40 protein-coding genes, 1 pseudogene and 1 riboswitch (2 of these 42 cut by a window edge) are annotated in these 57,671 nt (G+C 56.2%); of the genes and pseudogenes, 21 read left to right on the top strand and 20 right to left on the bottom strand.

The annotated features are described in order from the left end of the window. The 6 genes in view from F3J08_RS11250 to F3J08_RS11225 are tightly spaced (at most 54 nt apart) and all read right to left on the bottom strand, a layout consistent with a single transcriptional unit that may run on beyond the window. On the bottom strand, window positions 1-283 hold the 5' end (the start) of the coding sequence (locus F3J08_RS11250; RefSeq protein ID WP_166930005.1) for an APC family permease. Its footprint begins 1,235 nt before the window's first position; the window shows 283 of its 1,518 coding nt (coding positions 1-283); the start codon lies at window positions 281-283; the stop codon falls past the left edge of the window. Between the two features lie 54 nt (window positions 284-337). After that, window positions 338-1,903: an aldehyde dehydrogenase (NADP(+)) gene (locus F3J08_RS11245; protein WP_166930003.1), complete on the bottom strand. Its 1,566-nt coding sequence runs from the start codon at window positions 1,901-1,903 to the stop codon at window positions 338-340. Then, a complete protein-coding gene (locus F3J08_RS11240; protein ID WP_166930001.1) occupies window positions 1,900-3,144 on the bottom strand; it encodes an FAD-binding oxidoreductase in 1,245 nt (414 codons plus the stop codon). Before F3J08_RS11240 ends, F3J08_RS11245 begins: the two co-directional genes overlap by 4 nt. Next, window positions 3,141-4,898, bottom strand: coding sequence for an aminopeptidase P family protein (locus F3J08_RS11235; RefSeq protein WP_166929999.1), 1,758 nt, complete (start codon window positions 4,896-4,898; stop codon window positions 3,141-3,143). The genes F3J08_RS11240 and F3J08_RS11235 overlap by 4 nt, the downstream gene beginning before the upstream one ends. After that, on the bottom strand, window positions 4,895-7,315 hold the full coding sequence (locus F3J08_RS11230; RefSeq protein ID WP_166929997.1) for a glycoside hydrolase family 127 protein: 2,421 nt from the start codon (window positions 7,313-7,315) through the stop codon (window positions 4,895-4,897). The genes F3J08_RS11235 and F3J08_RS11230 overlap by 4 nt, the downstream gene beginning before the upstream one ends. After that, on the bottom strand, window positions 7,312-8,460 hold the full coding sequence (locus tag F3J08_RS11225) for a Xaa-Pro peptidase family protein (protein WP_166929995.1): 1,149 nt from the start codon (window positions 8,458-8,460) through the stop codon (window positions 7,312-7,314). The genes F3J08_RS11230 and F3J08_RS11225 overlap by 4 nt, the downstream gene beginning before the upstream one ends. Before the next feature lie 101 nt (window positions 8,461-8,561). Between F3J08_RS11225 and F3J08_RS11220 the strand changes: the two genes are divergently transcribed. The 3 genes from F3J08_RS11220 to F3J08_RS11210 are packed head-to-tail and all read left to right on the top strand — an operon-like array spanning window position 8,562 to window position 12,045. Then, window positions 8,562-9,449 carry a dihydrodipicolinate synthase family protein gene (locus F3J08_RS11220; protein WP_166929993.1) on the top strand — a complete coding sequence of 296 codons (888 nt, stop codon included), beginning with the start codon at window positions 8,562-8,564 and terminating at the stop codon, window positions 9,447-9,449. A 23-nt stretch (window positions 9,450-9,472) separates the two neighbouring features. Continuing rightward, complete coding sequence (locus tag F3J08_RS11215; RefSeq protein ID WP_166929991.1) at window positions 9,473-10,480, top strand: 4-hydroxyproline epimerase; 1,008 nt, start codon at window positions 9,473-9,475, stop codon at window positions 10,478-10,480. Beyond that, window positions 10,477-12,045 (top strand): DUF5597 domain-containing protein, encoded by a 1,569-nt coding sequence (locus F3J08_RS11210; protein WP_166929989.1) that lies wholly within the window; start codon window positions 10,477-10,479, stop codon window positions 12,043-12,045. The genes F3J08_RS11215 and F3J08_RS11210 overlap by 4 nt, the downstream gene beginning before the upstream one ends. On the opposite strand, the gene F3J08_RS11205 is transcribed toward F3J08_RS11210, so the two are convergent. After that, window positions 12,017-12,721, bottom strand: a complete 705-nt coding sequence (locus F3J08_RS11205) for a GntR family transcriptional regulator (protein WP_166929987.1) — start codon at window positions 12,719-12,721, stop codon at window positions 12,017-12,019. The two genes, F3J08_RS11210 and F3J08_RS11205, sit on opposite strands and share 29 nt — an antisense overlap. Before the next feature lie 203 nt (window positions 12,722-12,924). Here F3J08_RS11205 and F3J08_RS11200 point away from each other — a divergent pair, with 203 nt between their 5' ends. From F3J08_RS11200 to F3J08_RS11185, 4 genes and pseudogenes are all read left to right on the top strand, one after another. Then, window positions 12,925-15,222 carry a Tat pathway signal protein gene (locus F3J08_RS11200; RefSeq protein ID WP_166929985.1) on the top strand — a complete coding sequence of 766 codons (2,298 nt, stop codon included), beginning with the start codon at window positions 12,925-12,927 and terminating at the stop codon, window positions 15,220-15,222. Between the two features lie 115 nt (window positions 15,223-15,337). Then, window positions 15,338-18,220 carry a TonB-dependent siderophore receptor gene (locus F3J08_RS11195; RefSeq protein ID WP_240149303.1) on the top strand — a complete coding sequence of 961 codons (2,883 nt, stop codon included), beginning with the start codon at window positions 15,338-15,340 and terminating at the stop codon, window positions 18,218-18,220. 282 nt (window positions 18,221-18,502) lie between these two features. Beyond that, window positions 18,503-19,216 (top strand): annotated as a pseudogene (locus F3J08_RS16960) (IS6 family transposase). 290 nt (window positions 19,217-19,506) lie between these two features. Continuing rightward, complete coding sequence (locus F3J08_RS11185) at window positions 19,507-20,163, top strand: hypothetical protein (protein WP_166929983.1); 657 nt, start codon at window positions 19,507-19,509, stop codon at window positions 20,161-20,163. An 870-nt stretch (window positions 20,164-21,033) separates the two neighbouring features. Here the strand turns inward: F3J08_RS11185 and F3J08_RS11180 are convergent. From F3J08_RS11180 to F3J08_RS11170, 3 genes are read right to left on the bottom strand one after another with little or no spacing between them, the layout of a single operon-like run. After that, a complete protein-coding gene (locus F3J08_RS11180; RefSeq protein ID WP_166929981.1) occupies window positions 21,034-21,972 on the bottom strand; it encodes a plasmid partitioning protein RepB C-terminal domain-containing protein in 939 nt (312 codons plus the stop codon). Then, window positions 21,965-22,864 carry a plasmid partitioning protein RepB C-terminal domain-containing protein gene (locus F3J08_RS11175; protein WP_166929980.1) on the bottom strand — a complete coding sequence of 300 codons (900 nt, stop codon included), beginning with the start codon at window positions 22,862-22,864 and terminating at the stop codon, window positions 21,965-21,967. Before F3J08_RS11175 ends, F3J08_RS11180 begins: the two co-directional genes overlap by 8 nt. Further along, window positions 22,864-24,393, bottom strand: a complete 1,530-nt coding sequence (locus F3J08_RS11170) for a recombinase family protein (protein ID WP_166929978.1) — start codon at window positions 24,391-24,393, stop codon at window positions 22,864-22,866. The genes F3J08_RS11175 and F3J08_RS11170 overlap by 1 nt, the downstream gene beginning before the upstream one ends. Window positions 24,394-24,549: 156 nt before the next feature. Here F3J08_RS11170 and F3J08_RS11165 point away from each other — a divergent pair, with 156 nt between their 5' ends. The 4 genes from F3J08_RS11165 (at window position 24,550) to F3J08_RS11150 (ending at window position 27,631) form a co-directional block, all read left to right on the top strand. Further along, window positions 24,550-25,185, top strand: coding sequence for a hypothetical protein (locus F3J08_RS11165; RefSeq protein WP_166929976.1), 636 nt, complete (start codon window positions 24,550-24,552; stop codon window positions 25,183-25,185). A gap of 111 nt (window positions 25,186-25,296) precedes the next feature. After that, window positions 25,297-25,530: a type II toxin-antitoxin system Phd/YefM family antitoxin gene (locus tag F3J08_RS11160; protein WP_166929974.1), complete on the top strand. Its 234-nt coding sequence runs from the start codon at window positions 25,297-25,299 to the stop codon at window positions 25,528-25,530. Then, window positions 25,527-25,913, top strand: a complete 387-nt coding sequence (locus F3J08_RS11155; RefSeq protein ID WP_166929972.1) for a type II toxin-antitoxin system VapC family toxin — start codon at window positions 25,527-25,529, stop codon at window positions 25,911-25,913. Before F3J08_RS11160 ends, F3J08_RS11155 begins: the two co-directional genes overlap by 4 nt. 527 nt (window positions 25,914-26,440) lie before the next feature. After that, window positions 26,441-27,631 (top strand): glycosyltransferase family 1 protein, encoded by a 1,191-nt coding sequence (locus tag F3J08_RS11150; protein WP_166929970.1) that lies wholly within the window; start codon window positions 26,441-26,443, stop codon window positions 27,629-27,631. On the opposite strand, the gene F3J08_RS11145 is transcribed toward F3J08_RS11150, so the two are convergent. From F3J08_RS11145 to F3J08_RS17200, 3 genes are all read right to left on the bottom strand, one after another. After that, complete coding sequence (locus F3J08_RS11145; protein ID WP_205206938.1) at window positions 27,598-29,133, bottom strand: LTA synthase family protein; 1,536 nt, start codon at window positions 29,131-29,133, stop codon at window positions 27,598-27,600. The genes F3J08_RS11150 and F3J08_RS11145 overlap by 34 nt on opposite strands. 581 nt (window positions 29,134-29,714) lie before the next feature. Beyond that, window positions 29,715-30,026 carry a hypothetical protein gene (locus F3J08_RS17205; RefSeq protein ID WP_240149302.1) on the bottom strand — a complete coding sequence of 104 codons (312 nt, stop codon included), beginning with the start codon at window positions 30,024-30,026 and terminating at the stop codon, window positions 29,715-29,717. A 152-nt stretch (window positions 30,027-30,178) separates the two neighbouring features. Then, window positions 30,179-30,346, bottom strand: a complete 168-nt coding sequence (locus tag F3J08_RS17200) for a hypothetical protein (RefSeq protein ID WP_240149301.1) — start codon at window positions 30,344-30,346, stop codon at window positions 30,179-30,181. On the opposite strand from F3J08_RS17200, the gene F3J08_RS17555 reads away from it, so the two are divergent. The 10 genes from F3J08_RS17555 to F3J08_RS11095 all read left to right on the top strand — a co-directional run bounded on the left by F3J08_RS17555 (window position 30,288) and on the right by F3J08_RS11095 (window position 44,584). After that, window positions 30,288-31,223: a hypothetical protein gene (locus tag F3J08_RS17555; RefSeq protein WP_370458717.1), complete on the top strand. Its 936-nt coding sequence runs from the start codon at window positions 30,288-30,290 to the stop codon at window positions 31,221-31,223. The genes F3J08_RS17200 and F3J08_RS17555 overlap by 59 nt on opposite strands. After that, complete coding sequence (locus F3J08_RS11135) at window positions 31,213-32,580, top strand: capsule biosynthesis protein (RefSeq protein ID WP_205206936.1); 1,368 nt, start codon at window positions 31,213-31,215, stop codon at window positions 32,578-32,580. The genes F3J08_RS17555 and F3J08_RS11135 overlap by 11 nt, the downstream gene beginning before the upstream one ends. Window positions 32,581-32,645: 65 nt before the next feature. Continuing rightward, entirely contained in the window at window positions 32,646-33,839 is a 1,194-nt protein-coding gene (locus tag F3J08_RS11130) for a glycosyltransferase family 1 protein (protein ID WP_166929964.1), read from the top strand. Window positions 33,840-33,850: 11 nt separating this feature from the next. Then, window positions 33,851-34,486, top strand: coding sequence for a sterol desaturase family protein (locus F3J08_RS11125; RefSeq protein ID WP_166929962.1), 636 nt, complete (start codon window positions 33,851-33,853; stop codon window positions 34,484-34,486). Then, the gene (locus F3J08_RS11120; RefSeq protein WP_166929960.1) at window positions 34,479-35,810 is read left to right on the top strand and encodes a glycosyltransferase family 1 protein; all 1,332 of its coding nucleotides are present in this window, start codon (window positions 34,479-34,481) and stop codon (window positions 35,808-35,810) included. The genes F3J08_RS11125 and F3J08_RS11120 overlap by 8 nt, the downstream gene beginning before the upstream one ends. A 1,131-nt stretch (window positions 35,811-36,941) precedes the next feature. Then, window positions 36,942-39,902, top strand: a complete 2,961-nt coding sequence (locus tag F3J08_RS11115) for a glycosyltransferase (RefSeq protein ID WP_166929958.1) — start codon at window positions 36,942-36,944, stop codon at window positions 39,900-39,902. A gap of 819 nt (window positions 39,903-40,721) precedes the next feature. Continuing rightward, entirely contained in the window at window positions 40,722-41,837 is a 1,116-nt protein-coding gene (locus F3J08_RS11110) for a capsule biosynthesis protein (RefSeq protein ID WP_166929956.1), read from the top strand. 5 nt (window positions 41,838-41,842) lie between these two features. Beyond that, window positions 41,843-42,634 (top strand): ABC transporter permease, encoded by a 792-nt coding sequence (locus F3J08_RS11105; RefSeq protein ID WP_240149299.1) that lies wholly within the window; start codon window positions 41,843-41,845, stop codon window positions 42,632-42,634. Beyond that, window positions 42,631-43,278 (top strand): ATP-binding cassette domain-containing protein, encoded by a 648-nt coding sequence (locus F3J08_RS11100; RefSeq protein ID WP_166929954.1) that lies wholly within the window; start codon window positions 42,631-42,633, stop codon window positions 43,276-43,278. The genes F3J08_RS11105 and F3J08_RS11100 overlap by 4 nt, the downstream gene beginning before the upstream one ends. 94 nt (window positions 43,279-43,372) lie before the next feature. Next, window positions 43,373-44,584 carry a polysaccharide biosynthesis/export family protein gene (locus F3J08_RS11095; protein ID WP_240386525.1) on the top strand — a complete coding sequence of 404 codons (1,212 nt, stop codon included), beginning with the start codon at window positions 43,373-43,375 and terminating at the stop codon, window positions 44,582-44,584. Window positions 44,585-45,463: 879 nt separating this feature from the next. Here F3J08_RS11095 and F3J08_RS11090 read toward each other — a convergent pair. The 7 genes from F3J08_RS11090 to F3J08_RS11060 all read right to left on the bottom strand — a co-directional run. After that, window positions 45,464-46,708 carry a cation:proton antiporter gene (locus F3J08_RS11090; protein ID WP_166929952.1) on the bottom strand — a complete coding sequence of 415 codons (1,245 nt, stop codon included), beginning with the start codon at window positions 46,706-46,708 and terminating at the stop codon, window positions 45,464-45,466. Window positions 46,709-47,323: 615 nt separating this feature from the next. Continuing rightward, window positions 47,324-49,555, bottom strand: coding sequence for a TonB-dependent siderophore receptor (locus F3J08_RS11085; protein WP_240149298.1), 2,232 nt, complete (start codon window positions 49,553-49,555; stop codon window positions 47,324-47,326). An 86-nt stretch (window positions 49,556-49,641) separates the two neighbouring features. Next, window positions 49,642-49,846: riboswitch (cobalamin riboswitch) on the bottom strand. 241 nt (window positions 49,847-50,087) lie between these two features. Beyond that, a complete protein-coding gene (locus tag F3J08_RS11080; protein ID WP_166929950.1) occupies window positions 50,088-52,109 on the bottom strand; it encodes a phosphocholine-specific phospholipase C in 2,022 nt (673 codons plus the stop codon). A gap of 17 nt (window positions 52,110-52,126) precedes the next feature. Beyond that, the gene (locus F3J08_RS11075; protein WP_240149297.1) at window positions 52,127-54,520 is read right to left on the bottom strand and encodes a TonB-dependent receptor; all 2,394 of its coding nucleotides are present in this window, start codon (window positions 54,518-54,520) and stop codon (window positions 52,127-52,129) included. 88 nt (window positions 54,521-54,608) lie between these two features. Then, window positions 54,609-55,037 carry a DUF2809 domain-containing protein gene (locus tag F3J08_RS11070; RefSeq protein ID WP_255493480.1) on the bottom strand — a complete coding sequence of 143 codons (429 nt, stop codon included), beginning with the start codon at window positions 55,035-55,037 and terminating at the stop codon, window positions 54,609-54,611. A 59-nt stretch (window positions 55,038-55,096) separates the two neighbouring features. Continuing rightward, window positions 55,097-55,975, bottom strand: coding sequence for a DUF817 domain-containing protein (locus tag F3J08_RS11065; RefSeq protein WP_166929946.1), 879 nt, complete (start codon window positions 55,973-55,975; stop codon window positions 55,097-55,099). Window positions 55,976-56,077: 102 nt separating this feature from the next. Then, on the bottom strand, window positions 56,078-57,671 hold the 3' portion of the coding sequence (locus F3J08_RS11060; protein ID WP_166929944.1) for a TonB-dependent receptor domain-containing protein. The gene runs 689 nt beyond the window's last position; 1,594 of the gene's 2,283 nt are visible here — the last part of the coding sequence; its start codon lies off the right edge, out of view; it ends in the stop codon at window positions 56,078-56,080.

Raw genomic sequence — 57,671 nt, 5'->3', positions numbered from 1 at the left:
GCCCCATCACAAAGGCAGCGGCCGGTCCATGAGAACGTTCGGGGTAGTGAACCACACCGCCCGCCTTGGGCAAGGATGCACCGAGCTCGCAATAGACGAGCCCGATCAGAAGTACGGCAACGCCGCCGGTAAACCAACTGACGATGCTGGCCGGACCGGCTATATCTGCCACATGAGGCGCCGCGAAAAGCCAGCCCGAACCGAAGACCGAGCCGAAACCGATCATAGTGAGGTCGAGCAGGCCGAGCGATTTGCGAAAACCTTCGCTGTCATCCTGTAACATCGGTCATCCTCCGATGGGGGGGCACATGGTGAGGGGGATCACACTGTGAGCGTGTTACATCGCGGGATCGACGCGCCGTGGCAGAGCGAGAGGATTGGCATCCTGAATCCCGGCGGGGAGAAGCTCATCAGGGATATCCTGATAGCAGACGGGTCTGAGGAAGCGTTCGATCGCCCCGGTACCGACAGAAGTACTGCGTGGGTCCGATGTCGCGGGGAAGGGACCGCCATGGACCATTGCGGCCGAAACCTCGACCCCTGTTGGCCAGCCATTGGCGAGAATGCGCCCGACCTTACGCTCGAGAACTGGCAACAGACGTCGTGTGACCGGCTGATCTTCTGCGGTCATCTGGAGCGTGGCGGTCAGTTGCCCCTCCAGGCTGCGGGTCACATCCAGCATGGTGTCGATCGTATCGCAGGCGATGACGAGCGAACAGGCGCCGAAGATCTCATGGCTCATGACGGGATCGGCCATGAAAGCCTGAGCGTCGCTTCGGAACAGGGCCGCGCGGCATCCGGCCTCGTGGTCGAGAGGCCCTTGAGCCACAAGCACGGCACCGGGGCGGGAAGCCAGCATCTCGACACCCTCGTCATAGGCATGACGAATGCCCTGCGTCAGCATGGTCGCCGATACTGCTTTGGCGATCGCGCTTCGCGCGCGCTCGACGAAGCGCTCCAGATCTGGGCCGGCCAGGGCCAGAACGAGGCCCGGATTGGTGCAGAACTGCCCCGCTCCCATGGTCAGAGATGCCACGAAACCTTCAGCAAGGGTCTCGGCCTTTTCACGCAAGGCACCGCCCAAGAGATAGACCGGGTTAATGCTGCTCATTTCAGCATAGACGGGAATGGGAACAGAACGTGCCGCAGCAAGCTGGGAAAGCGTCAGTCCACCCTGGCGTGACCCTGTGAACCCAACCGCCTGAATGGCGGGATGCTGCACCAGCGAGGCCCCGATCTCATGGCCTTCGCCGCCGATAAGGGAGAACACCCCCTCATGCAGTCCACAGTGCTGACGCGCCAGAATGATCGCATTGCCGATGAGTTCGCTCGTGCCGGGATGGGCAGAGTGGGCGCGTGCCACAACCGGGCAGCCTGCAGCAAGCGCCGAGGCTGTGTCGCCGCCTGCCACCGAGAAGGCCAGAGGAAAATTGCTGGCGCCGAATACGGCGACAGGGCCCACTCCTATGCGGATCTGCCTCAGATCAGCCCGAGGGAGCGGCTTCCTATCAGGCAGGGCCGTGTCGATACGGGCGTCGAAACAGCTTCCCTCTCGCAGAAGAGAGGCGAACATCCGTAGCTGGCCCATGGTGCGTCCACGCTCGCCCCTGATCCTTGCCTCTGGCAGACCGCTCTCGACGGAGGCCCGAATAACGAGCGCGTCGCCGAGCGCCTCGATCTCGTGAGCAATTGCATCGAGAAATTCGGCGCGCATCTTGGGTGAGGTCGCGCGATAGGAGTCAAAAGCGGCATCGGCAAGCTGGCAAGCCTGATCGACATCCTGGCCAATGGCGTTCGTGAACTGGCCGTCGAGCATCGCGCCGCTGCGGGCATCGCGCGCGCGGAAACCATTGGCGCGCGTGATACGCTGGTCGCCAATCAGGAGGGCACCTGTAAGGGTCATGAGTATTGTTTCCTCATTCTGCGTAAGAGCGGGCGGCCGAAACGATCAGGGCTGAAAGCCCGCATGGGAGTGCGGCCTGCAATGCTGTCCGCAAGCATCTCTGCCGTGATGGCAGCAAGCGTCAGACCAAGGTGGTTATGGCCATAGGCGGCATGCAGCCCTGGCATGGTGCGGAAGGGGCCGATTGCAGGGAGATAATCCGGCAGGGTCGGTCGAGCGCCGTGCCAGCGGGTGAAAGGAGACGCGACTGGTAGACCCAGCCTGCGTACCTGGTCTTCGAGCCAGAGCCATTTCCGCGGGTCGGGCGGGCTGTCCGGACTGGTAAATTCGACAAACGATGTCGCGCGCAACTGCGCGCCGAAGCGGGTCACCACGAGTGCGCGATTTTCAAAGATGAGATTAGGGAGTGCCCAGTTCCCCCCATGCGCCCATTGGATATGATACCCCCTCTCGGCGATGAGGGGCGCGTGCAGGAACGGAATCAGCGTGGCGGAACGCACGCCGCAGGCCAGGACAACATGATCGGCCTCTTCCGCGCCGCGCGTGGTCTCGACGCGTATCACGCCGTCACGACGCTGAATGGAGAGGGCTTCTGCCTCGATCGACCTTCCTCCCGAGTTGAGAAACGCTTGGAAAAGGGTATCGAGAACGCGGCGCGGATCGGTGACATGCGCGGTGCCCTGATATCGAAGCCCCGCATTGAGCGGTACCGCGATGCGGTCACGTATGGCGGAGAATTCGGCTTCATCGAGGGGCATCACCTTCGCTGTGCCGTGATCGGCAGATTGCACAGCCAGTTGAACGTCCCGCGCCCGGGGGCCTTCCCATAGTTTGACGACCCCATGCCGGTCGAGAAGATCAGGAGCGCCTAGATCCGTTACCAGCCGTTCCCATGCGGGCAAAGCATGCCTCATCAGTCGGCCCAGCGCTGCATCGCCACGGGCAGTCTGGTCGGGCAGACAGGCACGCATGAAGCGGAGGGACCAGGGTAGCAGGGTTGCAGGGCGCTGCCAGTCGATGGCGACCGGCCCGGCCGGAAAACGCTCAGTGAGGGCACGACGCAGGGTTGAGAAGCGGGCGAGAGGGGTGATCTGCTCGGTGGCGATATGACCGGCATTGCCCCAGGATGCCGGCTGCAGGTCCGGGATGGCCACAAGGGTCACGGCATGACCGGATTTCTGCAGCCTGAAAGCTGCGGCGCGACCGATGATCCCCCCACCGATGACGACGATGCGGCTCATAGCGGCTGGCAGACCTGATTGAGCCAGGCGCATTCATCGTCACCGAGATAGGGTGACAGCATCCGGAAGACACGCGCATGATAATGATCGAGCCAGTCGATCTCGATCTGCGTGAGGAGTGTCACGTCGATGCCCCGGCGATCGATTGGTGCCAGGGTCAGGGTTTCGAAGCGCAGATATCGCGCCGCCTCGCCGACAGTGTCCAGCGTGGCCAGCATGGCGTTCTCCAGGCGCATGCCATGCGATCCGGGGGCGTAATAGCCCGGTTCGTTTGTCAGAACCATGTGCTCGTGAACAGGGTCGAGCACAGGGCGACGTGTGAAGCCAAGCGGCCATTCATGCACGCTCAGATAGCTGCCAAGCCCGTGACCTGCGCCGTGATCAAAGTCCAGCCCAGCCTCCCAAAGCGCGTGGCGCGCGAGAGGATCGAGCCGATAGCCGGGAGTAGCCTCTGGAAAGACAGCGCGGCTCAGCGCGATAAGCCCCTTGAGGACCCTCGTGTACTGATTGCACCATGAGGCGGGCGGCCGATCGCCTGTCCAGATCGTGCGCGTCACATCCGTGGTCCCGCTGCGGTACTGGCCCCCACTATCGATCAGGAAAAACATGTCCCGACCGATGACGGCGTCCTCGCCGCGTTGCGGCATGTAATGCATGATGGCGGCGTTCGGTCCGGCGCAGGCGATGCTGTCGAAACTTGCCCCAAGACAGGAATCAGCCTCGAGTCGGAAAGCGAGAAGACGCCCGGCCAGGTCGGTCTCGCTCAGCCCGATCCCGTTTTTCTCGAACCAGCAGAGAAATCGCGTGAGCGCGATCCCGTCGAGGAGATGCGCTTCGCGCATACCCTCACGCTCGGCTGCCGTCTTGCAGGCTCTTGGAAGCAGGCAGGGATCGACCCCATCGACGATGGTTGCGCCTGCTTCCCGCAGCGTCTGTGCGAACCAGACAGGACATCGCGCCTGATCGATGCGTATGGTCTTTCCGCCAAGAGTGATCAGGGCCTCTTGTAGGGCATCCGGGGTGTGGATCTGCGTTGTGGCGCGCAAATTCGCCCTTACCGGATCAGCAAGGCGACCGGGATCGATGAAAAGATCCACGGTGCCTTCCGCATGCAGAATGGCAAAACAGAGTGCTACGGGAAGATAGGGCAGATCTGATCCACGGATGTTCAGTAGCCAGGCAATACAGCCGGGATCGGGAAGGATGACCGCATCCTGCCCTTCATCCAGCAGCTTCGCTGCCAGTGTCGCAACTTTGTCTTCCGCGCTGCGTCCGGCCCAGCGATCGGGTTGTATTGTGACCTGCGAGGCAGGCACCGCAGGGCGATCCCTCCAGATCGCATCGACCGGGTTTCGCCCGAGAGGGATCATGAGGCAGCCAGCGGCTATGAAGGGACGAAGTTCAACCTCGCTGATGATCCTCGGGTCGTAGCCGATACGGGCTCGCCCGCCATGGCGGGCGAGCCAAGTCTGGGGGGGCGTCTCATAGAGATGTCCGTATTGCCAGAGAGCGGGATCGATCTGCTTTGCAAGCTGAAGCTGGTAGCGCCCGTCTGAAAAAATCATCGCCCGGTCGGGGAGGATGAGAGCGCATCCTGCCGAGCCGGTAAACCCCGTCAGCCAGGCGAGGCGGGCGGCACTGTCTGGGACATATTCGCCAAGGTGCTCGTCACCCCGAGGGAGAAGAAAACCGTCGACGTCCAGTGAAGAGAGTTCGGCCCGGAGGGCAGCGAGGCGCGTCGCAAGAGACATCATGGCCAGGCAATCTCCTGTGAAAGGTTTGTGAGGGGCGGCAAGTTCGTGGCAGCCAGTAGGGCGAGGCCGAAGACAGGTCCGGCGCTGACATCGCGCTCGGGGCGGAAGGTCACTGTGATCCGGCGCTTGCCGCGTGAGAGGGCGAGTGGAATAGGGTAGCGACGGTTGAAGAAGCTGTCGGGTGCATCGTTTTCGAGACGTTCACGGGCAATCTCGATCCCATCAACCAGAACCGAGAAAAGGCGTCGACGCTCCCCCCCCCAGTAGGTGGTCTGCAGCAGAAGCGGGTCGTGCGATCCGCACGCCATCTGACAAGAGAACCAGCCCCCAGAGCGTGCGTCACGCCCATTACGACCGCGATAGATGACGGGGTATGAGAAGGCGCTCGTGACGGCGTGGTCGCGCTCGGATTGCATTTCGCCGGGATGGACAATGTCGATGGCATGGGAAGCAATCAGATGGCGGCGCTTTTGTTGCTCGGCATAGAGCACGCTCTTCTGTCGCCATTCCGCCTCGGTGAATACCGGGAAATAGACGGCGGCCCGGCGATCATGCAGCACATGAAAGGGGCGCAGGACCACATCTTGTGGACGACCGATATGACTTGTTTTCCAGCTCCCGGGCATGGTGGGGTCGGGAATGAGCGCGTCCAGGATCGACGTCCCGACGAGCACAGGTGCCATTTCGTCCCATGCCGCCGCTGCAGGGGCGAGATCGGCCGCCAGCACGGTAGGACCGTGCATGATGGCGATGACGGATTGATTATCCGGGGTTGTCTCGCTGCGCAGCGGCAAGGACAGGGTGAAGGACAAAACATCTCTCGGCTGCCAAATACGCTCGATCTGCAGCATGCCGTCAGCGGCCTGCGCGTCGAGTGCCTCGCCATTCAGCAGAACGGTTTCCAGATGGCTCCAGTGCGGGATACGGAAACTGAGGGTGCGCGCCTGTGAGGGCGCGCTCTCGATTACAAGCCGGATGCGACCGTCATCCGGGTATTTAGTATCCAGGCGCAGGGTCATTCCGCCTGCGCTCCAGAAGACGCGTGAGGGGATATAGAGCATGACACGCAGTGCCCGCTCATTTTCCTGCCAGTAGATCGAATCTCCATGCTTGGCATGGCTTTCCATGCCCGTACCGACGCAGCACCAGAAATCATCGAAAGGCGTGGAATAGTCGCGCTTCGCCCCCGACATCAGTGGCGTCATATAGCAGAACATGCCGGTGCCCGGATGCTGCTGAGCACGGATATGGTTGAGCTGCGTGCGCTCATAGTAATCGAAGAAGGTGTTGTCCTGTTGCCGGGCATAAAGCTGCCGCGTGAGCTTGAGCATATTGTAGCTGGCGCAGGTCTCGCAGGTCTGTTCTGTGATATGACGCGATATCGTATCCGGCGGCGGGAAATACTCCCTGTCTCCGTTGCCGCCGATGACATAGCTGTATCGTTGCGTCACGGCGTGCCAGAATGTCTCCGATGCGACCGCGTCGCCTGCCGCCCCGTCAATCTCGTACAGACGTTCCAGCCCGATGACTTTCGGTATCTGCGTATTGGCATGCAGATTGGCCAGATTATCCTGCCCCTTGATGAGGGGCGAAAGGGTGCGGCGGTCCTGGATGAGCCGGGCGAGCCGAAGCCATCTGGGATCGCCGCTGCGTGCATAGAGTTCTGCAAAACTTTCATTCAGCCCCCCATACTCACAGGCAAGGACCTGTTGGATCTGCGCGTCGGAAAGAGGATTGAACACGCCCTCGATATAGGTTCCCAGCCTTGTCATGAGACCGCGCGCGCACGGATCGGCGCAATGGAGCTCCGCATCCAGCAGGCCCGCGAAGAGCTTGTGCCAGTTATAGAGTGGTGACCAGGCGCCATTCAGATCGAAACCCGTCGAATGGATCTGACCCAGCCGTATCTGCTCGCAAACGGTTTTGCCCGGCAGGATCTTGTTCTGCTGACGACAGGTGAAGCCGCCGAGGTAACCCGATGGATCGCGGGCCTGACAGAGTGCAAGTTCGGCGGTGATATAGGCAACGCGCGCTCGGAACGCTGCATCACCGGTCTGGGCATAATGCAGACTGAGGGCACTCAGATAATGGCCGAGCGTATGGCCTGCAATCGTGTCGGATTCCCATCCGCCATAAGCAGCGCCTTTGGGCGCCAGTCCGGCCTGCCTCCGATAATGATGGAGGAGCCTGTCAGGCTCGAGACGCATTAGATAAGCAGCATTCACGGCCTGCGCCTGCTGCCAGGGTGAAGGCAGCAACCGCACCTGGTGCATGGGGAGGGCGGTGAGACGTGGGCCGCCCTTCATTGCGTCGGTCTCAACACTTCCGGCGTCGATGGGGGGCGTGTTGGCCATGGCCGGGCAGGTGAGGGCAGCCACTCCGCTCAGAAGGGCTCTGCGCGTGAGGGCCGGGCTCATCCGAAAGGGTGCCTGACGTCATGGGCAGGGCGTGTGAACCACTCCGGTCCCTGTTCGGTCATGTAGAAGTGGTCCTCCAGTCGGATACCGAAGGCATTCGGAAACACGATCATCGGTTCGATCGACCCGCAATGTCCGGCACGCAGAGGGGTCTTATTGCCGCGCACAAGATAGGGTGCTTCATGAATGGCCAGCCCGACGCCGTGGCCCGTGCGATGCGGTAGCCCCGGCAGCGCATAGTCTGGTCCGAGGCCATGCGCCTCGAGCACCGCGCGCGCGGCATCGTCGACGGCATGGCAGGGCGCTCCTGGCTCTGCCGCAGAAAAGGCAGCAAGTTGCGCCTCTTTTTCGATCGCCCATATTTCTGCCTGCAAGTCGGGAATGCTGCCGAAGGCATAGGTCCGAGTGATATCGGAGTGATAACCGGCGATGCGGCAGCCTGTATCGATCAGAACAAGACTGTCCCTTTCCAGAATCTGGTCGCCTGCGAGACCATGGGGAAAAGCCGTCGCCGCGCCAAATTGCACGGCGCAGAAATAGGAACCTTGCGGCGCACCGAAGGCAACATGCTGTTCATCAATCATCCTGCAGATGGCACTGGCCGTGAGGCCCGGCTTCAAGGCGTGGAAAACGGCCTCATGGACACGCAGCGTCAGGGACATTGCATGCTGGATGAGGGAAATCTCGGAGGACGATTTCCGAGCCCGCATCGGATCGATCACCGATTCCGCGCTGCCGAAGCGCAGATCAGGACGCGCGTCTTTGAAACCGCTAACGAAACGAAAGCTGAATTCGGGATCGAGCCCGACCTTGGCTCCAGCGAGGAATGCATCCAAAGCGACGTTACAGGGCGGTACATCTTCCTCCCATGTAAGTAGATCGACATCGATCATGATACAGTCACGCAACGATCCGATCTCGAAATGTGGACAGACCATGCGCGGTCGTCCTGAGGCGGGAATAACGAGGGCTACGAGTCGCTCTGTCGGCGTCCAGGGTATGCCCGCGAAATAGTGAAGACTGGCACCCGCATTGACGATGACGGCATCGAGACCCTGCTCTGCAAGCATTGCACGGCAGGCGGAAACGCGCTGTTCGAACTCAGATTTTTCAATGCGAAGAGGGGGTGTCCCCGAATGGTTCATCAGCCTGCCCTCAAAATTCATGTTGATTATGTTACGTATACGATAGACGATAATGAGGTGAGGGAGCAAGTCGCTCCGCTATCGTAAGAGGTAAAGAAATCATGAAATGGTCAGGCGTTTTCCCCGCAGCAACGACCCAGTTCTCGCAGGATCTTTCGGTCGATCTCGGCGCGACGCAGCAGGTTCTCGATAACCTGATCAATGACGGCGTCCATGGGCTCGTGATCATGGGAACATGCGGTGAGAACAACTCGCTCGAACCGGATGAGAAGATCCGTGTGCTCGAAGCCGCTCACGAAGTTATTGCAGGGCGCGTCCCCTATTTTGTCGGCGTGTCAGAGGTCACGACGCCACGCGCGGTCGCATTCGCCCGTCAGGCGGCACGTGTGGGCGCAGATGCGCTGATGGTGCTTCCTGCCATGGTCTATGTCCCCAAACCCCATGAATTGGAGCATCATTTCAAGCAGGTTGCTGCAGCCTCGGATCTGCCGATCATGCTCTACAACAACCCGACGGCCTACCGCGTTAACATCGAGATGGACGTTCTTGCGCGCCTGGCTGAATGCTCGACGATTCAGGCCATCAAGGAAAGTTCTGCCGATACACGTCGCTATACCGATGTCGCCAATGCGTTTGGCAATCGCTTCGTCATCATGGCCGGGCTCGACGACGTAGCCTTCGAAGGCCTGTTGCTGGGCGCAGAGGGCTGGATTTCAGGTCTGACCAGCGCCTTCCCCAAGGAGTCGGTCGCCCTCGTCGAGGCGCTGCAGCGCAAGGATCTTGAAATGGCGCTGCGTATCTATCGCTGGTTCATGCCCTTGCTCCATCTGGATGCAGATCATGACCTTGTCCAGTCCATCAAGCTGGCAGAGCAGATCATGGGGCGTGGCTCCGAGCGCGTGCGTCTGCCGCGTCTGCCTCTTGAGGGCGCGCGACGGGACGCGGTGACCCGTATGGTCGAGACCGCCGCCGCAAATCGTCCGTTCTGATCTCAGGCAAACCGGGGATATCCATGCGTCACACTTTTTTCTGTATCGACGGCCACACGGCCGGTAACCCTGTGCGGCTCGTTGCGGGAGGCACGCCCCTGCTGCGTGGTGCGACGATGGGAGAGAGGCGGCTGGATTTTCTCGAACGCTTCGATTGGATCAGAACCGGGCTTTGTTATGAACCGCGTGGTCACAGCATGATGTCGGGAGGGTTCCTGTATCCTCCGAGCCGGCAGGATACCGATGGCGGTATCCTTTTCATCGAGACGAGCGGCTGCTTACCCATGTGTGGCCATGGCACGATCGGTCTGGTCACATTCGCCCTCGAGCATGGGCTGCTTGTGCCTCGCGAGCCGGGGACGCTGAAGCTCGAAGTCCCGGCCGGATTGATTGACATCTCATACACCGAAGAGGCAGGGCGGGTTACGAAGGTGCGTATTCGCAATGTGCCTTCTTATGTTGCCGCCACTGGTATCAACATTGACGTACCCGGCATCGGCCCCCTTGTGGTCGACGTGGCGTATGGCGGTAACTACTATGCAATCATCGAGCCGCAACCTGGATATGAAGGGCTAGACGCGCTGGGGGCACAACGCATTTTGGACCTGAGCCCGCGAGTCAGGCTGGCGGTGCAGACGAAGTGTCACCCGGTCCATCCACTCGACCCTGCCATCAACGGCGTCTCACATGTCCTCTGGGCGGATAAGGGACTCTTACCTACTCAAGGTCGCAATGCCGTATTTTACGGCGATCATGCGATCGATCGAAGCCCATGCGGCACCGGGACCTCGGCACGCCTCGCCCATCTCCATCACAAAAGGCTTTTGCAGCCGGGCCATCCTTTCATACACGAGAGTTATATCCACAGCCGGTTCATAGGTACGATCGAATCGGTCACCTCGCTCCCCGGGCCGAACGGGGCCATTCCGGCAATCATACCGCTGATCGAAGGCCGTGCGGTGTCAACCGGTTTCAATACTCTCTGGATCGATCCGGAGGATGTCTTCTGCCACGGATTCCAGGTCTCATGAGGGGACTAGTCTCAGCCTGCGCGGCTGCGCTTCTTTTCGGGTGCCCGGTGGCATTCGGTAGTGTCACGACGATGCCTGGCATGAAGGGACATGACGGGCATTTCCACCTGGAGGTCGATGGCAGACCCTTCTTTGTTCTCGCGGCCCAAATGCATAATTCAAGCGCCTGGCCGGGGTACCTTCCATTTTTCTGGAAGGCGGCAGATGCCCTCTCTGTCAATACGGTGCAGGCCCCGGTCTACTGGGAAACTATGGAGCCTGCTGAGGGGCATTACGATTTTTCGATGGTCGACACCCTCATGACCCAGGCACGCACGCATCGCAAACGCCTTGCTTTGCTCTGGTTCGGCACCTGGAAGAACGGCGCAGGACATTACGTGCCGCTCTGGATGAAACGCGATACCAAACGTTTTCCTCGCCTGCGTGATGCCGATGGCCGCCAGCTAGATGGTATGTCGCCCTTCGGTAGCCAGACACTCGAGAAGGACAAGCAGGCTTTCAGCGCGTTGATGGGGCATCTGCGTAAGCGCGATTCTGTAGAACATACGGTGATTATGGTTCAGGTGGAGAACGAGCCCGGACTGCTCGGCACGGTACGCGACCATGGCCCCGAGGCTGAGGCTGCCTTCCGCGCGCCGGTTCCGGCCAATCTTGCAAACGGGGTGCGGGGAACCGACTGGATGGGGCGTTTCGGTAATGATGCTGCCGAGTATTTTGCAGCCTGGTCAGTATCACGTTACGTGAATGCCGTCGCCGCAGCAGGAAAGGCAGCGTATCCGCTGCCATTCTACGTCAATGTCTGGCTGCGCTATCGCGGCCTGACACAACCAGGGGTCGAATATCCGAGTGGCGGTGCCACCGTAAACGTGCTCGATCTCTGGAAGCGGGAGACCCCGGCAATCGACGTGATTGGCACCGATACCTATACGGGTAATTTCGCGGAATATCAGGCGGGGGTGCTGCCCTATCAGCGGGCAGATAACGCGCCCTTCCTGTCTGAAAGCGGCATAACGGAAGAAAATGTGCGATGGACGTGGGACATGCTGTCACGCGGGGCGCTCGGTGCCTCCGTTTTCGGCGTCGATGATCCGGGTCTGCACGATGCGGCCATTCGTCTGCATGGGGCCGATAACCGCCTCCTCACGCAAGCGGCTCCTGTACTGGTGCCTCTCGCAGCACGCGGTGACGTGGTATCCCTCATTGAGGAACCCGGAGCGCCGTCGCCCACGCGTCGCCTGGGCAACTGGATCATCAAGGCGAGTTATGGCGCGCAATGGGGACAGCCTGATCCTTCATCGGCGCCGATCCGTGACAAGCCAATGGGTCGCGCAGTCGTCGCGCGTCTAGACGAGACACATTTCCTCGTTATCGGCGCCGCGTCGCGCATCGGTCTGACAACGGCGCTACACGACACCAGCCTTCACGAAGTCAGGCGTGTCGAGCAGGGGGAGATCGACGCCCAGGGAGCTTGGCATGGAACGCGTATCTGGAATGGTGACGAGACCGATAGCGGGCTTAACCTGCCGCCTGAGGGTGTCATGCTTCGGGTTGAAGTGTCGCCTTGACGGGCTGCTTGATGTCCAGCTCGGAGCGTAGATCCTCCAGCGTGTCCTGAAGATGCTCGACAAGCAAGGTCTCGACAGTCAGAGCGTCGCGCTCAAGCCAGGCGGCGAGGATTTCCCGATGTTCGGTATTGGCGCGCGTGTCACGCCCCAGGGGATGGAGGTGGAAACGGACATAACGCTCGGCAATCACGCTTAACGTCTCGATCACATGAAGTGTCAGACGCCCGGCGCCCGGCCGCACGAGAGACAGATGAAACACGCGGTTGAAATTGCTCAGATCGGTACGATGCTGCTTTGCGGCAGTCTCCAGCTCCTTGAGCGCCTTCTGGGCTGTTTTCTGATCTGCGGCCGTAGCCAGAAGGGCGGCCTCTGCCGCAGCGCTGGGCTCGAGCCTCAGACGAAGCTTGAACACGTCCTCTGCCTCTCGTGAGGTAAGCTCACAAACGGTATAGCCGCGCTTGGGCTGCGCCTTGACCAGACCATCCTGCTCCAGACGCGCCAGAGTCTCGCGCAAAGGGATTTTGCTGATGTTGAACTCGGCTGCCAACGTATCCTGGCGGATCGGCTGACCAGCGGGAAGTGCCCCGGAGAGGATCTGTTCACGCAACACGCCATAGAGCTGGTCCGTAATGGACCTGACGATCAGAGGCTGCATCTTGCGCGCGGCGAGAGTCATGAAACGGCGTTACCTTTTCGTTGCGGTCTTGTCACGATCCGCGGGGAGTGACACAATCATATATCGTATACAAAACGAGGCTACCAGTCATTTTGGGTGGCGCACTGTGTCTGGCGCGGCCGACCGGAGAGGTTGTGCCGCGTCCGCATGCGTCCTGCAAAGAAGATTCTGGGACGGCTCTCGGTCTAATCGCGGCGGAGCGAATGATGATGAAGAGAAGGATGATCCTGTCGGGCGGTGTATTCTCTGCCGCCAGCCTCGCGATGCGCGGCATCGCGCTGGGGCAGGGGGAAGCTGTCCAGCCTGTATTGTCTGGCAGGGGGCAGGCATGGAGGATCGTGGAGGACAGGGCAGCACCCGACGGAGCGCTTACGCTCCATTCATCGACAGGTGAGACGATCAGGCTCAGTCGCTTTATGGAAAGTTACGAGGCTCCTGCTGGAGCGCCCTATTGCGGCCTTTCCTTTCCCCGCCTTGCCCTCGCCGAGGCCGATCTGCTGGCCGATACATTGCTGCGTGGGGAAGACGACCCCGACGAGATGGCGGTGCGCGATGCCGCACCACCGGTAGATAGTCATTTCGAGAGCGAGCAGGTTGGCCGCATCGTCTGGACCAGTTTTATTGGCACGCCCCAGGCCGATGATGTCATGCCGCTCACGCCTGCGGGCAACACGCGCAACTGGCATGTTGATCGTATCGCCCCGGAACTTCATGCCGGAGCACCGTTGGTAGCCCATCGTCGGGAGGGGCTCCTTGGTGGGGATCTGCCGATCATTGTCAAGCAGTTCCAAACAAGTCCAGGCCGCTACTGGGAAGTCATGGTATTTGCCGAGACAGACACTACGGAAATCCATCAGGTGCCGAGCTGGCAGCGGGTTACGCTTGTTTCGAATGGGAAAGTCGAGCGGGTTGTCTATGGGACGAGTTACCCGCCTTTCGGCCCTTTCCGCCCCGATCCGGATGAGAGTCAGTTCAACGCGGCGCTGCTGCGCTGCATATTTTTCTGGCGCAAGACCCAGATTGGTCAAATGCAGATTCGCCTCCCGCGTGCTGACTGGAGCGATATTGCCACCCATGGTTTCGTGAAGGAACTCATGGTGCGTCGCGGCGGGACGGGCGCGCGTTACGGTGTGGTCGACAGGGATTATGCCGGTCCAGAATATGACGGGTTCCAGGACATATTTACGGCCTCGCTCTATGCCAATCTGGTCTGGGGTCGCTTCGATCAGGCGAAGGCGATCCTGATCGACCAGTTCGAGCATTTTGTGACGCCGGACGGGCTGGTCGCAATGCGCGGCCCTGAAGTGGGGCAAACAGGGCTGACGCTGTCTTTGCTCGCGCTTTATGCGCGGCTGAGCGGCGATATTTCTGTGCTTCAACGCTATCAGTCGAAGATAGGCGCCATGGCCCAGGTGCTGGTCAAGCTCCACGACAAGGCCCTTGGGTTACCGGGGGCGGATCCGGCCCACGGGCTGATCGCGGGCTGGAGCGAGAGCGATGCGTGCCTATTTCCCGATCCATCGATCTGGTGGAAGCCCTATTTCAGCAATTCCGGTCTCGCCGCGCGTGGCTTGGAGGATGGCGCCACCCTCTGGAGGGCCCTCGCCCCCGGCGAGACAGCCCGCAGTGAGGATTGGCTGAAACGGGCGAAACAATTGCGCGTTCGCGTGAATGAAGCGCTGTCCTCCTCGATCCAGCACGACCAGTCGCCTCCCTATGTCCCCATCCTCCCCGGTGTGTCCGAGAGCTTTCGCAAGTCTCTACTCACGCATCGATACAGTGAGCAGCAATGGGCGCATCGGGTTTATGCCGAATTGCTTCAGTCTGGGGTGCTCGCGCCGGATCTAGAAAATCAGCTTATCAATTCGATGCGGGCCCATGGCGCGACGGTCATGGGCGTTGTCGGCAATCTGGCCCCTCCGAGTGCCGAAAGCCGTGACATGCTGGGATTCATTTCCTACGGCTATGCGCTGGCGCTTCTGCGTCAGGATCGTATCAGGGAATTTATTTTGTTCCTCTATGCTCATCGCTATCACATCCATACGCGTGGAAGCTGGACGGCATCCGAGGTGGCAGGGCTGAGAGGGGAGCTTGCCCTGTTCTGTCTCCCTGCTCAGATGACTCTGCCCATCCTCCTACGGGAGGCGCTTGTGCATGAGGATGAGAAGGGCGACGTCCTTCATCTCGCCCGGGGCGTTCCGCGCAGCTGGGTGTGGTCGGAGAGCGGCATCGCTGTCTCGGACGCGCCGACACGATGGGGCAGGATCAGCTTCACTCTGAAGCGTCAACCGGACGGATCGCGCCTCGTTATGCGTATGACCGCCGAGCACGCTTTGCCCGACAGGATCAGGCTCTCCCTGCGCCTGCCGAAATCCAGGACTCCCCGGTCGGTGACAGGCAGCCTCCCGCCGCATGCCCTCGCCCTATCAGGGTCGACGCTCGTCATACGACCCGGTGACGCACGGACGTTTCAGAGCGAGATCATTCTCGCACAGGCATGACGCAAAGCGCATCATCTCCAAAATGGAACGTTGCAGAATCGTAGCGTATACGATATCTGGTATCTCAATGGTGGCGGTGGTGCCACGTTGCGGCCAGAGAAGGACATGAAGTTCCATGAGACAGTCCCATCGCCTCATGCTCTGCGTCGGAGCGTCATTCCTTGCAATGACGGCATCCGCACAGGCAGCAGGACTCACGCAGGATAGCAAGGGCAGGAAAGCCGTGTCTGCTAGCGTCGCCCGGACCAAGGCAGGTACGATGTCAAAGCGAAGCGTGTTGTCGAACGCAGCGTCTGACGGTGGCAGGATCGAGACGGTCACGGTGACCGGCTCGGCGCTGAGCCAGAACAAGGACCAGAACGCCAACCCGGTCCAGATCATCACGGCTCGTGAGATTCAGAAGACATCGGCCGTCACGATCGGTGATTATCTGCAGCGCCTGCCGTCCATCGGTACCGGTGGAGCAAGCGGCACTTCGACCAATACCCAATCTAATGGTGGTCTGGGTATGTCCTGTGCCGATCTGCGCAATCTGGGTCCTAACCGTGTTCTGGTTCTGGTGGATGGTAAACGCCAGGTCCAGACAATGGGGCAGGGCTCCTCATGCGTTGATCTGAACGCCTTGCCAGTGGACCAGATCGCCTCGGTCGAGATTCTCAAGGATGGCGGCTCCGAGCTTTATGGTGCCGATGCGGTATCGGGTGTCATCAATATCAAGCTTAAGCACGACCTTACCACGGGCGGGATCACGGTACGCGGCGGCATCACCGACGTAGGCGATGGTGCGACGGGCAAGATTTCCGGCTACAAGGGTTTCAATTTTGACCACGGACGCGGCAACATCTCCGTTTTTGGCCAGTATCTGACCACCAGCGGCGTCATGCAGCGTAACCGCGACTGGTCGGCTCTGCCATGGAATGCGAATGTCGCTCCAGGGGCGACCATCCCATATGGCAGTTCCATTACCGCCAATACGCGCGTGTTTGTCGGCGATAACAGCTATGTCTCGAATGGTTCTGGCACGGCAGCCGGCTATCACAGCTTCACGAACGCCGACCGTTACAATTTCGCGTCGGCGCAGAACCTGTCGAACAGCCTGCAATCGTCCAATCTGAGCGGTGACGCCCATTACGACGTCAATGACCATCTCCAGCTCTATGCGAATGTGCGATACTCGCACAAAACCGCCAATAACTTTCTGGCCGGATGGCCCACCACGGGAGCATCTTATCCGTCGACCCTGGAGTCCTCAATCATCCTGCCCAGTGGCAGCCCCTATAATTACTGGGGCCAGGATGTCTCGCTCTATCGTCGTTTCACCGATCTCGGGTCCCGGCGCTACGAGGAGGCAGTAGACACGACTCAGGTTATGGGCGGGGCCAAGGGACGTATCGTTGCCAACTGGTTCTATGACGCTTCTATGACCTACGGCACCTCTCAGGCCATGCTGAACGCGGAAAACTCGCTGAATTACGCGCATTATCTGCAGGCACTCGGCTCACGTCAGGTCGATCCCACGAATGCGGCCAGCGCGGTCGTCTATGATCCTTCGATCTGTGTTGCCTCTACCGGGTGCTCGCTGATCAATCCCGGGACATCCCTGACGACCGCCCAGGCAGCCTATCTGCGCCACACGCAGATCGACCATGCCTATTACCAGATGCGTGATTTCAATCTGCGTGTGCACAATAACGACGTGGTCAAGCTTCCCTATCAGCATGGCGGCGCCGTCGGTATCGCGCTTGGCATGGAGCATCGTAGCGAGCAGGGTAGTTATTCGCCCGATCCTTTGGCGGCAAATGGCGATCTGGGCGGTGGCTCCACTTATACCGGTGGCGGATATAATGCGACCGAAGCCTATCTTGAGGGTAAAATTCCGCTGCTGCAGGACGCGTTTCTGGCCAAGGATCTGACCATTGATGGCCAGGGGCGCTGGTCGCATTACAATACGTTCGGCGACGCCTATAACTGGAAGGTCGGAATCAACTGGGCACCGGTACGTGATATCCGTTTCCGTGCAACCCTCGGCACATCTTTCCGCGCCCCGACCATCACTGAACTCTATGGCGGCCATGCGATCGGTTATTATTCGGGTAACGATCCCTGCGCTCAGGCCGGCAGCTATGGGGCACTCTCGGCCATGGTCGTCGCGAATTGTGCCAAGCAAGGGGTTAACACGGCGACCTTCGTCAACGCCAACTCGGGCCAGCTCCCTCAGCTTTCAGGCGGCAATGCCGCGCTCAAGCCCGAGGAGGGGCGTACCTATACGGTCGGCACGGTCATCACGCCGCGCTGGATTCCCAATCTACAGGCCTCCGTCGAGTATTGGCATTACACGCTCAAAAACATGATCGGCACCTTGCCCGGCCAGTACATCGCCGATGAATGCTACACCGGTGCCAACCCGTCTTATTGCAGCTATATCTCTGCACGAAACGCCTCCGGACAGATTACGCAGATCAACGATACCTATCAGAACCTGGGCGGACTGAGGACGAGCGGCATCGATTTTGACCTGAGCTACACGCTGCGTGTCACGCGACATGACAGTCTCACGGTGAGCAACAACTTCCAGCAGCTGGTCAGCTATCTGCAGCAAAACACGCCTGGCGGTTCATGGTACAACTACGCTGGCAGGCTCTTTTATCAGGCGGGTGGCGGTCAGCCGCGCGTGCGCGATTACGCGACAGCAACATGGCGCCATAACAACATCTCCCTGACCTACATGATGAATTATATAGGGGGAATGCACTTCAACGACGGTTCGACCGATCTTTCCTGCAAGTCGTTCGTTTATTGCAAGGTTCCGGGCATCTTTTCGCACGACGTGACCGTCGATTATCGCACGGGGCGGTGGAATTTCGAGGGTGGAGTCCAGAACATCCTGGACAAGAAACCGCCCTTCGTTCCCGATGGCGCTACAAATACGGCCCTCTCTATGTACCCTCAGCAGATTATCGGTCGGTATGTTTTTCTCCAAGCAGGCGTCAGCTTCTGAGCCTTGTGAGACCTCTCCGTGATCAGCATCGACCCCGATGCTGATCACATAAAGCAAAAAAAGCGCTTTGCTTTCGCGTGAAGACCGCCCTCTAGGCTCTGTTAAGGCTTGAAAATATTTTGTATCTGCATGGATGTTCGTGATGAGCGTGCTGCAGTTTGTAATGTCGATGACGCGTGGCGGGTCTGGGAGCCCCTGATCGAGGCGGTGCAGCCCAAGGGCAAAGCGCCGCCGCGCAACCTGTGTCAAACGGATGATGTCACGTTAAGTGCGGCGTGTTAGATGCAGACGATGAGAACGCCATCTGTGAGCTCGAAACGGCATCGTTTTCTATGTAAACTGCTAGCGCATGCGGTGTGGCTGTATTTCCGCTTTCCCCTGAGCTTTCGTCTTGTCGAAGAAATGCTGATCGAGAAGGATATAGTCGTCTCATATGAGACGCTCCGTCGGTAAAGCCTGAAGTTCGGCACAGCCTACGCTCGCTACCTGCGTCGCAAGGCAGCAAGACCTGATGATGTCTGGCACCTAGACGAGGTGCGGGTCGTGATCCTTGGCAAGCCTCACTGGTTGTGGCGATCCGTGGATCAGGGCGGGTATATCTTCGACGAAATCTTGGAGATACGGCGCAACACCAAAGCGGCCGGACGTTTGCTGACAGGGCCGGTGAAGAGGCAGAGGGTGCGCTCCGGTCGCATGATAACCGACAAGCTGAAATCCTACGGGGCAGCGAGGCGCAACATGCGTCTCTCGATCCGGCATCTCTCGCATAAGGGTCTGAACAACCGGGCGGAGAACAATCATCTTTCTCTGCGAAAACGCGAGCGCATCATGCAGAAGTTCCGTTCACCAGGCGGGTGTCAGCGCTTCGTCTCTGTTTTTTCGGCCATTTGTAATCTCTTCGTCCCATCCGCCTCTTTCACCACCGCCTTTTCCCGGCACATCCATCGTATCAGGGCCTTCGCTCAGTGGAGCAGAACAACCGCTTTCAGCGTCTGAGTACCCGTTTCTCGGGCTTCAACTAACTCCCGTCAGTAAACGTGACATTACCCGTTTCACGTCCACCCCACCTACTTTCGATAATTAAAGCTATCCGAAGTAGATCGGCGTCAGGAGAACCCCGCCAAAAACTCTTTGTACAGAATTGGGGGGGGAAGCGGTATGTCCGTTCTGGTCTATTTTCGGGCGCAAGCTGACTCAGCCTTATGAGGCTCAAGATATCCAACCTAAAAGGCTTTTAGAGCGGGAGTAGTGAGAGTAAGTTAGAATTTATTTTTTGGAGAAATTATATGAACAGCACTATCCGTGATGACGAACCAATAATTACTTCATCTACGTCCACAGCCGAATTTGAAAAAATATTTTCTAAAGAAATGTCTGCGGAAGAATTCATAAATATATTTGAAAACTACGAAAATTACTCTAAATCCAATGCTTTAGAGGTGATGCAAAAAGAACATTCCCGCATATTCAAGTGTTTTACAGATGAGTTAGCACCCTTGGAAACTTTCTTAAAATACAGAAATATAATCGGAACAGAACGAATTCGAATCGGTATGAAGGAGCTTCGATGGGATGCCTATATAAACAACGAAAAATATATAGAAATAACGGTTGCCGAGCTTCCAAAAGAATCTTTCTATAGAAAACATGGATACGATAACATTAATAGATTTATACTCGCTCGTAAGGCTCCAACATTCATGAAAGATATCATTATCAATAGGATAATTGAAAAAACTGAAAAAGAATATCCAGAAAATACAACCCTTTTAGTTAGGTTGACAGATAGGGAAACTTTTGAAGTCGACACTCATATGGAAAAATGGATATCTGAAATAAGGCCGATAATCTCGGATATCTTCAGTAGACCAAAAATAAAGAGCAAGTTTTCAGAGATATTTCTTATTGATATTTCCAGAAACGTTACGATGAAGCTTTACTAATATGCAATATATAGTAAATATACTAAATTAATATCAAACTATATTTTCAGATATCTTTAACTATGCAGTGTACATACTCAGGTATTCTATAACTTTCGGTATCTCAGACAGTATGGAAGCAATACTCTTCCCCACCACCTCATATTGTACCGGCTAGTCCTGCATAATGTCCTCTTTTAGGAACTGAAAACGCTTTCTTTGATGACCGACATTCAGGCGGAAGCTGACGTGGCTTTGGATGCATAAATTCTACGTTTTATGAGGGCAGGGGCGATTTATTTTCAGTAAGAGTTCATGCATGGGCAGAAAAAAGTTCATTAAAACAGCATTTCAATCCCGCTTTGCTCTCAACTTGTGATTGCTGCAAGCTGAGAAGCAATCCCGCCCCCGCAACCACTTACAGTTTCTGAAACCCTGCTAAGTCACTGACTCAGCGGGGTTTTTCTATGCGTGAACTGAGGTCACCTTGTAGAAAGTTATTTAATTTTAGAGGTTTACGGGAAGTAGGTTCAAATCAAGTGTGGAGTACCACGCAACCAATTGCGATTACCTGCATCCCCTTGTCAGGCGACAGTCAGCGATGGCCTCTAAATACAGGAGGTCGGACGCCACATATCCATAGGGAAGAGCCGTAACTTAATCCGATTACCCATACATTCATCAGTCGAAGGGCGTGCCAGATGGACGTCTGGCACGCCCGTTCATATTCGTGCAGTCAAACGGGACAGCACGCGGCTGACCCATATGACGGCCAGCCTAGTGGGCATCATGCGGGTTCGCCGCCATTCCCACCGCCATGCTTGATCCACCCCACAGTGTGGCTTCTCCCATGGTCCCCGCGCTTATCGGGTCCGGGTCCCCATTTTTAATTTAGGTGCTCGCTTCTTTACCAATCGAAGCAAGCGGGTCGATTTCAGCGATCTTTTGGAATTCACCAAGGTAATCCTGTTGATGGGTCGCCATCCAACGGACTATCCGATTGTTTGCAAGGAGTTTGGCGATATAGCCGCGTGCTACGGTCAAATGCAGATTATCAATGCCGTAGGTTTCCTCGACAGATTTTACTTGTGTTTGAAGTGCAGCGAGTTCTCGTTCCATACGAGCAATCTGCTGGCCTGATGGTGTCGCTCTACTCCCTTTTTTTCCTCTTTTGTTCGGTACGAGCTGGTTTTCTGCCGTCGCGGCCCGCAAGGCTCGGGCGAACATGACTGTGAAGTTGTTCTGGCCGATCATGAGGTCAGCGGATTCGATCTGTCGTACAGCCGTCATCTGGCGCAAAATATCGAATACCTTCATGGAGCAGGGGGTATCTTTAAGCATTTCAGCCGCTTCAGGACTGATGCCGTCCAGTAGCCGGAAACGTCTCAATACTGCTTCTACCTGAATATTGAGTGCGGTAGCGATATCAGCAGACGAGACTCCTCGCTCCATGGCGCGTGCGATCATCCGATGTTCCTGGATCGGTGGTATACGATTGACCCGCTTATTGTAGGTATAGGTATCATCGTCAGGAGCCAGCAGACATTCGACTTCTGTGAAGCCGAGTTCCTTCATGGCTTCGATTCTTAAATGACCGTCAAGTAGAAACCATTGTTCGGCGTTCGTCGTATCTGCCGTCACAGCCGGGGACTCTATCGGGTGTCCGATCGCTTTTATGGAGGTCAATATCTGTGAATACGTGCGGCTCGATCTAATATCGGGCGGCAATGTCTTGAGTGGAATGATTGATGCTACAGGAATCGTGAGGAAATCCATGCCGAAAGCCATATGAATACGGCTATGCCCTCGATTGTTCACTTCATCAGTCATGCTCGTTTCCCGATACTCTGACTGTTAGAGCGCGGGGCATGGTCGCCAGCCCCTCGGCTCTAAGCAGGTTAATAAAGCCGTCGTTCGCGAGAAGCTCCTTCAAAGCTTCAACGATGAACAGAAGTCGTGTCTGAGTAAAATCCGATTTCTTGACCAACAGACGCTGCTTCTCGGCCTCACGTTGATAGACCTGCATTAGATCAGCGGCCGTCATTCTACGAATGCTCGTTTTGCGCCCTAAACGCCCCGTTGGTAGACTTTTACGTTGGCTTTGCAAGCGCATCTCGAGCATTCGCCGGACCGCTGCCAGCTTCTTGCCCCTCAGCTTGCCCGTTTCATAGGCATCAAGGAGTAGGTTCTGGGCTTCTTCTGTTTCAGCCCGGGAAATCTCCATTGCCAGAGTAATCGGAATAAGGCCGGTTTCAACTGCGGCTAGAAGCCGTTCCTCACCACGATCGAGGAGGGAAGCGACCATGTTGACCCAGGAGGCTCCGACACCGATTTTTGTACCGATTGCCGTATCACTATAACCGCGTGATCGTAATGCGCCGACCTCGCGCATGAGATCAATGGGGCGCGGTGTACGTCGGGCGATGTTTTCGACCAAGCTCATCACGAGACACTCGCTCTCGCTCGCCTTGATGACCACTGCCGGGATATCTGGCTGGCCGAGCATCTGGAAGGCTTCCAACCGACCTTCGCCGCAAACCAGGTCATATCTGGGGCCATTGGCCGTATCTCGGCGACTTACGGTGATGGGCCGTTTCAAACCGATAGCTTCGATGTTGTTAACGATTTCCCGATGCTGGCGCTTGTTGCGGGCGCGTGGATTTACGACTGTAATCTGGCTGATCGGGATCATTTCTATCCTGCTCGGACGAATGACAGACATCAGGCGACCTCCGCAATGGAAATAGGAGTGGCGATGTCGTATAGGAGTTCAAGATTGTCGAAACGATAGGCGTCAAGAGCAAGACCGTTTTCTTCCGACAGGCGAAGTTTGCCGGAAATTATGTCGATGCGTGGAAATAGATAGTAGTCCAGAGGCATACGATTGGCGCTGTCCATACGCACGACGATCGTAATGTCGGGTATGAGTGAGGTATCGAAATGCATTTTCCAGCGCAGCAGTCCGGTGGATGTTTCTATACAGCGCGCTATCGTCACGGAAAGACTGAATTCGTCATTGACGACGATACGGTCGTCCTGATGAGTCTGCCATACATCACTACCTTTGGTGCGCAATTCAGCGATTATTTGTCGAATAATTTCCGGATGAAGTCTGCGTAGTTCACGGTTTATCGCGATGTATCGATAGTCACGATCCGGTTTGAACCCGACAAGATGATAGGCGCGGAGCAAACTACCGAAACGGGCGCTATAGGCGCCGCTGGAAGGCAAGTCATCACATTCATCAATGATTATACCCGATAATAGGCCTCTCTGGTGATAGAGTTCCTTCAAGGAATGCAGCATTTCTTCATCAGTCAGACGGAAAGAGCGCGTATTGATGATGCTCCTTGCAGATTCGAATAGCTCACGCTCGACGATGGCTTCGAATGCATTTTGTGCTTTGATCCACATTTCTGGCTCATTGCGAACTCGTTTTTTCTTTAACTTGAAGGAGCGACGATTCCATACGTTATCGCCGACGTATTTTTCATTGATCAGTAATTGATGTACTGTTCCTCTGGTCCAGAGACGTCCAAGATCTGTCAAAATGCCACGTCTGTTGAGGTCGTCGGCGATCTCGCTCTCGCTGCGTTCCTGATGAACGAAAGACTGATAGATGGTGCGGACCAGATTGATTTCCTCGGCCGGACCGGGCGTCAGGATAACGCGGTCAGTCTGGATACTCTTATGTTCGCCCTGCCCAAGAATGCCCTTGATGGCGCCGTTCTCATCAATCAGGGTTCGACGTAAGCCAAATCCAGCCGGCCCTCCCTGACGATAACCCTTCTCGATCAATCTTCCCTGACCTGCAAATACTTTGGTAGAAAGTTCTCGGCTATATTCCCCAGCCATGGCACGCTTAACGCCCTTGACGATGGTTGAGATCGGACTCCCATCGTTCTCGAACTGTTCGGCGCAATATTCGACTGCAATACCCGCGCGACGGCAGATATATTCGTAGTAAGCGCTCTCATCCGCATCCTGGAACCGGCCCCAACGGCTGACGTCGTAGACAAGAACTAATGTGAAATCAGTATTTCCTGCCTGAACGTCTTCAATGAGCTGTCTGAGTGCATTGCGCCCCTCAATTTTGAGGCCACTTTTCCCGGCATCGGCATACGTACGGACGATATCAATCCCGCGAGCCTTGGCATACTGCTTGATCGCTTCCGACTGATTTTCGGTCGAATACTTCTGAAGATCCGTTGACATTCGGACGTATTCGGCGGCCCGAACGAAGCGTTCCATCGGCTCAGTGCGATCATCATCGTAGAATCTCCGGCTCGTCACGTTTTGCCCTTTCCGAGGCCAATAACGGAGGTCCGGACATCTTCCCTCGCAGTGAGAATGAGTCTGTTCCGTCATCCTGAAGCGGGATTATTTTAGCGTCGGAAGGATCGGAAGATGTTGCCGAAAAAGGGCAGGAAATTACCTCTATGGAAGGGTGTTCTCGGACGTCGTGAAAACTATGCCAAGACGGTTGCCGAACTGTTGCGCAAAGAGCATGAAGATAGCCACGGTGTAATCAAGAGGCTTATGCGACAGACAGGCGCAAGTGAGAAGAGTGTAAAGCACTGGCTTTCAGCGCAGCATGGTCCAGATACGATATATTTCTTGCGTCTTGTTGTTTTGTCGCCGGTTATCCGGGCATTCGTTTCTGGGCTGGTAGAAGGACGTAATGCTGATCTCTCGACATACCCGACAGAGTATTCTTCACTTGCTGCAGCCAGAGAAGCTTATCGGCTTGGAGTGGTGGCAAGCGGCAGACAGGCACTGCCTGTAGGAGGGAATGACCCTGAACATGTCCTTGAACACGACCCTGTAAATGTCCCTGATCATTGGGAGCTGAATGAACGGCAACGGTGGTTCCTGCTAAGACTCGAGCGAGGGAGCAGATGCAGAGCCATTGACATTATATCTGTATGGAATGTGAGCCTGAAAACCGCACGCAGGGACATTGGAGGTCTTCAGCAAGCTCAACTCGTAGAATATGTCGGCTCACGCAGAAAAGGGAGATATTGCCGCAAAGCCGAGACCTGAGTGGCCGATGTCTTCCAGGTGGCAAGCCTGTGCAATCACAAGGCTGGAATGGAAGACGCCCCTTGCCAAAGGGAGGTCTCTTAGCTATATTCTTAGCTAAGGGGGTGCCTCATGGCCCAGTTTTCGGTTCACGATGCCAAAACCAATCTGTCTCGCCTGATTGCCGACGTGCTTGCGGGTGGTGATGTGGTGATCGCACGTGGTTCTGTACCAGTAGTGCGCCTTGTGCCGGTGGAGGCGCAGGGGCGCCGCGTGTTTGGGGCGCTCAAAGACCAGATCACCCTGGATGAGACCTTCAATGAGGCGCTGCCCGACGATGAACTGGACGGGTGGAATCTCGCTTGAGGCTATTGCTTGATACACATGCGTTGATCTGGTGGCTGGCGGGCGACGAGCATTTGAGCCGCCGCGCCCAAGAGGCCATAGCGGATGAGGTCAACGTCATAGCCGTGAGCGCGGCTTCGGCCATGGAGGTCGCAACCAAGTTCCGCATCGGTAAACTGCCGGGGGCGGCCCTGCTGGCACAGGATTTTGAGGCTATTGTTGCTGGGCAGGGGTTCGTTGAGCTGCCAATCAGCGTTACTCATGCTCGCATCGCGGGCGAGATGAACATTGCTCATAAAGACCCGTTTGACCGTTTCCTGATTGCCCAAGCGCAGGCCGAGGGTATGACGTTGATCTCCAACGAGGTCTTGTTTGACAACTTCGCCGTCAATCGTCTTTGGTGATCGTCTAAAGCGGACGTACGAACGAGAGGATGGTGGATACGAACCGATCTGAACCGTTGGGATCAGTTCGCGACAACGGTCATGGCGTTGAATGGGAGTTGCCCTACTCCTAGGAGATAGGAGGCGCTATGATTGGGGAAAGATCAAGCGAGCGCAGAAAAAATCTTTTCAAAACAATTATCTAAACCCGCTTTATTCTCACCTTGCGATTGTCGCAATTTGAGAAGCAATCCTGCCCCCGCAACCAAAATACCCCCCAATACACAATCCAGACACAGCGTAGCTCTCTCACAGAGAATACGCGTTTATACGCGCGCGTAGGGCTTAAAAATCTCGTCAGAAATTCTGTAATCAACGATTTTGTAATCTGCGCCGCGCTTTCCAACGGATTATCATGCCAGATATCAGCGCCTGTTGGGGCCTTTTGCAGGTAGGGTAGTCTCAGCTTGGCGCCTTCGACTATATGGCAGCCGTGCTATCCGCTGTATAATGCCGCTCACGACCAGAACATACAGTCCGAGACCTCGATGCATCCGACGAATTGCCTATCTGCCTTCCCCGTCTGGCTTGATGGGCGTAATTGGCTCCCGGGGGGGACGGGTATTCATAGCTTCACACACGCTCTGAACGAAACTCTTGCGAGCAGGAATATCCCGACTGCGATCTTACTGGATCGTGATTCGAGCAAACCACATTCAATAACGACCAATTTGCGCAAATTTTGTAACGCAATGATCGGAAGGTTACCCGCAATTCGTGATACGTCCCATGGTGATATCATTATAGACGATCTATACAGAACAGCACATACGAGGTTCCGTCTTCGGGGACAGATCAGCGAATTCGATGTTGCAAATGCTGCAACGCCGCCAAAGGTGGTTCACTGGACATCTCCTTTGCCAATACAGGCCAGAGGCGCACTCAATGTCGTGACGATTCACGATATAATTCCGCTCACACACCCTAATCTGACAGGGATAGACTCTCGCCGGTTCGAAGATCTCCTGGGGCGACTTTTCGAGCGCGTTGATGGTATTACCACCGTGTCAGAGGCCGTCCGTTCTGAAATTGTTTCTCGTTTTGGTATAGCGCCGGGAAGAATAAGAAACCTCTACCAGCCAGTCTCGCATAGCGCGCTCCAGATCGAAGCTGCCAGAGCAGTTCAGCCGATTGTGCAAGATGGTGGTTATATATGCGTCGGAAGGGTCGAAGCGCGGAAGAACATTGATCGTCTTCTGGAGGCTCATGCGCTTAGCCATACACGCAGGCCGATAACCCTGATAGGACCTGATGGGGATGACCGACCTGCCTGCATTTCTCGAGGAGTTACAAGCACTGTCAGACGCGTCAAATGGTGCGAGAAGACTCAATTGCTGCGGACCATTCTCGGAGCCCGCGCACTCTTGTTTCCATCCCTCGCCGAAGGCTTTGGTTTACCGATCATCGAAGCAATGGGGCTGGGCATACCCGTGATGACGTCGGGCGTTGGCGCAACGGCTGAAATCGCGGGGGATGCGGCTATCCTCGTCGATCCAGAAAACGTGCAGGAAATGGCAGCCGCCATAGCGGCGCTCGATCGTGATGATGCATCAGGCATTGAGGCGCGTCACCGACTTGTATCCGCCGGTTACCAGCGTGCGCAATTATTCACCAAAGAGGCTTTTGCTGAAAAAGTTATAGGGTTTTACCGAGAACTAGCCTCCGCCTGTGGCATCTGACACGCTACAAGGCTGATGATCAATTGGTATAATCCCGCAGGGGTGAGATCGCTTGGCATTACGCCGTGTGACGCCTGCTCACCAGAGTGCAAGTCAGGGAATCGCATTACGACGTAGGGCGTGTGTTTTGCACCACCTGGCACAATGCTACCGGGGATCGATGGACGATGATCGCCGAAAAACACCAGCATTGAGTCCCGTCCGGTTGCTGCGAGGCGTTCGGAGAGAGACCGTAACAAAGCATCACTGTTTGCCGCATGATGTTCCCATGCGCCAGTCGCCGTTGTCTGATTTGCGCGTCCAGGAGCCCAGGGGCCGTGGTTCTCCATCGTCACAGCATAGAGGAGAGTCGGCTCATCAGCCTGTTCTACAAGCTCCATCAGACGCTCTCCCAGAGCCATATCGCTAATGTAAGGTGTGTTCCCTGCGGGAGGAGGAAAGTGGTCCTCGCCAATGATTTCGTTGAAGCCCAAACTAGGCATGAGCTTAGCGCGATCGTAAAAGCGCATATCGTGGGGATGAATGAAAACGGATCGCGTGAAAAAACGCGACAGTCTGTGTGGAAGTGCAAAAGACGATTCCGTATCGGCCGTCAAAAAAGGGTCGAATGAGCGGAAACCAAGTTCACTCTCATTTCGCCCGCATAATACTCCGTATTCTGTACGCATGGTGTATGCACCAAAACCACTAACATGGAGATCTCCCCACGCGACTGACTTTTCCCGGGTGTATTGAAGTCCTGGGAACGAAAAATGGCCAACGGGGATCTCAGCGAATGACTCGCACTGTACGACCAGAAGAATTTCCGGAGGTTTCGTCACGTTGCCCGGTATGATGGGTGGTATAGGTGAGGGAGAGACGCTGCGTTTCCACCGCATCCAGTATATGGCGAGTGTAGGAACAAGACCGTATGCGTGCAAATCCGTCGTCAGGTGCGGATGGCCCATCCGGTTGGAACGTAGCAGGAACAGGGCATTAATGTAGCCAATAACGCCTGAAACAAAGGCAATGACCGCACCAAGTGCGGCCATCCGGGCGTTCGGACTTGAGAAGCGGTAAACCCCGCCCGCAAGGATGCATATCGAGAGCATTATGCCGCATTTTAGGGCGTTGGGAATCACCCCCAGATAGAATCTGGGGTAGAGAACAAACGACCTTAGCGCGACGACATCCGAAAATACCAAGGGTTCCCCAAGCGTTCGATATTTAATGTTGGATCCTACCGTTAGCACGGCTGCCAGAAAAACGACTAACGTCGCGGCCACAAAGGGTGATCCGGTAAACATGAGAAATATGCCGAAACCTGCAGTGGTGATTGCAGCCCGCAATGGAAGCGCAATCGGCGCCCGTAAAAGCCGGCGTGGTTTCGCAGCTAGGTCAATCGCCTCAGTCGTTAAAAGGGAGAGTATTAGAATCTTGATTGCGACAGACAAGCCCATGACCAGTTCAATATATAGCCTGTTTGGCATAATGCCAGAGACCCATAAATAGGACAATCGCATCGGCGGCCGCCGACGTTTTTAGCGGTAGCGAGTTTCTATTAATGTCTACGTCTTGGGGTGTTGAGGCAAATCTTCACCGGACTGACCTTTTTCGGACAGATTCGGCGCAGAAGCTATATCTCCCTCATGGCGACCACAGATGGGGGAATAACAGGGTCGAGGCGCATCGGGATAGATTTTTGCGAGATGCATCTAAAGCAACAGGTCTCGGTGAATGAGACAGGATTGTTAGAGAGGTCGCGATGTCATTCGCTGAGATACATGGTTTATCCGACAGGATTTTTGTGCGAAGGGCTGCGGTACCTTCCCCCGTCAGTATGGAAAGAGATTTCGGAACTGTGAACTGCGCGCCTGTCCTGCTTCGTATGCCACCGTTCCGCGCTGCAGGGCGAGAAATCGGCACTTGCGACCAATCTTGGGATAATATTACCCCAGATGACGGCGCGGAGGGGTCAACTTCTGATCTGGCCGTGCTGGATCTCATATGGCGCGAGCGGGTCGGAGGCGAATATGTTGCTCGAGGCGTGCCTGTTTTCGAAACACAGAGATCAGTTGCCGTGTCGCTCCATTCTCCCGGATCCTCACTCGGAACCGTCGATTATGCCATCCAGCGTTGGGGTGCACACAGGCTCATTGCCGTCCTCTCCTTCGAAGATCCTGTAGCACACAAGCGAATAAGTGCTGCAATCAGGGCGAGGGGCGTACAGATCATCGACGCTGGCCTCAATCCGCATCAGTTGATTGATCCCTGTCAGGTCGTGGTTGCGGACCAGATTGACGATCTGGTGCTGCTTGGGTTGTGCGCCGACCGCGAAGTTTGGACGTTGGGGGGGGCGGATCTCAAACGCGAGAGCCGAGAGAAGGCTGCGCGTTTGATCGTTAAGAGCACGCATTATACCAATCCTTTCTCGGGCGAAGCCATGCACGTGGAGGAGGTCGTAAGTCTGCTCGCTTTCTGGGGCCAGATCATTCGCGAGAATCGCGATGTGGCTGCCTGCTACGGGATGGCCTGGTGGAAACGCAGGCGAATGTCTGCTTTCTTCGATCAGGCACCGGGTGCGCCTGCGGCCACGAGATCGGTTAGCCGTGTTCTCGCGCAAGCCCGTCGTAGCGGAAAGGCTGTAGCATCGTGGTCAACGCGCTCATCGAACAGGTTGCTTGCACGAGCAGCGAAAGCCGCTGCACCGGTTTGGCGTGTGGAGGATGGGTTCATACGCTCCGTGGGGTTAGGCAGCGATCTGTTGCCACCGGCTTCGATCGTTCTCGACCGCCGTGGCATATATTATGATCCGACGCGGGAGAGTGATCTAGAGTTTCTTCTGGCGACACATGCGTTTGATGAGACGATCAGAGCCAGAGGACGATCGCTTATTGCCCGAGTGGTAAAAGAACAGGTGTCCAAGTACGGAGCCGATTCATCAGACTTCGCGAGCCTGATCAACCGGTCAGGGACAGTGTCTTCCAATCGAAGGCGTATACTCGTACCGGGACAGGTAGCGGATGATCAGTCCGTATTACGAGGAGGGGCAGGCGTTTCCGGAAATCTCGACCTTTTGCAGCGGGTCAGGAGAGATAACCCGGAAGCCTACATCATCTATCGCCCACATCCTGACGTTGAGGCCGGGCACCGGGCTGGGGCGATAGAGGATGAGGTGATCCTTGGCGAGGCTGATGCAATCTCGCGCGGAGGTTCGATGGCTGTTCTGCTTAATCAGATCGACGAAGTGCATACACTCACCTCGTTGACCGGGTTTGAGGCACTTTTGAGGAATATAAGCGTTTCTGTCTGGGGTCAGCCCTTCTATGCAGGATGGGGTTTGACGATTGACCACGCGCCGCAATTGCCGAGGCGAGGGCGTAACCTTTTAATAGAGGAGCTGGTAGCCGGTACCCTCATTCTCTATCCCCGGTATATCGATCCTCTGACCGGGTTACCTTGCACACCTGAAGTGCTCCTTGATCGATTGGCTGACAAGTCGTTGTGGGTTCTCCCGCTCTGGTCGCGCATCAGACGCATACAGGGAAATTGCCGGCGCCAGACTGTCAGAATTTGGAACTTGCTATCTCGAGTACTATCCCATGAACGATAAAACCACTCAGACAGATAATTCGTCATTTGGCGTGGGGCGCAAAAGGAATTTTCTGCTGCTCCAAGGGCTGATGGGGCCATTTTTTCAGCGGATCGGTGCTGCTCTTCGTGTCGAGGGATTCGGGGTATTCAAGGTAAATTTTAATGGTGGAGATCGCCTGTTCTGGCGTCTCCCCGGTGGCATTGATTACACTGGAAGCGAGGCGGACTGGCCTGCGGCCCTGCGCGGCATCATTGCGCGGTATGAAATCACGGATGTCGTACTCTTTGGCGATTGCCGCGTTTTGCACCGCGCGGCCATAGCGGTCTGTCGTGAGCAAACGACCACTGTGCACGTGTTTGAAGAAGGGTATATCCGTCCGGACTGGGTGACACTCGAAGTCGGGGGCGTGAATGGTTTCTCGGCGCTCCCCCGGGACCCCGCATGGTATCTGAGCCACATCCCGTCGACGGACATTACCGATGCGTTGGGTAGTGTACCCTCTTCTTTCCGAAGGCGGGCGCTGGAAGGGGTCGCGTATAATGCAGCAGATCTCCTGACGCGCTGGTACTATCGCCACTGGAAAACACACCGTCCCTGGCCTCCACTGGTTGAGGGTATCGGGTGGGTCAAGCGGCTCGCAGATCGTAAGGCTGCAGGGCGTCGTTCGCGTGCAGTACTTGCCGAGCTCAAGCGCACCGATGCCCGCTATGTTCTTGTCCCCCTCCAGCTCGATGCAGATGCACAAGTCAGGTTGCACTCTCCTTTTTCGTCGATCTCGGAGGCTCTAGACCTGATCTTCGCCTCTTACGCCCGTTATGCTCCCAGTGAGTTGCGGTTGGTCGTCAAGGAACATCCCCTCGATAACGGTGTTGTTGACTGGCGCCTGAGGGTTCGTAAGCTCGCTTCTGATTATGGCGTGAGTGAGCGCGTTGATTACGTGGAGGAGGGTGATATCGCACTGATGGTGCGTGACTCTGCTGGCCTGGTAACGATCAATTCCACAACGGGAACCTTGGCGCTGGCTTCGAGGGTTCCTGTCATCACGCTGGGCGACGCTGTGTACGATGTTCCTGGCATAACCTATCAGGGGGCGCTCGATGCTTTCTGGGCGAATCCCGGGACGCCGGATGGCGCCTTGTTCGAAGCATTCAGGCACGTGCTTATCGAGAGATGTCTGATCAAGGGAGGCTTCTTCTCCGAGGTCGGCCTCTCCATGCTGGTCCGTGGGAGCCTTACCCGCCTCAAAGCGCATTGTCCGGTCGAGCATGCGCACTGGCTTCGGCCACCAAGCGCCCCTAATGAGGGGACTGAGGACGGACTGACGCCGCTATCACCATCGCCTGTGAAGGGCGTCCCGGAGACTGGCATTTGCTGAAGCTTACCGAAGCCCGCAGACCCATAATCCTAGATATCTCCCGGCTCATCTCGCGAGCGCGCGCCTTGGCTGCGACCGGCATAGATCGAGTGGAGCTGGCTTATGCCGAATATCTAATTGCTCATGAGAGCGACCGTACCTGGTTTTGCGCCTATCATCCCATGGGTTTCATCGGCCTACTGCATACAGACCAGGCAAAGTGGTTTGTCGAGGCGCTTTCCCGACGCTGGGGCGGCCAAACGCGTGAGGACACGCAAAACCGCGCTCGCCTCCTCCAGCTTTCCTTGCTGCGCTGGAAACGCGGATCGTTACCTTGGGGGGGGATCACCAGGGAGAAGGCTATCTATCTGCTTGTCTCTCATCATCATTTGACGCGCCCGGGCGTGATTGGAGCCGTGCTGAAACGTTGGCGCGCAGATCTGATCGTCATGTTGCATGATTTGATACCGATAGAGTTTCCCGAATATTCTCGACCGCGCGAGGCAGCACGCCACGTACTACGGGTGCAGACGATTGCCGATTTTGCACACGGGGTGATCGTTCCAGCTGACGCGGTGGGAAGGTCGCTTGGGAATATGTTGCGTGGGGGCGCCAAGGCTGACTGTCAAATATGGACAATACCCCATGGCGTACCAGATGCTGTGAAAACTGTAACCTATCAGGAGACGACCCACACTGGGCGGGAAGGGGATACACCATACTTCGTTTGCTTGGGCACGATCGAGCCCCGCAAGAATCATCTGCTGCTACTCAATCTCTGGCGCGACATGGTGAAATCGGAGGGGGGCTGTGTCCCAAGACTACTTCTCATCGGCAAGCGAGGATGGGAGAACGAGAACGTTCTGGACATGCTTGAGCGTTGCGCAGCCTTGCGTGGCCATGTCGAGGAATTATCCGGACTTTCCGATGAAGCGGTCGTGAGCATTCTTCGTGGCGCCCGAGGCCTGCTCTTTCCCACCTTTGCGGAGGGGTTCGGCTTACCGCTTGCCGAGGCTCTGACACTTGGTGTTCCGTCAATTGTGGCCGATATCGAGGTGCTTCGCGAGGTTGGGAGGGAAATTCCCTGTTATCTGGATCCGAATGATGGGATAGGGTGGCGGGCTGCAATTGCGGATTTCGCAGCCGAGGGGCCGGTCTACAGGGCCCAGAAAGCCCTAGTGGCCAATGCCGACTATTGGGGGTGGACCGAGAGCGTTGCTGCGTCCATAACCAAGATCGATCAAGTCGCGGTTGGCGCCGTCAACCTCCACCAGGGATGAGAGCCAAAGACATGAGTGGTGATCGCCTCCAGAGGCAAGCTGTGCATCAGCGATCAGGAAAGGATGAGCCCCCAATCCGGCTCTTCAAGTCTGAATGGCTGGAACGCCTGACACTCACTTCCCTGCGAGTGTTTCTCAGCGTGTGGCTATTGATCGTTGGCGTCCAGATTGCCTGCACGATCTGGGTATGCGAACGTGCACCTGCCTCTTTAGGCTGGCTGCTGCTTGGCTTTATCGCCTGGTTCCCGTTCGAATATGTCATGCATCGCTTTGCATTTCACCTCAGCAGTAATAACCGAATGGTAAAGCGCATCGTGTGGCTGATGCATACCAATCACCATGTCCAGCCCGCGCACCGCCTGCGGACGGTTATGCCGCTCACAGTGTCAATCCCGCTCGGCATTCTGTTCGAAACAGCTAGTGTAGAGTGGTTGGGTGTCAGCTTGGGAGTGGCCGCAGTGACTGGGTTTTTCATGGGTTACGTGGTATACGATTTTACCCATTACGCGTGTCACAATCTCCCAATGAAATCAAGATTCCAAGCCGGACTAAAACGGCATCACTTGCGGCATCATTTTGTCAATCATGATCGGAATTTTTCGATCACAGCGCCATTGATTGATCGGATATTTTCGACTCATGAGTAAACTACAGTACAAGCCGATTGTTAGATCCAAGCGTACTAGAATTTTTGTTGATGGTTTCAATCTCTCGCTACCCAAGGGGACTGGCGTCGCCACCTATGCCCGCGCCCTGACCTGTCTCTTGCGCGATATGGGTCATGACATAGGTGTTCTCTATGGCATGAATATCTCCAAACGTACGTCATTGGCGCTTCGTGAGGTTATCTTTTTCGATAGCCTGGATGGAAGGGCGCCCCGGCGCAAAATTCTACCATTGAGTTCGAGATGGTGGAAACTGCGCGTGGGGGAGCTCATTGGCGAAAAGGCTGTTCAGATCCCGGTCACAGGTAGGGTGGAGGCTCGTTCACTCAGCGCCAGAATGCCGGAATATGACCAGCTCTGGAATGTGCCGGACCTTTATGAGCGGGCAAGCCGTTATTTTAGAAGGACGGGAAGGATGATGGAGGTGTCAGTTCCGGGCGGGATCGACATCATGCATTGGACCTACCCGATGCCTATCAGGGTGAAGGGTGCCAAAAATATCTATACCATTCACGATATCGTACCGCTCAAGCTTCCTTATACGACTTTGGATGATAAAGGTTATTATTTCAGGCTCATACGTAAGCTGAGCCGCGAGGCAGATGCTATTTGTACGGTTTCAGAGGCGTCAAAACGGGAGATTCTCGACTTTTTTCCGCAGTTGCAGGGCAAAATCTATAACACTTATCAATCCTTTGAGCCCAAAGCAGTAGCGACCCCAGAGGCAAGGGAGATGCATGCCAAAGTTGTGAGAACCCTATGTGGGAGGGGGCTGGACCAGTTCTATTTGTTTTTCGGGTCGTTAGAGCCCAAAAAAAACATAGGCAGATTGATCGAAGGCTTTCTCTCTGCTCAGACTGACCGTGTCTTGGTAATCGTGGGTGCGATGGCCTGGAAGGCAGAAGCGGAATTGCGCTATCTCGACAAGGGTATAGAGCAGGGAAGGATCATCCAACTTGAATATCTGCCTTCGTCATCATTACAGAGCCTCATAGTTGGGGCGAAAGCTGTTCTGTTTCCATCGCTGAGTGAAGGGTTCGGGTTACCTGTGCTGGAAGCGCTTGCTGCGGGCACGCCCGTGCTGACTTCTCGGGAAGGGGCTTTGCCAGAGGTTGCCGGTGACGCGGCAATCTTCGTCGATGCGTATGATGTTGGTTCGATCGCGCGCGGTATCGAGACAATAGACTGCGATGATGACTTACGTATGAAAATTGCGGATGAAGCATGCAGCCAGGTCAAGAAGTTTGACATGGCTTCTTACGCCGAACGTGTCGCGCTTCTCTACGGAGATATCTTGAAGAATTGAATGTGCTGGTTTAGAGCGGCACATGTCCCCCAGCTTATCTCGACCCTTATCCCAGGATAGGGCGATAGATAGGTAGGGGCACCTTGCGGCCGGTCAGCGCTGATAGTGCCGCCTAGCTTGGGAAACTGCCTTTGTGCATCTAAGGTACCGACGGCTCTCTTGAGCCGATCATGCGACGGACAGCAGCAGGTCTCCGCTTCGCACGAGTCTTGTGGACGTCGTCATGACGTAAAGTGCTTAGTCAGGCGCGCGTCGCTCGTCTCGCAGCCCGATGTGAATGATCCTCCAATCGCGGCCCGCTCTGAATCAGATCCGCAGGGATGAAACGCGGCCACTCCCGTCGGTATGCCGGTTAGTGCCGGCTTCGAGAGAGGCGCTACCCAAGCGGTATATCGACGATTGTATGACTCCGTTTTTCAATGGATGGTACTCACGGCTTCGCTGGCTTGATAAAGCCTGTGGACCCCTCGAAAAAACTGCTCCGGAATGCGAAGCTCTCCCTGATCGGGAGAGGATTACAACGCGGACGCTGCGGTTAGAGTGATCGAATTACCTATGATGACATAAAATGACAGGATGGGTAGCCCGCCGAAGCTAGAATGGCGCATAACCTAATTCATTGTGGGTTACCAAGAGTGATTCATGAGCCAGATGCCTAGCGGAAAACTTCCCCTTGGTCACCTTATCAATCAGGTGCGCATCCAATTAAGAAAAGATCGAATTGCGGCCTAGATCGAGAATTCGAATTTGACATTTAATAACACCAATATCACCCGTATAATACTTCGGAATTGGCAGCGTGGAAAATAAGAATCCACATATGAATCAAGATAAATCGAAAATCAGACCACAGGAAGCTTTCATATCCATCAGTTACCTGAAAAATATCAAAAACATATGACAACATTTGTGGGTCGTCATTAGTTTCCCGGATCAAATATTATACTATTCTATCTAATACCCCGCGGCTTGGTGCGCCTTCCGAAAACGAGATTCTGCATCGACCCTGATGCTGGATGGTCCGCAACAACGTGGATGTGATTTAATCTATGCACAATAAATCAAATGATGAATAAGGGACTCATATTGCGAGGGTCGCTGGCCCGAGAGCCGCTTGAAGGGTACTGGAAAATGTTTTTTGGCAAAAAACGGCCTCTGAAAAAAGGGACGAACTCCCGGCTTGTCAGGGAAAAAGCTCAGGCTACAGAGGCTCAGGCAGCGCGCAACTGGAGCGAAGCAGCAAGATTATGGGCCGAGATTGCTTGCCTGACCCCCGATGAGATCAATCCGTGGCTTCAGTTGGGGAATGTGCAGAACGAACTGGGTCTGTGGCATCAATCGCTGGACTCTTTTCGTAAGGCAGCGGAGGTCGAGCCGGGTGCAGTCACGCCCCTGATCGGCATGGCGGGCGTTTACGAACGTATGGGGCAATGGGATGACGCTTATGGCTGTTGGCAGGACTGTGCGGTCGCCGCAGCGCTGAACCCGCCGGCAGACACGCTGCTCATCACGTTGCATTTGTCTCTCTCTGCTTTGCGCACAGGACGAGTGGAGCAGGCTTCGGTTCTGCTGGATAGAGCGCTCAAAGCGAACCCTGCCGCTACAGACATTCCGCTCTATCATTCCTTGCGTTTGGAACTGCTTCGGTTGCGCGAACCCGACAACCTTGTGAACGTACCGGTTGAGGTTGCTGTCGATGACTCCGGGGTGGCGTTTGAGATTGCGTCTGCGCACCTGCGTGCTGGATCAGTGTTGAGCGGGCTCGACGCACTCGATCCGCATATCGCCCGGCAGGATTGCCACCCCGATTTCCTGTGGCTTGCTTCCGATCTGAATGAGAAGCTCGGACGTTGGAGAGAAGTGCTGCGCCTGTGTGCGCGTGCGATCGAGACAGCACCGGATGAAACGCGATTTCGTGACCGTGCTTTTTCGGTGGCGCTCAAGCTGGGTGATCTCAAACTGGCACGTATCTATGCTGGTGCGGCTGGTAGGCGGGATGACTGGAATCTCGTGCATGACTTGATGAGCGCATACAAAAATGATGGTCAGGGTCGACATGCTCGCCTTTTGTGCCGATGGCTGAATCGTAAGTGGCACCATAGCCTGTGGCATAGACTAGAATATATCAAGCTCGTTGCAGCAACGCTGTCACCTGATATCGCCGACAAGATGATACGCGAGTATATCGCGGACCATGGTACCACGGAAGAAAGTCTGCGCACTTACGCAGATATTGCATTCCTCGCGGGCAATTTCCTCGACGCAACGCGTCGCCTGAATTTTTTTCTTGAGAAATGTGGTGACGACGAGGGAGTGAGCGTCCTTCTGGGTTATGCCCTTGCGAACGCTGTAAGCATTGATGCTGCAGAAGCTCATTTCAGTGACGTTGCAACCCGCCAGTTCCAGTCGCAGGGTGCCCTCGTTGGTCTTGCCCATATGGCTATGCGCCGTCGAGACAAGCAAGCAACCTATGATCGGTGGAAGCGGATAAACAAGATATATCCCGAGTTCGACATTGGTCACGTTGAGCTTGCAAGAAGCGCTTATGAAATGAGGCAGATGGACCTCGTACTCAGCATCTGCAAGGAGCGGCTCAATACCAACCCTGATGACGCAACCGTAGGGGAATTCCTGGTTTGGTTCTTGCTGGCCAACGGGCGCTTCCAGGAGGCATGGCAGCAACTTGCAATTCTCGAGCAGTACTCAGCCAGCTGGACCGTCGTAGATCTCAAAATTCAGATCGCCGCCTACCTTGGCAAGCTTGACTCGCACCTCGAAGAAATCCTGTCGGTCGTACCACAGTCATCGAACCGGGAGTCTAGCAAGCGTCTTTATGGTATAATACGGCACCTTGTGGTTGTTGGCCGCGAAGACCTCATGCCAACCCTGATCAACGCCACAGCGTGTGATCCCAGGATGCTCGGCTGGATGTGGCCGTACATCAAGGGCATGAAGATGAATGATCGACGCTTGCCCGTGGGTCCGTTGGCCGATGGCGGTGACAACGTCCAGCACGCGTGGAAGTCGGCCGCGGTGAGAGTCCGGGCGGATATTGCTGAGTACGTCAGAGATGCCTCCGTGCTTGAAATCGAGAAAATTGTCTCCAAACCCAAGCATCTTCACCCGGTTGTTCATATTATCAATAAGTTTGAGCAGGTCTCCGGAGGCAGCGAACTTCATGCACTGGATATCGCCGAGCGTGTGGGTAAATTCGCCAATGTGAAGCTTTGGGCGCCTGAGATGCCGCACCCGCGCTTCCATGAGCAGGGGCTTGTCAGCCCGATCGAGCCTGCGCAAGGCAAGGTTCCCTATTCGGGCGTCATCGTGTTTGTCGGCGTGTACTTCGATATCGGAGACTGGTTGGCCTATGCGCAACCCTCACGCGTTATCTTTCTGTACAACACGTTCGAAGCGCCGATGGTATTTGACCGCGTGCGCGAAGTCTGGGAACGTTGCGGCGTGCGCTCCGAACTCCTTTATTGTTCGGATATGATGCAGCACGAGGTCGATCTGCCTGGGTTGTTTGAGCCCTCTCCAACAGATATCGTCGCATTCTCGCCGATCAAGGCGCCGCGTGCCGCTGATCACAAATTCACCTTGGGTCGACACAGTCGGGACGTGATGGAAAAACATCATGTCGAGGACTGGAAAGTGTACGAGGCGGTAGCACAGGCGGGCGGAACCTCACAGATACTGGGCGGTACGTGCATGGAACCCCTGTTCCCATCTATCAAGGGAATGGAACTCCTCCCGGCTCGCTCGGGCGATATGGTGCCGTTCCTGCAGTCGCTTGATTGCTACTTCTACCGGACATCAACCTGGATCGAGCCTTGGGGGCGGGTTGTGATTGAAGCTATGGCTTGCGGTTTGCCGGTGGTAGCGAGCCGTAACGGAGGATATGCTCAGGTTATCGAGCATGGCGTGAACGGTTTTCTCTTCGACGAGACGGAAGAGGCGGTCGCTCTGATCAAGGCGCTTGCCGCTGATCCGGATCTCAGAATGAGGATCGGTCGCGCTGCACGTGAGTCGATGGAAGAACTCTTGGGGGAGACGAGCATGCGTCGTCTCGTCTCCTTCTACCTTATGAACTGATCTCGTGGTCTTTGGGATTTTGGTATCGGCTTGTTTTGTCGGGCACCGAACTCCCAAAGGCACTGGGACCAAGCTCATGATGACCGTTGGCATCAATATACGCTGTCAAATCGATCCCAAACAATCCACAGCGTCTCGAGCAGTGTTTTGTTAGGGTGTCGCCTCGAGCTCCGCAGATAGCTGACAGTATTTTTGCGGCGTTTTCGCCGCATCCTGCGAATCTTGTTTCGACTCGATATCCACGAGCGGGTTAGCCAAAAAGCGCGCGCTTGGCCTCGTCGGTGGATCGTCGGGTATCTCTCAGGGAGCCACTGTGCCAAAGCAATGCGATTTATATCTCAATATGACTGATCGCTTAAGGTGGAGATCCGCGAGTGTAGCGTGGGCGGTGGCTCTAGGCACAATCGCAACTGGGTTATGCTCCCGATGACTGGTCCGCTGTCCCAGTCCTGCGAGTGTGAGCGAAGTTGTATGATCGTCGAGAGGCTACCAGCATCGATTTCACCCATTTTATCTATCGCGCATTGTCGTACGCAAGAGGGCGGAGAAGCTGACTCCGGTGGACATGGCTTACCGTCCAGCGCCAGTCTCCCGTGCCAAACGCAATGACGGGGCGACCAGCGAGGTGCAAACGCGCTTTCCGCGATTGGCTATCTCTTCGAGAGTGTCGGGCCGGGCCCGAGGAAGTGCCGATACGCAGGAGTTACGCGTTTGCAGGAGATTTGGAGCGGGATTGCCATTGTAATATACGCCTCTGGTGAGGTATTGATGACGGGTCCCGCGCCACACCATCGATTGCAGAATGAGCCTGATAAGCGTATGTCAAATACTAAAGCGCTACTAACAAAATACGTATATTCTTCATTCAGTTTGTTGGTTATTTTGCCAACCATACTCACGATTTCATATTTCATCTTTATCGCGACGCCTCAGTACGTATCAGAGGCCCAGTTTGTAGTTCGCGGTGAGGGTGTTGCTCCTCCTGGTGCTCTGGCGAGCCTGCTTGAAACCACCGGGAGTGGTAGTGCCACCAGTGAAGATACCTATGCGGTGCAGGACTACATGATGTCCCGTGATGCGATGGACCTACTGATCAAGGATGACGATCTGCAGTCGATCTTTGCGCGTCGCAATGCTGACTTCATCGCCCGGTTCCCCAACTTCCTGCAGGGCCAGACACGCGAGCATTTTTATCGATATTATCAGCGCCATGTACTGGCGGAGCTGGACTCCACCAGCGGAATTTCTACGCTCTCCGTGCGAACATTCTCGCCTCAGGACTCGCAATTGCTCGCACGCTCGTTGATGATCGCCGCCGAGCAACTGGTGAACCGCATGAATGCGCGTCAGCGGGAGAATCTGATCAGCAGTTCCAGGAAAGAGTTGGAGAGCGCTCGCGCGGCATTGGAAGAGGTTAACGGCAAGATCGCTGAGTACCGCACAAAAGTCTCCTTGATTGACCCGCTTAAGCAGTCGGCCCCAGTCCTTGCTCAGGCTCACGAACTCACAGTGATGCTGACTAATAATCAGGGACAGGTCGAACAACTCCAGGTGGCTGCGCCTCATAGCCCGCTGCTTCCCGTACTCAAGGAGCGCATTCGTATCCTCAAGAAACAGATTCAGGCGATCACCGGCTCTGTTGTCGGTCCGGATAACTCTCTTGTACCGCGTATCACTGAATATGATGCTCTCGCGACACAACGGACGCTTTATGAGAAACAGTTGGAAGGTGCGGCACTGGCACTGGAGGCGGCGAAGACACGCGCGGACCGTCAACGTCTCTACATTGACGAAGTCGTTCAGCCTAACCTTCCAGACTATCCGACTTACCCCAAAGCGCTTGCGACTACGCTGATCGTTTTTGTCACTTTGGCAGCGCTGTACCTGATGGGTAAGCTGTTGATTGCTGGCGCACGCGAGCATCAGGCAACATGAGCAGAATGGCGCGGCTCAAAAATCTCTTTGGTCTTTTTCGCCTGCAGGCTCGCGTGATCTATGCGCTTCTTATGCGCGAATTGCATACGCGTTTTGGCCGCGAAAATATCGGCTTCCTATGGATGATCGGTGAGCCAGCGCTATTTTGCGGCGGCGTTACTGCCATGTGGACGCTGGTTCGCCCCTCACATGAACACGGGCTGCCTGTGACAGCGTTTGTGGTCACTGGATATGTTCCTCTGACGATGTGGCGCCATGCAATGTTCCGTGCGGTCAAAGCCTTTGAGGCGAATGGTAGCCTCCTTTTTCACCGGCAGGTAACACCGCTCGATATCATCCTCGCCCGGGTGATCCTCGAAGTCGTCGGAACTCTTATGGCGGCTATTTTGGTAGCTGTTTCCGCCATTGTTCTGGGACTGATGCAGCCACCCCGTGATCTGGGTATTCTTTATCTCGGTATCGGCATGCAGATCGGGTTCTGTCTCGCCAGCGCGCTGATCGTGGCTGCGTTGAGCGAACTTTCCGATCTGGTGGAAAAATCGATTCAGGTGATCGCCTATCTGGCTATTCCTTTTTCGGGTGCTTTCACGATGGTCGACTGGTTGCCACCCAAATTCCGGGGCTGGCTTCTCTGGTCACCGAGTGTGCAGAATATTGAGATGATCAGGCACGGTCAGTTTGGGAGCAGCGCACGCGCGCACTACAATATTGGTTACGACGCCTTCATCACCCTTGCCATGATACTCGTTGGCATTGTTTTGGTTCTGAACATCAGAAAGCACATAGAAGTACAGTGATCCATTGCATTGATATCGTGAAGGATTTCCACGTCGCGCGCGGCTACCGGCGCGTTCTGGATCACGTCTCATTCTCAGTAAATCCTGGTCAGAAACTCGGGATCATGGGGCGAAACGGCGCTGGAAAATCGACTCTCATCAAGATTATTGGCGGGGTCGAGATTCCGACATCGGGCAAGGTAAAGCGTGTGATGTCCGTCTCATGGCCCCTCGCGTTTGGCGGTGCATTTCAGGGAAGTCTGAGCGGTCTGGACAATCTCAAGTTCATCTGTCGCATATACGGCCTCGATTATGCCACCACCCGGACTTATGTCGATGATTTTGCTGAACTGGGGAGTCAGTTGGGGGAGCCGGTTAAAACCTATTCCTCGGGCATGAGGGCACGTCTGGCGTTTGCACTGTCGATTGCGATTGAATTTGAATGCTATCTCATCGACGAAGTTATCATGGTTGGCGATGCTCGTTTTATGAAAAAATGCCAGGACGAATTATTTGGGAAGAGGAACAACAGGGCTCTTGTGATCGTCTCACATGACATGGGTTTCATCAGAGAGCATTGTGACAGCGGTGCGCTGCTTCATCAGGGCACACTTCGTCTTTGCGACTCTGTCGACGGAGCAATTGCGGAATACGAGGCGTTATAAGCGCCCGCGGTTTATACATAAGATCAGGTCCCACATCGATGCTCATGTCAAAATGACCATCGTTCTGAAAACACAAGATTGAAGAGTTGATGAAGTGATCAGAGCTGTTTTGAAAAGAGGTGGGCGTCATTTATGCCTGTTGTCGGCGGTGAGCCTGCTCGCTGCGTGCAGTGCCCTCCCTGATAGCGGACCGTCGGAGCGTAACGTTCTCAAAAGCGTCGGACAGCCTTCAATTAACTCCCTTGGCTTTGAGATCCTGCCGGTTGATCTCAAGACAATTTCAGTGCTCTCAGAGGAGCGGCCCCCGCTCATCTCGAGTCTTGAGGTCAAGAACGCGCCTGTCGTATACAACGATCGTGTCGGCAGGGGCGACATGCTCTCCGTCTCTATTTTCGAGGTTGGGAACAGCCTTTTCTCCAACATATCGCACAGTGCTACCGCGTCGTCCCTTGCTGGCATGACGTCTACAAGTGCCGGTGCTACCAATACGGAGTTACCGCCTACCGAGGTCGAGGCGGATGGGACAATCGAGATACCTTACGCGGGGCGAATTAAGGCAGTAGGCTTCACGCCGCGGCAGATTGCGGAGGCAATCAAGCAGAACCTCGATGGCAAGACAGAAAATCCTCAGGTGATGGTGCATATCGTCCGGGATATCGGTAACACCGTGATTGTCTCTGGCGAGATCGAAAGGCCGGGCCGTGTGGTACTCTCTTCTGCGAGAGAGCGCCTATCGGATCTGATCGCTATCGCTGGTGGCGCGAAATGGGCACCGCAGGATACGTTTGTGCAGTTGTTGCGCGATGGAAAGACAGGTGGCACCGATCTGAGCACACTGCAATCCCATCCTGACCTTGATATGGCAGGCTTGCCGGGTGACCGGATCCAAGTGATCTATCAGCCCAGAACCTATACGGTGTTCGGCGCTTCAGATCATGTTTCGGAGACCCCTTTTAAATCGCCTGATCTGACGCTTGCTGAGGCAATAGCCCGTAGTGGGGGACCGAACGACTCTCGCGCAGACCCTAATGCTGTATTCCTGTTCCGATTTGAGGATGTGCCCGCAGCTCGAACGCTGGGACTCAAAACCCCCGCGATCCGACATGGGCTCAATGAAGGCGTACCGGTTATCTATCACCTCGATATGATGAACCCTACGAGCTACTTCTTGGCCCAGCACTTTCCGATGAAGAACAAAGATGTGCTGCTGATTGCGAATGCGCGGACAAACCGGTTCTACAAGTTTAACCAGTTGATCGGCGCGTTGACCGGGCCCGCCGTAACGGCAGCTTGGGTCGCAAAGTGATATGCACGCGCCGCTTCTGGCAAAAGCGGCGCCCATGTGCCAGTTAGTCGATGACTGCACGCCACGTCGAAAGCCCCGTATTTTCCGGCGTTAGGATTCTTGTGGGGGATTTCCGGTCACGTCCTTCCATTGAAGACTTGGCTGACTCTAGTTGATCGCGCCCGGCCTGCATCAAGGCAAGTGGCGCATGCCCCATAGGCACTTCGGTTCACTGACGAATGTTGTCTTTTGTCCGCGTGAATCCCTACCGAACGAAGAAGCCCTGCTACCTGCTACGCCGGGTCCCCCAATCAAGACCCACCACGACAACAGCCAGGGTGGAATCCGTTGATGCGCTCAGCAAATCGCTCAGCACGGCATCTCAATGACGTCAAAGAGGTAACTCTGCTCGACAGCCCGAGATCGATATTGCCCGGAGATCGGTCTCGTAACCCACCCGTTGTTTGCGCTCAGGTTAGCGACACCGAACTGCTCTGCTGCGATCCCTAGGGAAAATGCCTCCAATAGCTTCGAAAAAGTGACGAGTTGGAGGGACGACGGACTGGACGATGGTTGTAGCGGTCGCCTCTAAACCTGCCAGCGTCCTAGAGCAAAAGTAAGCGGTCACAGGCTCCTTTCCCGCTTAACTCAAATCCTGCATCACATGTCGCGATGAGTGAAGCGTCGCCAAGATAGTCAGCGTCAGCAAAACCTCTCTGGTCGATGCCACGACCTCCGTCGCACTATGCTCATTGACTAAGCAAACCACCGTAGGCGGAGTTTTCTACCTTCGGATATTTATTTCGTACAGAAATCTTCGCTCGAGAATCTTACGGATGCCGATCTATTGCGCCACTCTCGGCGTATACAGGTCACCTTTCAACGACCCTGGTACACTCCTTAACTCTCCTCTTTCGCGGTGCGCTGAGGCGTAACGGTGATGGTAGAGGGTTTGAACAGATGGAACATGGGGCCAGTCAGTAGCGTGGAAATGACGGCGAGAACCATGAGTGAAGCGAAGGCAAATTCGGAGAGCATGCCTTGCTCATGAAGGATGGTCGCAGCAACGATCTCCATCAGGCCTTTACATTGTAGCAGCGAGCCAAGCCCAAAAGTTTGTCGTGTGGAAAGGTTGGGGGCTGGAGGAAAGGCGTATATCGATCCCATCTTGGCAATGATCGAAATGAGCACGAGTGAGAGGGATGCGAGAACAGATGGCCAGGTCAGAGCATCTCCGTCGATACGAAGGCCGCTATGCCCGAAAAAGAGGGGCGCAATCCAGATGAGACAGAATGTTGAGATGGCCTCGAAAGGTAGACGCTTCACCCAGGATGGCGGCATGAAAGCCCCGGCGAAATAGGCGCCTATGAGTTCATGAAGGCCGAGGGTCATGCTCGCCCAAGATCCGAGTATCAAATAAACGGGTACGACGCCCCATATCAAGGCTTTGGGCGGGTTGCGAATGTGCCGGGATGCCAGAGAACCGGCGAGACCCAGACCTAACAGGAGGAAAACAGCAAGGCACTGGCGCAGACCCCAGCTTTGCATCGCCGTTTGTCGCTCTGCAGCGAATTGCAGGAGGGCAAGACCTATCCACAGGGTCGCATCGTCGATGACAGCCAGTTTGAGTGCAAGCTGGCCAAGTGGCTTATCCTCGATCGGTAATTCGCGCACAATTCCGATAAGAACAGGTAGCGCACTGACCGCTATGCAGAGGCCAATGGATGCAGCGCCTATAAGAGGAGAAACGGCGGGTGCATGCCAGCCCGGTAAAGGCAGGAAAAAGTAGAAAACGAGCGCAGTACCAATCAGGAAGGGGCCACCCAACGCAGCTGCCGCGCCTGCAAGCAAACGTGGCACCGAGGGTGTTGAGATTTTGCTGTCTCCACTGTCCCCCTCGGGATGCTGCCACATTTCCATACCGGCAGTGAAGGCCAGTACGAGCACAGCAACCCAGCCGATCGTATCGCCATAGAAAGATGGCAATCCAGCCGATCTTACCGGCAGATGCCACACTGCGGCAAGAATGCCGATAAGGATTGGGATAACCGCGATTGGTATGGTGCGACCGAGCAGGCGCCACAGGACCCAGGGGACACAGACGAACAAACCCAAATCCGCGATGAGCGCCGTAAAATCGTTCATACCATCCCTTTCCACGTTGCACGAAACGATAGCTTAAACATCAAATGAAGGGAAATCATCGCGCCAGCATCACTTATGATCGCAAGCGCTATATCTTCGCACCTGCAGCAATTGGAAGAGGCGTATTGGAACTGTGGCCTGACGCGCGGGCACTTACATGGATATTTGAGCGCACTATAACTGTTTCTTACACCTTGATGTATTAATTCTTGACGCTTGTGACTATGCACGGAACTGCTGGTGTTCGCACAACGGGCTGTGAACTATCCGAGGCATTTTATGCTCAGGGCTCTTTTGATCGATGCAAGCAAGCATGGGCTCACGTGCTGTCAGGGTGAACGCAACTCGCCATGTCACGTGACTCTGTTGATCAGCCGCATCGCTGATCCCTCCAACCATATCCTGCCAGTTTGCCGGATGATTTTGCGCTCCTTCGTTCCGCACCGCTCACAATATTGCCTCGATCTTTCTCGTCGGCCCTTACTTTGAGCGATACTTATCCGTGGTATCAGCTTCTGTCCCAATAAGGGTTGACGCGCCGCGCCTCTCTACCACCTCTTGGGGAAGCGTGCACCCGGCATAGGGAGGGGGGCGTAATCACCCCCCCCATCGTTCTCACAGTGCGGCCTGCATGCTGATCGTGAATGAGCGCGGCGCGCCGATCAGGACCTCGCTTGGATAGCTGGTGTCCGCCCATTGCACGTAATGCTTGTTGGCAAGATTATCGATCCGGCCATACAGGGTGATCCCCCTATAGACATGCCAGCCAGCAAACACGTTCACAAGAGCATAGTCCTTGAGCGTAAGGGTGTTTGCATAGTCCCCCTTGCGTGCCGAGACGTAACGCATGCCCGCACCCAGATCGAGCGGCAGGTCGAAGACGTTCGACCATACGCCCCATAGATTGGCCGTTACCGCCGAAACGTCCGGAACCTGATTGCCGCTCGCATCGGTCGAGGCATTCGGGAAGAACGTGCCGTAACGGGCATAGGTATAGGCCACGTTCCCCGAGACGCTCCAGTGCCGGTCAATGCGCCAATCGGCCTGCCACTCCATACCGCGCGATTTCTGGCTGCCTACTGTCGAGACACTGTCCTGTCCGGTCTGGACGAGCACTCTCGTCCGACGGATATCGTAGAAGGACAGGGTTGTGACGAGCCGTCCCGAGAGAGCACTGGCCTTGAGCCCAATCTCTCCCTGACGTGAGTGACTCAATCGGGAGAATTGCCCTCGATTGGCAAGGAAGAGATTGGAGCCCGGTGGGTCTTCAGCCGTGGTATAAACCCCATACAGGCTCAGATTGGGCAGCAGGTCGAAGACCGGACCTATGCGGAAATTGGCCGGATTGTAATGCCCCTTGAAGCTGGTGGACGCATTGAACTGGCCATTCTGGTTGAAGTTCTGCCTGTCGAGCGAAAGCCAGTCATATCTGAACCCTCCCACCAGCCGCAGCCTGTCGGTGATCGAGAGGGTATCCTCAAGAAAGAGGCCCGCGTCGATCATGGTCGTGGGAGATTTACGGTAGGGATACTCCCCGGCAAATGACCCGAGTGCGCCACCTTCAGGGCTCGTCAATGAGACGCTGTCGGCATAATCCGCATCGGGAAAGCCGCGATTGCGGATGAAGCGAATGTAGTAGGCATCTCCGCCAATCACGAGGCGATTGCGTAACCCGAACAGGGGATAATCGAAACGGGCATCGACGCTGTCTCCAAGCTGATGCTGGTTCTGATAGACATAGAAACGATCGCGGCCGATCCGGCCGGGCGTGATTGCCTGTCCGCTCGCATTAGTGGCGCCGGGTGACGCGACATAACTGTAGGTCTCGGCATTGTCCCAGCGACGTTTGGCATACAGGAAATAGGCCTTGTCATGCAGTGAGACATGGTCGCTGGCAGCCCAGTCCAGATGCAGCGTCGGCGTCGCATCGACGGAGCTCGCCCGCGGGTTGGCTACATTGTAGTTGCGCCATAGCGAGGCTCGGCTGATGACGAGGCCCTGAGTTGAATGGAGTAGCCCACCAGCTGCGTCATTTACAGCAGAGCCCGGTACGAGCGGCGCTCCGTAATAGGTTGAGAGATTATCGGTCAGGTAATCAACAGTAATACGTGCCGTGAACTTCGTGTCCGGATGCCACAGAAGCGTGGTGGTCCAGTCATTGCTGCGCGGGTTGGCGCCTTTGACATAGCCATCAGACGAGGTCCGGCTGAAATCGCTTCGTATCGCCAGGGTACGGGTGAGGGGCACTGACCCGCCAATGCCTGCATTCCAGCTATTGAAGCTCCCGTAGGAGAGCAGGGCGTTGGCACGCACATGATCCATGTCCGGCGTACGCGTGCGCATATCCACAGTACCGCCGACGGCACCCTGGCCATAAAGAACGGAGGAGGGGCCTTTCAGGATCTCGACCGCCTCGAGATTGAAGGCGTTGAGTGGCCGGTTCACCATGGTCGTGGGACCGAAATAGAAGCCGTCGCGCAGGATCAGCACCTGGTTGCCGCTGAAACCACGCATCATGAGCTGGGCCGGATTGCCGGGCGAGCCACCGGAGGTCACACCCGGTGCGAAATCGGCAGCATCTTCGGCATGCACATAGCCGCGCTGCGAGATGATCTTCTGATCGATAATCGAGATCGAGGCCGGATTATGCTGGAGGCTGAGTCCGAGCCGACCGCCTATGGCTGGGCGTGCCTTGAGGCCGGTACTCTCACCATGAGCCGTAATGTACTCGTCGTTGCTGCCTTGCTCCTGAGCGAGGGCAGCAGGTGAAAGCGGCAGAAGGCCAAGTGCAGGCGCGAGAGAGATGCCGGTGAGAAGACAAGCCCTGAGTGAGCGCATGGGGCGCATGATATGTGTTCTATCCCGTGTTCACGTCACTACGATGGGCAGTGTTTCCCCTGCCACCTGCAGGACACCCCGCCCGCCGGTTCTCGTCCGTGACCCCGTGTGATGGCAGGTCTCCTGACTTGTGCGTCATGATGTGCGAACTGGCCTTCCCGGGGGGATAGTCCCAGTGGCTGAACCCTTGGCGGGTCCACGTTCGCACACTCTTCACCTACAGTTGCGGGGGCAGTCATGGCGTTCGACCATGTTCCCTTTTCATCCCGTCTCCGGGACACCATCGGATCGGACCCTAGCTTTACAACTCGTGCTGTCAATGCTGCGTGGGTCCTGGTCTATAGTTTGGCTTTTCCTTGCGTCTATTTTGCGACAGCGCTGAGGGCCTTGGGTGCGCAGGCGTGCGACGGCACAGACGTGCTCCACGCGCTGGGGAGCGAGAGGGTCACGCCTTGAAGAGGTTCTGTTTCTATCCAGGCGACTATCGCTGTGTCGCCCCCGCCACGCATTACGCACGTCGTTTTCCTGATGAGACAGGCTTTCAGGCCGGGTTCCCACGCCCGAAATGCGGGTCCGACCGGCTGGGCGATCCGTTTTCGACATGACCCGCGAGAGAGAGAACAAGCTTGCCCGAACGGGTGACGCAATCGGCGTGGTACCAGTGGTCACTCGCGGCAACCGGTATGGTGTGTTGCAAAATTTGCCCCGGTTGTAAGGAAAGGTCCTGTCGCTGCCCGGTGTAGTGATCGATGAGCAAGAGCACGACGGGCTCGTTTGCACCGGTCCCCTGTCCCGCGCAGTTTAAGGACAGCTGCAGGCTGCTCCCGTTCGCCTGTGACGTCAGGCCGATGCGGCTCTCGGGATCATGGAGACGGTAGAACCCGTTCGGCCCGTATATCTCGACCGTGCCTGAGGCAGCACAGTGGAACACAGCCGTTGTCTTGCCTGCAACGGTCAGATGTTGGCTTGCCTCACCCGTCTGACGGATACGAAAAGCCACACCCTGCTCAGCCGTGTTGGCAAAGACCAGTTTCGTCGGCGCATCGGCGTGGCTTGTGACGGCGAAGCGATAAGGCAGAGCCCGGCTCGGACGCTGACCCGCCTCCTGCAGGGGCAGGCTGCCATGTTCCGGTACGAGCGGGGGAGGGTGTGCACAGGAAATTCGTGTCTGGGGCAGATACGCGCTCGTGTCAGGAAGAGCCACGGACCACTTCGCATCAGGCTTGCTGAAATCGAAGGCAGAGGTCAGATCGCCGCAAACCGCACGCCGCCAAGGTGTGATGGTCGGGCAGGGAACATTGAACCGCTGCTCCAGAAACCGGATGACCGACGTATGGTCGAACACCTGAGAATTGACCCACCCGCCTTTCGTCCAGGGCGAGATGATCAGGGCGGGTACGCGGGGCCCGAGGCCGACCGGCTCGCCGTGAAAGGCCTCACCGTCCGGAAGCTGGCCAGTCGCTATTTGCGATGAGGGAACGGGCGGCGGTACATGGTCGAAAAACCCGTCATTCTCATCGTAATTCAGAATGAAAACGGTCTTGGCCCATGTGTCGGGATGTCGAACGAAAATGTCGATCAGCTTGGAAATCAGATGCTCGCCAAAGCCGGGCGGCGCTTCGGGATGCTCCGACAGGGCCGCCGGTGGGACGATCCACGACACCTGAGGCAGCGTTCCATCGACAATGTCCTTCTCGAAGGCCTCCAGCAGGTAGCGCCCTTCCAGTTCGTGCATGTTCTCCTTGTTTGAGCCCGGAACGACCGCGCGCGCCTGACGATATCGCCAGTCCTGCTTGTCGAGATTACGGAACTGCCTGAAGGAGGCGAGGGGATTGTCGCCAAAATTGTCGTATTCCTGGTAGAATTTCCAGGTCACCCCGGCCTCCTGAAGGCGCTCGGGATAGGTCGTCCAATCAAAAGGTGTGAAGGCAGGATTGTCGTGCGCCATATCGGCCGACCAGTTGCCGTCATCGACATTCTCGACCGCCTGTTTGCCATCAGCGCCGACAGCAAGGCCGTTTGTACCGGTAAAGAAATAGAGTCGGTTGGGATTGGTCGGGCCGAAAATGGAAGCGTGATAGGCGTCGCAAATGGTGAAGGCGTCGGCCAGTGCGTAGTAATAGGGAATTTCTGCGCGGGTAAAATATCCCATCGTCATCGGGCTTTTAGGGGGGACCCAGCCATCCCACTCGTTCCATGCGGTCTGGGTGCCTTTCCAGCTATGGTCAAGGCTTTTGAGGCAGGCCGCCGAAGTATGGATCGTATCAAACAGGAAAGGCCATATGGCACGGCCGGTTGCGTCCTTCTGGGCAAAGACCGGGCTCCCATCCGCCTGCTTCTCGGCGCGGGGGTCGCCAAAACCACGTACGCCACGCAGGGTGCCGAAGTAGTGATCAAAGGCACGGTTTTCCTGCATCAGGATAACGACATGCTGGACATCCCTGATCGTGCCGGTTTCACGATTGGCAGGGATGGCGAGGGCCTGACGCAGGTTTTCTGGCAACATGGTCCCTGCCAGCGCGGCAGCACCGAGATGAAGGAAATGCCGACGGCTGGGTTTCATGCTGACTGCTCCGGAACTCAGTTGAAGTGCTTGCGGATCGTGAAGAAAACCATGCGCGGGGCTGCGGCCTGAAGCGTCTGGAATGTGCCGGACGGATCGGAGTTGATAAAGCCGTTGCTGCCCACTGTCGCCACATAGCGCTTGTTGAACAGGTTGGAGACGTTGATCTGCGTGTCCAGACCGCGAAGCCAGAAATTATGGCTCTTGAAGCGATAGCCAAGGTTCAGGTTGAACACGTCATTGGCCGGCACATAGGCATCATTCGTATAGGTGTAGTAACGACGATCCTGGATCTGCATGAGCACATTGCCCCAGATCTGCCCGTCATCATAGCCGAGCTGCACATTGGCCAGATTGCGCGGCATGCCGACCACGTTCTTGCCCTTGATGGCGGCCGAGACCTTGCCATCAGCCATTACATCATCCTCATAGAAGGAGTTGTTGAAGGCGTAGGAAGCGAAAATCGACCAGTTGGGTGCGAACTGCCAGTTCACGGCAGTGTCGATGCCGCGTGAGATCACCCCGCCGACATTCGACAGAACAGAGGCGTTACCCTGAATACCCACACCCTGCGTCACAGCCAGCAGGCGATTGCCGAATTCGACATAGTAGCCTGTCACGGTCGCCTGGAATGTCTTGGTGTGATAGCGGTAGCCGAGTTCTTCCGTGTTGGACATTTCGGGCTTCAGCTTGCCCTGAAGTGCTTGGAAACCGGCAACTGTGGTCGAGAAAGGCCCCGAGGTCTGGGCGCTATCGAAGGCAGCCATGTTGCGCGCATAATCCACGAAGATTTCGTGGTTATGGTTGAACCGATAATTCGCACCGACCTGCGGCAGGAAGCCATTGGTGGCGTTGAGCGAGCCCGAGGGATAAGCCGTGGGCATGGGGGTGCCCAGATAGCTGCCGTTCATGGCGCGTGCCGTGTTGTCCACGATCAGCGACTTGAAGCCGTAATTGACCTTCAGCTTCGGTGTGATCTTCCAGGTATCACCCAGATGGACCTGATAGGTTTTGGTGTTGAAGGCACTCTGCCACTGCGTTGCGAAGGCGTTGTCACGATACCAGTGGGTCGAGGAGGGCGAGCCATCCAGTGCCAGCGGGTAGAACCGGCGTGCCTGATTAAAATTGTTGTTTTCGAACCAGAAGCCGCCTTCGATGGCATGGTTGGCAATCTTGTATGTCAGGCTGCCAATGAAACCGGCACGATGGATATCGTATTCCGTCGTGCGCGTAGAAAGCGGCGAGCCGCCAAGCTGTGCAGGTGTTGCCGTGTAGGGCGTGACCCACACGCCTTCACCTGTGTTAGTGTGGCCATAACCCATGACATAGCCGGACAGGCGATTATTGACCCGGAAATCGAGTTTGCCATAGCCCATGGCATCCTCGCGCAGGCCGCCCGCATTATAGTAGACGGTATCCTGATTTTCGATGCCTTTGGGGAAGGCGGTGCCATTCTGATAGGCGTAGGCAATCTGCTTCGCGAGGGCATAGTTGCCTGTGATATTGTCGAGATTATAGCCGTAGGTCTTGATCTGGGCGAGGGAGAGATCCTGATAGTCGTTCTCGGCGCGCTTGGACCAGTCACCAAAAACAGTCAGTTTCAGGTTGTCACCCAATGGCTGCACGTATTTCGCATTGGCCTGGTCCTGGCGCTGCACGCCGTCACCCTTCCATTTATTCGCATCCTGATGGTCATAGGACACATAGAACTTGCCGCCGCCCTTGAGCAGACCGCTATTAATGCGAGCGAAGGTCCGCCAGGTCGAGGCAGAGCCGATTGTACCGCTGACATCGGCGCCGAATTTGTCTGACGGATCGATGGAGGTGAATTGAAGCGCACCACCGAGGTCATTGGATGCTGCGACACCCACAGCCCCTGCGCCCTGCGTCAGCGTGGCGGGGCCGTTATTCTCGGTTTGCAAGGCGCGACCGATGGAAAGCCCGTTATCATTGCCATAGGCCAGATTGCCCAACGGGACGCCATCAAAGGTGAAGCCAAGCCGGCTCTGGTCGAAGCCACGAATGATGATCTGCTGCGACCATTCATAGGAGCCGAGCGGATCGGACGAGGTGAACATGACACCCGGCAGTTTCGACAGCGCCTTGAACGGGCTCGTACCCGGTGTGTATTCCTGTATCGCCGTGCGGGAGATCGTCTGTGTTTCGCGGGCCTGACCAGCACCAAGCACGATGATCGATTCAGGCGATTTTGCCTCGACTGAGGTTTTTGGCGTGACAGCTGTTGGCACTGCGCGCCTGCCGGCTGATTGAAGCTTTCGCGTTTTTTTCGGCTCGGGCTGAGCCGCGTCACGCTGTGCAACCGTACCATTCTGGGCCATCGCTGCGGGGTGCGTTGCGACAAGCAGGGCCGGAAGGCTGGCCGAGATAATGAGACGATGTCTGAGTTTCATTGAGAGGAGCCGTTTCGTCCGAGAGGGTCACGATGCGGCTGGTCATTATCGTGACAGGACGTGTCAAAGTATTATGGTTTTATTAAAATCAAATCGGAAACAAAACATTCATCACTCTGTCATATAGTAAAACTCTAAACAGGCCTCTCTGATCTCGCTCTAAGCGCGCTCTAAGCGCGCGGGTTGCGGCCAGCGCGAACGCAATTCCCGTGATATAGGCGATAAGGTTGAGCCACGAGAATTGCTGGCCCAGCAGGAAATGTCCGACACTATTGCGCCGCAACATTTCCAGAGCTTCAGAATGAGCCAGCTTGATACACTCGCTGGCGCCGGCTCCAAGGGCGGCGATAAAAAGCGCGCGCCTCAAGGATTTCCCACCTGTGAGCAGCAGGGCAAGGAACCAGAACATGGCCCCCCAGAGGATGGATCCACTCCATTTCCTGACAACCAGAGGCAAGCCAAGAGGGGCAAGGCGGCAAAACAGACCGAGCGTCACGACAAGCAGACACAGCCCCATTGAGTGCAGACGCCCCGGAATCTCATGTCGAGGAGGGAGCAAACTTTTCTCCGTCGGTCTCACCGCCCTCCTGCCTCCACCGCGTTTGCGAGATGTTGCGGACGATCAGGCCGCAGAAGCAGTGTGACCGTGATGAAGGCGACGTACAGCAGCAGATACCAGGAAACGAGTTTCTGGGGATGGACGACCCATGTAAAATCACGCTTTGCGTAGAGCCATGTTCCGGTGAAGGTGCCGATATTTTCCGCAATCCACAGGGCAACGCTTGAGAAGAAGGCGGCCAGAGGCAAGGGCATGCGCCAGAAAACATCGACGATCCGATAATGGATGACGCAGTGCCGATAAAGAAGAACGGTCGCGACAACAAGCAGCCAGCGCAGGTCCGGAAGATAATGGTGCGTGAAGAAATTGGCATAGATGGCAAGCGCCAGGAGCAGTGAAAGCCTGAAATCCGGATAAGGCTCGAAGCGCATATCGAAAAGGCGTATGACACGCGCCATGTAACTGCCCACCGAGGCATACATGAAGCCCGAAAAGAGCGGCACATGAAGGATCTTGAAGAACCCGGGCTCGGGATAGGCCCATGATCCGGCGGACACCTTGAACCACTCCATGGCCGTGCCCGTGATATGGAAGGCAAGAATGATCAGGGCTTCTCTTTCGGTTTCAAGCCTGAAGACAAGAAACAGGATCTGGGTTGCGATGGCGAACAGGAAAAGCGCGTCGTAACGGGTAATCGCCCATTGGGGTGACCAGACCCAGTGTGAGACCAGAATGGCCGCCAGCATCAGCCCTCCGAACAGGCAGGCCCAGCCCTGCTTGAGGACGAAGAGAACAAACAGACCTGAGAAGCCGTGAAGATACTTTCTGACTACACGCCCGAGTTTGTGCTCGAGATTGGCTGTAGCGCTGGTATGGGGCTGGGACGGGGCGTTCATGGCGCGGCTCCTTGTCGTTTGCCGCGCCATTGCCGCACCCCGTGACCAAAGGCAAGAGGCCCGTTTGTCGCTCACGATACGCAGCGAGAAAGGCTGCTGCGCTCAGCGGGAGAGAGCGAAATTCAGCCCCCCCATGACGGTCAGGCCTTGGTTAGGAATGGTCGAGATCTGGCTCGTATAATAGCGACGATTGGTGATGTTGTCGGCATTGATGAACGCCTGAATCTGATGGGTGATCTGGTAAGACCCGAACATGTCGAACACCACATAACCGCCTTGCTTGGGGTAGAGCGCCGTGCTGCTTGAGGGCCTGCCCAGCGTTTGGGTGGCGGCCCGGATACGGGCACCGAGCGAGAGCTTGTTGTCGAAAAGATGCAGCCCGACCGTCCCTGCCAGAACCGAACGTGGCGGCGTGGTGAGCATGGCGCCGAAGCCAGTGTAATCGGCGCGCGGCAGCTTTGTGGTCGTATTGGTGTACGACAGCGTTGCAAAGACCAGGCGGTTATCGTAGCGCGCCTGCCCCTCGAAGCCGCGCGTGAAGGTGTTACCCGCCATGTTCTGGTAGAAATACCCGTAGGTCGGGATATAGGAGCCAGCCGCCGGACGTCCGATCACACGCGTCTGGGCGATATAGTTCTTGATGCGCGTGTCGAAATAATCGCCGTCGAATGTCACCTTGTCGCCATCCGTCAGCACGTCACGATAATGCAGCTTGGCACCAATTTCCCAGCCATAGGTCTGCTCAGGCGCGAGATTGGGGTTGGGAATGAATTTGAGGAAGCCAAGGCCCGGATGCGAGCTGGCCATGAACATCTCGGTGACGGCGGGCGGACGAAAACCGAGACCGTAGCTGCCATAAAGCTGCAGGCCATGCACCGGCGTGACAGCCAATGTCACCTTGGGATTGACGGCATCGGCGCCTCGGGAGGCGCTGAAGGCACCCGCATTGACTGACGTGAAGCCTGAGGCCTCATTAACCCCGCTGCCAGAGGCATGATAGGTGTCGTAACGAAGGGCACCCGTCAGCTGCACGATCTTCCAGTTCAGGGCGAGCTGGGTGAAGGCACTGCCAACCCCGCGCCCGCCGGAGGGGGTGGACCCCTCATAGCCGGTCTGGTCCTTCGTCTTGACGGAGTCATGATAGTACTCGCCGCCATAATTGAGCGAGGCGAGCACGGGGCCAAGTGGGAATTGCGAGGTGTTGTCCGCCTCGAAGCCCAGCGTGGTCAGGTTGTATTTCGTCAGATTGGCCGCAGCGAGGGTGATGGCGCGGTAGGCCGGCATGGCATTGTCCAGCACGGTGGAGACCACATAGCCCTTGACGTGCAGCGAGATGAGCTTGTTGTCGTGTGGTGTGAAGCGATACTCCAGATTGCCCTGATTGTTCTCTATCTTGTTGCCCGCGTAGATGCCTTCGGTGCCCTGTCCGAATTCATTGTGATAGATGACTGTCCCCAGGGTCAGGCTTTGGTCCATGCCGGGCTTGATGTCGATCTTGAACAGGCCGGACTGCATACGCTGGTAGGTATCGGGAATACGCGTGCCGGCGCCATCCTCGTAATCGCCCGAGCTGCGCATGCTGAAGGCTGCAGCCAGACCCAGCCAGGGGCGCACCCTGACACCCGCGCCGACCACGCCCGAACCATCATAATCATTGGTGCCGCCCAGTGCGCGCGCCATCACACCGTAGCGTTTG

The organism is Asaia sp. As-1742 (genome assembly GCF_011753235.1).
Lineage (GTDB): Bacteria > Pseudomonadota > Alphaproteobacteria > Acetobacterales > Acetobacteraceae > Asaia > Asaia bogorensis_B.
This window is presented reverse-complemented; position numbering and strand designations above follow the sequence as displayed.

Coding starts and splice junctions, on each gene's coding strand:
- F3J08_RS11200 (WP_166929985.1), top strand. CDS start 12,925: ATGATGATGAAGAGAAGGATGATCCTGTCGGGCGGTGTATTCTCTGCC.
- F3J08_RS17200 (WP_240149301.1), bottom strand. CDS start 30,346: ATGAACCCATCCTCCACACGCCAAACCGGTGCAGCGGCTTTCGCTGCT.
- F3J08_RS11230 (WP_166929997.1), bottom strand. CDS start 7,315: ATGAGCCCGGCCCTCACGCGCAGAGCCCTTCTGAGCGGAGTGGCTGCC.
- F3J08_RS11085 (WP_240149298.1), bottom strand. CDS start 49,555: ATGCGCCCCATGCGCTCACTCAGGGCTTGTCTTCTCACCGGCATCTCT.
- F3J08_RS11195 (WP_240149303.1), top strand. CDS start 15,338: ATGAGACAGTCCCATCGCCTCATGCTCTGCGTCGGAGCGTCATTCCTT.
- F3J08_RS11105 (WP_240149299.1), top strand. CDS start 41,843: ATGGCGCGGCTCAAAAATCTCTTTGGTCTTTTTCGCCTGCAGGCTCGC.
- F3J08_RS11080 (WP_166929950.1), bottom strand. CDS start 52,109: ATGAAACCCAGCCGTCGGCATTTCCTTCATCTCGGTGCTGCCGCGCTG.
- F3J08_RS11185 (WP_166929983.1), top strand. CDS start 19,507: ATGAACAGCACTATCCGTGATGACGAACCAATAATTACTTCATCTACG.
- F3J08_RS11160 (WP_166929974.1), top strand. CDS start 25,297: ATGGCCCAGTTTTCGGTTCACGATGCCAAAACCAATCTGTCTCGCCTG.
- F3J08_RS11210 (WP_166929989.1), top strand. CDS start 10,477: ATGAGGGGACTAGTCTCAGCCTGCGCGGCTGCGCTTCTTTTCGGGTGC.
- F3J08_RS11120 (WP_166929960.1), top strand. CDS start 34,479: ATGAGTAAACTACAGTACAAGCCGATTGTTAGATCCAAGCGTACTAGA.
- F3J08_RS11115 (WP_166929958.1), top strand. CDS start 36,942: ATGTTTTTTGGCAAAAAACGGCCTCTGAAAAAAGGGACGAACTCCCGG.
- F3J08_RS11070 (WP_255493480.1), bottom strand. CDS start 55,037: ATGGGGCTGTGTCTGCTTGTCGTGACGCTCGGTCTGTTTTGCCGCCTT.
- F3J08_RS11150 (WP_166929970.1), top strand. CDS start 26,441: ATGCATCCGACGAATTGCCTATCTGCCTTCCCCGTCTGGCTTGATGGG.
- F3J08_RS11205 (WP_166929987.1), bottom strand. CDS start 12,721: ATGACTCTCGCCGCGCGCAAGATGCAGCCTCTGATCGTCAGGTCCATT.
- F3J08_RS11215 (WP_166929991.1), top strand. CDS start 9,473: ATGCGTCACACTTTTTTCTGTATCGACGGCCACACGGCCGGTAACCCT.
- F3J08_RS11220 (WP_166929993.1), top strand. CDS start 8,562: ATGAAATGGTCAGGCGTTTTCCCCGCAGCAACGACCCAGTTCTCGCAG.
- F3J08_RS11110 (WP_166929956.1), top strand. CDS start 40,722: ATGTCAAATACTAAAGCGCTACTAACAAAATACGTATATTCTTCATTC.
- F3J08_RS11135 (WP_205206936.1), top strand. CDS start 31,213: ATGAACGATAAAACCACTCAGACAGATAATTCGTCATTTGGCGTGGGG.
- F3J08_RS11240 (WP_166930001.1), bottom strand. CDS start 3,144: ATGAGCCGCATCGTCGTCATCGGTGGGGGGATCATCGGTCGCGCCGCA.
- F3J08_RS11125 (WP_166929962.1), top strand. CDS start 33,851: ATGAGTGGTGATCGCCTCCAGAGGCAAGCTGTGCATCAGCGATCAGGA.
- F3J08_RS11245 (WP_166930003.1), bottom strand. CDS start 1,903: ATGACCCTTACAGGTGCCCTCCTGATTGGCGACCAGCGTATCACGCGC.
- F3J08_RS11165 (WP_166929976.1), top strand. CDS start 24,550: ATGTTGCCGAAAAAGGGCAGGAAATTACCTCTATGGAAGGGTGTTCTC.
- F3J08_RS11145 (WP_205206938.1), bottom strand. CDS start 29,133: ATGCGATTGTCCTATTTATGGGTCTCTGGCATTATGCCAAACAGGCTA.
- F3J08_RS11180 (WP_166929981.1), bottom strand. CDS start 21,972: ATGACTGATGAAGTGAACAATCGAGGGCATAGCCGTATTCATATGGCT.
- F3J08_RS11090 (WP_166929952.1), bottom strand. CDS start 46,708: ATGAACGATTTTACGGCGCTCATCGCGGATTTGGGTTTGTTCGTCTGT.
- F3J08_RS11170 (WP_166929978.1), bottom strand. CDS start 24,393: ATGGAACGCTTCGTTCGGGCCGCCGAATACGTCCGAATGTCAACGGAT.
- F3J08_RS17205 (WP_240149302.1), bottom strand. CDS start 30,026: ATGCGTGCTCTTAACGATCAAACGCGCAGCCTTCTCTCGGCTCTCGCG.
- F3J08_RS11235 (WP_166929999.1), bottom strand. CDS start 4,898: ATGATGTCTCTTGCGACGCGCCTCGCTGCCCTCCGGGCCGAACTCTCT.
- F3J08_RS11175 (WP_166929980.1), bottom strand. CDS start 22,864: ATGTCTGTCATTCGTCCGAGCAGGATAGAAATGATCCCGATCAGCCAG.
- F3J08_RS11075 (WP_240149297.1), bottom strand. CDS start 54,520: ATGAAACTCAGACATCGTCTCATTATCTCGGCCAGCCTTCCGGCCCTG.
- F3J08_RS11225 (WP_166929995.1), bottom strand. CDS start 8,460: ATGAACCATTCGGGGACACCCCCTCTTCGCATTGAAAAATCTGAGTTC.
- F3J08_RS11065 (WP_166929946.1), bottom strand. CDS start 55,975: ATGAACGCCCCGTCCCAGCCCCATACCAGCGCTACAGCCAATCTCGAG.